Genomic DNA, 57671 nt, shown 5'->3' with positions numbered 1-57671 from the left:
TCCGCACCCAGCACCAGCCGCTTGCCGTCCTCGCGTCCAGCCATCCGCCCATCCTAACGTATTTATGACTCAGGCAATCTGCTCGCAACCTATTTACGTGGCTCTTGACGAGCATATGTGACCTACGTATTAAATAATCGTTAATCGAGTGACGACCCATTAAAAGGCGTCTCCCCTGGAGGTGCGATGCGCTCCCCACGTCCGACCCACGCCCTGACCGCGCTCGGCGGCCTGCTCCTGCTCGCTGGCTGCGGCGGGGGCGGCTTCGCCGGCGGCTCGCAGGCGCAGCAGAGCGAGGGGGGCCAGGTCACCGTACGGATGCTGGTCAACATCACCCCGAACCTCACCCAGGCCTACTGGGACGGGCTGGTCAAGCCGTTCGAGCAGGCCAATCCCGGCATCGACGTCAAGATCGAGGCGCCGACCGGCAAGGGCGTGGCCGACACGCTGCCCCAGCAACTCGCCGCGGGCAACGCCCCCGACGTGGTCGAGACGCTGACGGCCGACGAGACGCTCTCCAAGCAGATGCTCGACCTGACCGACCAGCCGTGGGCGAAGGACACGCCGCTGGTCAAGGAGGCGAGCCTGGGCGGCAAGGTCTACACGGTCGGCGTCGGCGTACAGGCGCAGTCGCTGGTCTTCTACAACAAGGCCACGTTCGACAAGGCCGGGATCGACAAGCCGCCGACCACGCTCGACGAGTTCGACACGGTCATGGGCAAGCTCAAGGCGGCCGGGACGCTGCCGCTGCAGACCGGCGGCGAGTTCCTGACCGGGCTCCAGCTGCTGCAGCTGTCCAGCCCGTCGCGCGCCCAGGCCCACCCCACCTGGCAGCAGGACATCAAGGCGGGCAAGCTCAAGGCGGGCGAGTCGCTGCTGCCGTTCCTGGAGCGCTACCGCACCTGGATCGACAAGGGCTACGTCGACAAGAACGCCCTGGGCATGAAGTACGCCGACGCCGAGACCGCCTTCCTGTCCGGCAAGTCGGCGATGTACGTCATGGGCAGCTGGTTCACCGCCGCCGAGGCCAAGTCCAAGAAGGACTTCGAAGTCGGCGTCTTCCCCGCCCCGGTCGACAAGGGCCTGAGCTACCCGGGCCCGCAGGGCGCCACGATGGCGGCCCCGTACATGATCCTCAAGTCCACCCCGCAGAAGGACGCGGCGCTCAAGCTGGTGAAGTGGCTCGTCACCGACCCGGCGGCGGTCAAGAGCCAGCTCAAGCAGGACGGCAACTTCCGCAACGGCGTAGAGCGCGAGTTCACCCCGCTGGAGAAGCAGGTGCAGGAGATCCTCGACGGCGCCCCCTCCGGGGTCCCGCAGGGTGAGGGGTACGGGGACGCGACCCTGCCCAAGGGCTTCAACGCCGCCTGGAACACCGAGGTCCAGGGCCTGTACGTGGGCAAGTCGCCCAAGGAAGTGGCCGAGGGCGTGGACCGCTGGCTGGCCGGCCGTTCATGACGCTCACCCAAGAAGCACCCGTCGTCACCACCACGGTCGTGCGGCGCAAGCCCAGGAGCCGCGACGGATGGGCCACCGCGATCATGGTCGCCCCCGCCACCGTCCTCTACATCGTGATGCTGATCATCCCGGTCGGCCTGGCCCTCTACCTGAGCCTGACCGACTGGGACGGCTTCAGCGCCAACCCCGCCTTCGTCGGCGCCGCCAACTACGTCAACCTCCTGGACGACCCCGAGCTGCGCCGCGCCGCCCTGGTCACCCTGCTGGTCGCGGCGGCGGGCACGGCCGGGCTCAACCTCCTGGGCCTCGGCTTCGCCCTCCTGGTGAACGGCGTCTCCAGGGCGAACACGTTCTTCCGGATCGTGCTGTTCTACCCGCACGTGCTCAGCGCCCTCGTGGTCGGCTTCCTCTGGTCGGCGATCCTCGGCACCACCGGCGCGGTCAACAACCTGGTGACCACCTGGGGCGGCGAGGTGCTGCCGTTCCTGTCCGATCCGACGTGGGCCACGATCACCATGATCGCGGTGCTGGTGTGGGCGGGGTTCGGCGTCAACGTGGTGCTGTACCTGGCCGGGCTGCAGGCCGTGCCGCACTCGCTGATCGAGGCGGCGCGCATCGACGGCGCGACCCGCTGGCAGGTGTTCAGGAACGTGACGCTGCCCGCCCTGGGCCCGTCCGTGACGGTCAACATCGTGCTGTCGCTGGTGACGCTGCTCAAGACGTACGACCTGGTGGTGTCGCTGACGGCGGGCGGGCCGGCCGGTCAGACGCAGACCGTCGCCTATCTCATCCTGTGGAACTCCTTCCACGACGCCCGCCTGGGCTTCGGCTCGGCCCAGTCGGTGCTGCTCATGCTGGTGACGGCGGCGCTGGCGTTCGTGGTGACCCGGCTGCGCAGGCGTGGCGAGCTGGCGGTGCACCAGTGAGAAAGCCCTTCCTCTGGGCGACCGTCGCCTTCATGCTCATCCCCCTGTACGTGCTGACCGTCAACGCCTTCAAGGGCCAGCAGGACATCCTGGGCAACCCGTTCGGCCTGGGGGGCCTCACGCTGGAGCCCCTGGGCCGGGCGCTGACGAACCCGCAGTTCAACGTGGTCAAGGGCTACGCGGTCACGCTGCTGTTCGTGGTGGCGGTCAACCTGCTCTCGGTGGTGCTGGCCGCGCCCGCCGCCTACGTGATCGCGCGCAGCCCGAAGCGCCGCTTCCGGGTGCTGATGCTGTTCTTCTTGGCCGGCACGTTCATCCCGGGGCAGGTGCTGGTCATCCCGGTGGTCTACGTGCTCAAGACGCTCGGGCTGATGGGGACGATCCGCGGGTTCGTGCTGTTCGAGACCGTACTGACGCTGCCGTTCTCGATCTTCCTGTACGCCGGTTACATCGCCACCGTCCCGGCCGTGCTCGACCAGGCGGCGGCGGTGGACGGGGCCGGGCGGCTGCGGACGTTCTGGCAGATCGTCTTCCCGCTGATGCGGCCCGCGGTCGCCACGATGGTCATCCTCAACACCTTCTCGGTGTGGAACGACTTCGTGAACCCGCAGATCATCCTGGGCCCCGGCAGCGGCCTGTACACGGTGACCACCGGCGTCTACGCGGCGGTCAGCCAGTACTCCACCGACTACACGGTGGTCTTCCCGACGCTGCTGCTGGCCATCGCCCCCCTGCTGGTCTTCTTCGTCTTCATGCAACGGCACATCATCAGCGGCCTCACCGCCGGGGCCACGAAAGGTTGACATGCGGGAGATCACCGCGACTGTCCCTCTTGGCGCGCCGCCCGCCTGGGCGGTGCTCGAACGCCGGCTGTTCGACGCCCTCGACGAGGCGTGGCGCGCCTTCGCCGCCCGCTACTGCGGGCCCGACGGACGGCTCATCTACCACGGCACCACCGAGGACCGGGACGGCGCCGACGACTTCTACGAGGCGTTCTTCAACTGGCCGGCGCTCTACCAGCTCGGCGGCGCCGACGACCTGCTAGACGCGGCCAAGCACCACTGGGAGGGCGTGACCGCGCAGCTCACCGAGCTCGGCTACCTGGTGGACGAGTTCGAGCGTGGCTACGACTGGTTCCACCAAGGCGAGTCACTGCTGCTGTTCTACGGCATCTGCGCCGCGGACCCGCGCGACGAGCGCTACCGCGAGCGGGCCCGCCGCTTCGCCGAGCTCTACCTGCCCGGCTCGGCCAACTACGACGCCGAGCTCGACCTCATCCGCGCCCCGCACAACGGCGCGGGCGGCCCCCGCTACGGCATGCAGCGGGAGTGGGCCTCCTACCACGCGGGCCTGACCAGCATGCGACCGTACGGGCTGCCGCTGCGCGACCTGCCGGGGATCACGACCTGGGCGGACCTGGCCGACCCCGGCAACGCCACCCGCATGGGCGCCGCGATGAGCGAGCGGATCGGCCGCGGCGACGTGGCGGTCAACCTGGCCGCCACCAGCCTGGCCGTCAACGCCTGGCTGTACGACGGCGACGACCGCTACCGCGACTGGGCGCTGCGCTACATCGGCGCCTGGCAGGAGCGGGCCGCCGCCAACGACGGCGTGCTCCCCGACAACGTCGGCCCGTCGGGCAAGGTCGGCGAGCTGCACGGCGGCCGGTGGTACGGCGGCAACTACGGCTGGCAGTGGCCGCACGGCCTCTACAGCGTCGGCGCCGCCGCGGCCGTCGCCGCGGTCAACGCCCACCTGCTGACCGGCGACGACGCCACGCTCGCCATCGGCCGCGACCCCCTGGAGAGGGTGTACGCCCACGCCAGGCAGGCGAGCGTGACCGGCACGGAGATGAGCACCAGCGACCGGTGGCTGGCCGAACTGGGCGAGGAGGCCGGGCAGCCCACCATGCTGGTGCCCAACCGGCATGACGACGGCGGCTGGTTCGACTTCCAGCCGCCGCAGCTCGGCCTGCCCGTCTGGCTGTGGCAGGCGAGCCGGTCCGCCGAGGACGCCGACCGGCTGGACCGGCTGCGCGCGGCGGCGGGCTACGACTGGACCACGGTGCGCCCGTTCCGCAACAAGGAGGAGGCCGGGCACGAGGCGCCCTGGCTGGAGTACCTGCGCGGCGCCAACCCGGGTTTCCCCGAGGCCATGCTGGCCACCGCGCTCGGCCAGGTACAGCGGCGGATGGCGCTCATCGACGCCGACGACGCGGACCTGGCGACCGTCCACGTGCACCACTGGCAGCGGCTCAACCCGGTGCTCACCGAGGCGCTGCTGCAACTGGTCACGGGCACGCCGCAGGTCCTCTACAACGGCGGGCTGCTGCCGACGCGGCTGGCCTACTTCGACGCCGACCGCCACCGCCCCGGCCTGCCCGCCGACGTGGCCGCGCTGGTCGACTCGGTACGGCCCGACGGCGTCCGCGTCGAACTGGTCAACCTCGGGCTGAGCCGGACCCGCCGGGTCGTGGTGCAGGCGGGCGCGTTCGGCGAGCACGACATCGACCGGGCGGTGGTGACCGGGGCCGAGCCTGATTATCCGGGCGATCCCCGTTCCTACACCGCTCCTCCGATCAGTGAGGCCGAGCGGGAGGTGATCGTTGGTGGTCCGCGACTGGTCGTGGAGCTGCCGCCCGGGCGCCGCATCCGGCTCGACCTGCACACGACGGCGCGCGTCCGTACCCCGTCGCACCAGCACTACTGAGCCCTTCCCCGGGCCTTATCGAGTCACGAGCTCTGTCGAGTCACGGGCCTTATCGAGTCACGGGCCTACCCCGAGCCGCACCGAGCCCTTCTACCGAGTCCTACCGAGGAGTTTCATGGACGACCCCATCTGGGACCTTCCCGTTCGCGGGCCGCTGCCCGCCGAACCCGATCCCGCCCTCGTGGCCGGGCTGTCCCGGATCAGCTCGGCCACCGCCTGCGCGAAACTGCACGCCCAGGGCATCCGGCGGACCTTCGTCGAGGGACCGCTTCCGCTGGCGCGGGGGCAGAAGATCGCCGGCCGGGTCCGGACGCTGCAGTTCATGCCGCAGCGCGAGGACATCGCTTCGGGCCTCGGCCAGGAGTACGTCGAGAGGCACACCGCGCTGTGGGCGGTCCTGGAGGAGGTGCGGCCCGGCGACGTGCTCGTCGTCCAGGCATACGGCAGCGCCTACACCGGCTGCTTCGGCGACATGCTGGTCCGCTACTTCAAGCGCAAGGGCGGCGCGGGCATCGTCGTGGACGGCCGGATCAGGGACCTGCCCCGGGTCGCCGAGCTGGACGTGCCGATCTGGTCCACGGGCGCGACCCCGCACTACGCCTCGCAGGCGGAGCTGTTCCCGTGGGCCTATGACGTGCCGGTCGCCGTCGGCGGGGCGCTCGCGCTCCCCGGTGACCTGCTCGTCGCCGACGACGACGGCGCCGTGGTGGTACCGCGCCGCCGGGCCGAGTCGGTGATCGAAGCCGCCGCCGAGCACGAGCAGTGGGAGCGCTACAGCCGCGCCCGCATCGAGGACGGCGGCGCCCTGTCGGACTACTACCCCCTAACCCCCCAAACCCGCGCCGAGTACGAGCAGTGGCGGGAAGCAAAGGAGAGCCAGTGATCCTCAGGTCCTTGGGTGCGGTCGTCTTATTGCTAGGCAGCTTGACCGCACCAGCGACTGCGGCGGAGAAGGCCACGTGCGACTACTACGTGTCCCCCACGGGCGGCGACCGGGCCGACGGCAGTGCCCAGCGTCCGTGGAAGTCCATCGAGCAGGCCCGTGACCAGCTGCGCGCCAAGAAGAAGCACCAAAAGTGCGACATCGTGGTCAACGTCAAGACCGGTGACTACGTCGTCGACAAGACGATCACCTTCACCGAGGCCGACTCCGGCGAGAACGGCCACAAGATCACCTACCGCAGCGCCGACGGCCCCGGCAAGGCCAGGCTGCTCGGCGCCAAGCCGCTGACCGGCTGGCAGAAGTACAACGACACCATCTACAAGACCAAGGTCGACCGCAGCTTCTACACCCTCTTCGAGGACGGCAAGCGCGCCACGACCGCCCGCTACCCGAACAGGACCAGCGACGACCTGTGGTCGCCGTATCTGTTCTCGGTGACGCCCGAGGCGGAATACCAGGCCGTGCACAACTGGCTCTTCTTCGACGCCAAGGACATCCCGAAGGAGTGGGACGCCGACTTCGACAAGAACGCCCAGATGGTCGTCTGGTCCGGCGGTTCGTGGAGCTGGTTCTCCGACACCGTGCCGCTCGGCGGGGCCGACTTCCGCAAGAACTTCTTCACGCTCAACCACGACGCCCGCTTCACCCTCGTCAACAGCCGCAGCGGCTCGCGCTACTTCCTGCAGAACACGCTGCGCTTCCTGGACCAGCCGGGCGAGTATTACTTCGACTTCGCCAACAGCGAGGTCTACTACTGGCCCAAGGGCTCGATCGACAAGGTCATGGCCCCCACCGTCAAGACGATCATCTCGCTGGCCGGGTCCTCTCCCGACCGGCGCGTCCAGAACCTCGCCTTCGACGGGCTGCAGCTGCAGTACTCCGACTTCGTCGACTGGTATCGCTATGCCTGGAACGCCCCGGGCGACTCGGGCTACGAGCACAAGTACCCGATCTACGACCGGCAGATCGAGATGCCGCGCAACAGGTTCGGCATGATCACCGTGACGAACTCCCGCGACATCGACCTGACCAGGCTGCACCTGTCCGACAGCGGCTTCACGGGCGTCTTCCTGCTCTTCGCCAACGAGCGGGTCAAGGTGTCGGACAGCCTGCTGGACAACCTCGGCGGCGACGGCATCAAGGTGGAGGGCGGCTACCCCGGGGAAGGTGATATCTCCGGACATCACACGATCACGAATAACTACATCTACCACGTCGGCGAGCTGGTCCCCGGCGACGCGGCCGGCATCGAGCTGATGAGCACGGGCAACAACACCGTCAGCAACATCGTCGTCAAGCACAGCGCCCGCTACGGCATCAGCCTTGAGGTCCGCCCCGAGATCAAGAACGAGGACAACTACGCCCGCAACAACAAATTCTCCTACATCCGCCTGGAGGAGACCGGCCTCGACAGCGGCGACATGGGCGCCTTCTACACCTATGGCGTGCACAACGTCGAGCCGCACCCGATCGACAACTACGTCACGCAGATGGTGATCGGCGACGTCATCAACGACCCCGCCGGGCAGATGCCGGACTCCGGCACCCGCGGCGTCCACATGGACGCGGGAGGATGCGGCTTCGCCATCTCCAACGTCGAGGTGGGCAAGGTCAGCGATGACAAGTACCAGGCGTACAAGTGCAACGAGGTCATCAACGCCAACTGGGCGGACGGCTTCGACACCTCGAAGATGGAGTACGACAAGATCGGCGTGACGAGCGTGTTCCCGTATCCGATCCCCAGCTGAGCGCGTTCCCTCAACCGGTCGCGAACTGAGCGCGTTCCCTCAGCCGATCGCGAACTGAGCGCGTTCCCTCAGCCGATCGCGAACTGAGCGCGTTCCCTCAGCCGATCGCGAGCTGAGCGAGTTTCCTCAACCGATCGTGAACCGGACGGCGACCGGTGGAGCCGGGCCCTGCGGCGATTGCCGCGGGGCCCGTTCCCATAACGCCGCGATATGCGCGGATGGTATGCCCCTCGCTGATCGGCCCCGTCATACCTTGGCGGCACCCCCCGATCCGAGGAGCTTCCATGATCCCTTACCGCCCGTCGGCGGCGGGTGCGGTGCTCGCGATCATCGCTCTCGCACTCACCGCGGCCCCCGCCACGGCCGCCCCCGCGCAGGCAGTCCCCAGAGAGGTCGTTCAGGCGGCCACGGTGGAGCCGCCGCCGGAGGTGCTCGACGCGATGCGACGCGACCTGGGCCTCACCCGCGAGCAGGTCATCACCCGCCTGGGCAACGAGGAGCAGGCCCGCCGCCTCCAGCCCAAGCTGCGCGCCAAGCTCAAGGACCGCTACGCCGGATCCTGGGTGAACCAGGAGGGCTCGCTGGTGGTGGCCACCACCGACGCCGCCGCGGCCACCGCCGTCACCGCCGCGGGCGCCCAGGCGAAGGTCGTCGCCCGGTCGCTGGCCACGCTCACCTCGATCAAGGGCGCCCTGGACACCACCGCCGGCCAAGGCGCGCTGGACGCCGCCGCCGGCAAGGGCGCCGGGCGAAAGGTCCCGGTCTGGTTCGTGGACGAGCGGGCCAACACCGTCGTGGTACAGGCATTGGACACCGCCGCCGGTGAGGCGTTCGTGGCCGCGAGCGGCGTGGACCGCGCCGCCGTACGGATCGAGACCATCACCGAGCGGCCGGTCACCTTCCAGAACCTGCGCGGCGGCGACGCCTACTACATCTCCGGCGGCACACGCTGCTCGATCGGCTTCCCGGTGACCCAGGGCGGCACCCAAGGCTTCGTCACGGCCGGTCACTGCGGCACTCCCGGACTGACCACCTCCGGCTCCGGGGGGCAGAGCCAGGGCACGTTCCAGGGGTCCTCGTTCCCCGGCGACGACTACTCCTGGGTCGCGGTCAACTCGCAGTGGATCGCGCGCCCGGCGGTCAACCCCTACGGCACCGAAATGGTGCCGGTCTTCGGCTCCGCCGAGGCGCCGGTCGGATCGGCCGTATGCAGGTCGGGCTCCACCACGCACTGGCACTGCGGCACCATCCAGGAGCGGAACACCAGCGTGACCTACTCCCAGGGGACGATCTTCCAGGTCGTACGGACGAACGTGTGCGCCGAGCCCGGCGACTCCGGTGGCCCGTTCATCTCCGGCTACCAGGCACAGGGCGTCACCTCCGGCGGCTCGGGCAACTGTAGCGCCGGCGGCACCACCTTCTTCCAGCCGGTCAACGAGATCCTCAACGCGTACGGGCTCACGCTGTCGACTGTGAGCACCCAGTGCGCGGGCCACCCGAACCACCACTTCAACGAGCTGACGGCCCACCAGGGCAGCTTCGGCAACCTCATCCCCGACGCCGGGATCTACCCGCCGAACGGCTTCGCCTCCGCCGGTGCCGGCACGCACACCGCCTGCATGGACGGATCCGGCACCGCGCGCATGCGGCTCAGCCTGCAGAAGTACACCTGCTGCGGACCCTTCGGCACCCCGATCTGGGTGGAGGTGGCGACCACCGGAACCGGCACCACCCTCAAGTCCTTGACCACCAGCCAGCCCGCGGGCACCTACCGGTGGGTGGTCAGCGTCAGCGACTCCATCGTCGTCCCCACCACCCCGATCGGCGAGTACTACTTCCTGGGCACCACCAGCCCCGCTTGACCGAGACGATCCCGGGCCGCCACCGAAAACCGGTCGGCGGCCCCGGGGGATGCCTACAGCGTCCTGGTCATGAACGCGCTGTTCGGGTCAGGCCGGTAGTCCGCGAACGGCTCGCAGTACGCGAACCCGAACTTCTCGTACAGCTTCCTCGCCGGCAGGAAGAACTCGTCGGAGCCGGTCTCAAGGCTGAGCCGGGCGAAGCCCATGCGCGTGGCCTCGGCGATGATGTGCCCCAGCAGCAGGGACGCCACCCCGCTGCGCTGGCGCACCGGCCGGGTGCGCATCGACTTCACCTCGGCGTGGTCGGCGTCCAGCCGCTTGATCGCGCCACAGCCGACCAGGGTGTCTCCGTCGACGACCGTCCAGAACGTCACCTCGGGCGCGCGGAGCGCGTCGAGGTCGAGGGCGTGCTTGCTCTCCAGCGGCGTGATCGACCGCATCTGCTGGAGATGCTCGTCGAGGAACGCGGCGATCTCCGGACCGGAGAGGTCGTCAACGGCGATCTTCATGGACTCGGCCCCCTTCTTGTCCCCGAATGGGCGGTTCGGAGATTACCAGGGCTACCGGGAGGCTGGTCTGACCAGGCCGCAGTCGTAGGACAGGACGATCACCTGGGCGCGGCTGGTCAGCCCCAGCTTGGCCATCAGGCGGTTGAGGTGGGTCTTGACGGTGCCCTCGCTCACCGACAGCCGCTCGGCGATCTCCTTGTTGGACAGGGCGTGCCCGACCAGGCCGAGCACCTCGGTCTCGCGGCTGGTCAGGCGGTCGAGGGCCGGTGGCGGGGTCTCGACGGCCGGCGGTGGGTCGACGAACGCCTCGATCAGCCGCTTGGTGGCGACCGGGGCCAGCAGGATGTCACCGGAGACGACCGTGTGGATGGCGGCGATCAGGCGTTCGGGCGGCGTGTCCTTGAGCAGGAAGCCGCTGGCGCCCAGCCGCAGCGCGTTGAAGACATATTCGTCCAGGTCGAACGTGGTGAGGATGAGCACCTTGGGCGGCGCCCCCTCGGCGGCGGCCAGGATCCGCTCGGTGGCCGTGATGCCGTTGATGCCCGGCATCCGGATGTCCATCAGGATCACCTCGGGCTTGACCGCGGCGGCCAGGCGCACCGCCTCCTCACCGTCGGCGGCCTCGCCCACCACCTCCAGGCCCGCCGCGCGCAGCAGCGCGGCCAGACCGGCACGGATGAGCACCTGATCGTCGACCACGAGCACTCTGATCATGAGCTCGCTTCTTGAGGCTGATCGTCGGGCGGGGACAGCGGGAAGATCGCCAGCACCTCGAATCCGCCCAGCGGCAGCGGCCCTGCGTTGATCGTTCCCTGATAAAGCCTGACACGTTCGGTCATGCCGATCAATCCGTGCCCACGAGAACGGGAGCTCCCGGTGGCCGCAACGCCGTCGTTGGTCACGCGAAGGGCCAGCGTGGCCGGGCCGTACGTCACCCGGATCTCCACCCGGGCGCGACCGGCGTGTTTCAGCACGTTGGTCAGGGACTCCTGGACGATGCGGTAGGCGCACATGTCCAGGCCGGGCGGCAGCGGCCTGACCTCACCCTCGACGATCACCGTGAGCGGCAGACCGGCCGCGCGGATCCGCTCCGCCAGGGGTTCGAGGCTCTGCAGGCCGGGGGCCGTGGAGTAGAGCCCTTCGTCCTCGTCGTCGGCCTCGATGCGCAGGATCGACAGCAGCCGCCGCATCTCGGCCAGCGCCTCGTGGCTGGTGTCGGCGATGACCTCCAACGTGGCGTGCGCGGTGGCCGGGTCGGACAAGGCGACGTAGCGGCCGAGCCCCGCCTGTACGGAGATGACCGACATGTGATGGGCGACGACGTCGTGCAGCTCGCGGGCGATCCGCACCCGTTCGTGGGTGACGGCGCGGCGGGCGGCGGCGTCCTGCTCCCGGTGTAGCTGGTCGGCCAGCACGGCGAGCTGCCCGGTACGTTCGGCCAGCAACCGCGTGCTCGTGCCCGCGCCCACGGTGTAGGCCGCCACCAGGAGCGACTGCCCTAACGCCGACCACAGCGCGACGTCGGGCTGGCGGACCGACGCCTGCGTCCACTCCGTCACGATCAGCGCCGCCCCGGCCAGGGTGAACGCCCAGGACCGGTGGGCGGCGACGGTGTAGAGCGTCACCAGCGGCCCCATGCTGTTGAGCCCGAGGTGGTAGCCCAGCATGTGGTAGACCAGCGCCGCCCCGGTGGAGACCACCAGGACGGCGACGGGCGCCCGCCTGCGCAGTGCCACCGGCGCGTTCACCAGCACGGTCAGGGACAGGGACAACGTGTCCGGAGGCCGCCCCTTACCCGGGTCGTACATCTCCCACAGCCAGGTCCCGACGACCAGCGCCAGGGCCAGGGCGCCGTCGAGGAGCAGGGGGTTGACCGCGGACACTCGCCGGACGAGCGATGCGGCGCTGATGGGCATCCGCCACGCTAACTCCAGGACCGGCCGTTACGCATCTACCTGGGGTTTACCTCGGCTGCCGCGGAAGTTGCAGCCCAGCTCGCGCCGGAAACCCCGGCGAGCCCGCGCCGCACGTCGCGTGCGCGAGAAGCCCGTCCAGCGGTCTGTGACCCCCGGCCCATCCCGTAGCAGAATGTCATGGGGGAAGTTTTCGCAGGTGAGAGGGAGTGAGGCGGCGTGCTGGACAACATTCGGCCCCGCTCATATGCCAAGAACGGCTTGCGGATGCTCGCCGTCGCAGGCGCCTATTTCGCAGCTGCGAAGGTGGGATTGGCGCAGGAGCTGGTCGGCGGGCAGGTCACGCCGCTCTGGCCGCCGACGGGCATCGCGCTGGCCTGTCTGCTTCTCATGGGCATCCGAGTCTGGCCCGGGATCACTCTCGGCGCGTTCCTGGTCAACCTGACGCTCGGACCGTCGCTGCTCGCGGTCGCGGCGATCTCCGCGGGGAACACCTTAGCTCCGGTGTGCGCTTACCTCCTGCTCCGTCGCGCGCGTTTCTGCATCGAGCTGGATCGGTTGCGGGACGCGCTGGCGCTGGTATTCCTCGGCGCCTTGACCGCGATGCTGATCAGCTCGACGGTGGGCAGTGGCGTGCTCCTGCTCGCCGGCGCGCTGCGAAGCGGTGACTTCTGGCCGACGTGGTCGGTGTGGTGGACGGGCGACGCGATGGGCGTGCTCGTGGTAACGCCCATTCTGCTGGTGCTGCGCACATCCCGGGCTCCGTGGGACGCTCGTCTGTCCCGTTGGGGCGAGGCTGTGGCCTTGGCCGTGGGCACGCTCCTCATCACGGTGATGGCGACGGTGAGCTCCATCAACCTGCTCTTCCTCGTCTTCCCGTTCCTGATCTGGGCCGCCCTGCGTTTCCAGCTGGCGGGCGCCGCGGGATGCGCGCTGATCGTGTCGACAGTCGCGATCGTCGCGGCCGCGCAAGGTTCGGGCCCGTTCGCCGAGCACGGCCTCTTCCTCAACATGGTCACCCTGCAAGCGTTCAACGGGGCCGCGTCGCTGACCGCCCTGCTGCTGGCGGCGATCATCGCGGAGCGAAATCAAGCCCATGACAGGCTCGAGCACATCTGTGCGCGCCTCACTGAGGTCGCGGACCGGGTCGACCGGGAACGGAGGGCGGCCCAGCGGTTGCCGCCCGAACCCGAAGTGCGGCACAAAGGCGGCTGATGTCATAACGATCTAGCGCACGTAGACGTTCGGCTGGGCCGGGGTGGACATGCCGTTGCCGATGAAGTAGCTCGGGTGCGGCGGCTGGTTGTAGGCGGTGTTCTGCCAGGCGATCGCCACCCGGTACATCGGGTCGTGCATGAGGGTCCACAGCCGCCGGGTCGTCACGGTGGAGGTGCTGTAGATCCGCAGCGCCGTCTCCGACGTCGTCGGCCAGACGACCTCCTCGCGCCAGTCGCCGAACAGGTCGGCCGACAGGGACGGGGTCGACTTGGTGCCGTTGTTGGCGTGCACGCCCGAACCGGTGAGCAGGCGGGTGTCGGCGCTGGTGCCGTACTTGTCGATGTGCGTGCCGTCGAGCAGCTCGCGGACCGGGTCGGCGTCCCACCAGATGAGGAAGTTGGTCGAGCCGGGCTTGCGGCCGATGTTCGCGCCGGAGGTGTTGAGCAGACCGGAGACGGCCGACGACCACGATTCGGCGCCCGCGCTGCCCGCGTACACGTCGTCGGACACGCCGCGCCCGTTGTCGCACCCGCAGGAGGGGTTCGTCCAGATGACGGCGCCGGTCCGGGCGTCGACCATGGAGGTGGCCGGCTGGTTGGTGTTCTCGTGCGGCTTGAACACCTCGAGGCCGGAGCGGGCCGGGATCAGATCGCCGACGTGCAGCGCGTCACCGTGGAACAGCCGGGTGTTCCACAGCGGGCCGCCGTTGTCGTCGATCGCCTCCGAGCCGTAGATGATCTCGTCCCGGCCGTCGTTGTCGGCGTCCGCGATCGACAGCTGGTGGTTGCCCTGGCCCTCGTACTGGGAGCCGGACACGTTGGAGTCGAACGTCCACCTCTGGGTCAACGCGCCGCTGCGGAAGTCCCACGCGGCGATCACCGTACGCGTGTAGTAGCCCCGCGCCATGATCAGGCTGGGCCGCTGCCCGTCCAGGTACGCCGTACCGGCCAGGAAGCGGTCGACCCGGTTGCCGTAGGAGTCGCCCCAGCTGGACACGGTCCCGCGCGGCGGGTTGTAGTTGACGGTGGACATGGCCGCCCCGGTCTGACCGTTGAACATGGTCAGGAATTCCGGCCCGGACAGGACGTATCCGGAGGAGTTCCGGTAGTCCGCGGACGCGGAGCCGATGACCCTGCCGGTGCCGTCCACACTCCCGTCGGCGGTCTTCATCGCGACCTCGGCCCTGCCGTCGCCGTCGTAGTCGTACACCTGGAACTGGGTGTAGTGCGCCCCGGCGCGGATGTTGCGGCCCAGGTCGATGCGCCACAGCCGGGTGCCGTTCAGCCGGTAGGCGTCCACGTACACGTTGCCGGTGTAGCCGGACTGGGAGTTGTCCTTGGCGTTGGACGGATCCCACTTGAGCACGAACTCGTAGCGGCCGTCACCGTCCAGGTCCCCCACGCTCGCGTCGTTCGCGCTGTAGGTGTAGGCGACTCCGTCCGGCGTGGTGCCGCCGGCGGGCCGCTGGATCGGGACGTCCAGGTACCCGTTGGCGAACTGCGTCGCCGCCGCGGAGGGCGCCTGTTCCACCCCGCCGACCACGGCGCGCACGGTGTAGGTGGAAGTCGCCGCGGCGCCGGAGTCCAGGTAGTTCGTCGAACTCGTGATGGGCGACGAGGTCAGCAGGGTCGAGCCGCGGTAGAGGTTGAATCCCGTGCTCATGCTCTCGCTGCCGAGCAGCCGCCAGGACACCAGGTTGCCGCTGCCGGAATGGACGCTGATCAGGCCGCGATCCAGGTTCTCCACCTGTCTGGCCGCGGCGGCCGAGGCGGCGTCGACGTTCATGGTCCCGGTCAGGGCGAGGATCACGGCAGTCACGAGAGAGATGGAGCGCCTTCGCGCGGGAAGCATGCCTGCTCCTTTCGAACCTGATCAGTAGACGTAGGGCCAGCCCGCGCTGTCGTAGGCGATGAGGTTGATGCCCAGCAGCGAGGCGCCGTTGTCGGCGTAATAGTGGTAGAAGAGGACGTCGGCGTCGCTGTCCGTGATCACCGCCTGATGTCCCGGCCCGTGAACGCTGCCGTGCCCGGCGAGGACCTGGGTGCCGCCGCCGGAGGTCATGGCGGTGCCGTTGCGGTCCACGTACGGGCCGGTGACGCTGGTCGACCGGCCGACCATGATCCGGTACGTGCTGGACGCGCCCCGGCAGCACAGGTCGAACGAGACCCACAGGTAGTAGTACGACCCGTGCCGGAAGATGAACGGCGCCTCCACGGCCGTGCCGGCGCCGGTGCGCTGCGCGATCGAGTAGAGCGCGCTCCCGCTGCGCAGCCCGGTCGAGGAGTTGAGCGGGATCAGCTTGATGCCGGTCCAGAACGAGCCGAAGGACAGCCACCAGTTGCCGGCGGCGTCCGTGACCAGGTTGGGGTCGATCGCGTTGTAGCTGCTGGCGGAGGTGGTGGAGATGACCAGGCCCTGGTTGGCCCACGTACCCGAGGCGCCGGTGGCACTGGTGGCCAGGAAGATCGCCGAGTTGCGGGAGCCGAACGTGGAGGCGGCGTAGTACATGTAGTACTTGCCGTTGTGGCGGGAGATGTCCGGCGCCCACAGGCTGGCGCTGCCTCCGGTGTACGGGAGCGTCCACGACGCGCCGCCGGGGAAGGCCACACCCGCGTCCCGCCAGGCCGTGCGGTCGGTGGACGTCTTGAGGGCGATGTTGTCGCCGGTATTGGCCAGGAGGTAGCCGCTCGACGTCTTCACCACCGCTGGATCGTGCACGCCGATGCTGCCGGTCACGTACCCGGGGTTGGGGTAGGCCGCCGCACCGGCCGGGAGCACGGCGATCATCGCCGTGACCAGCATGGTCACCAGAGAGACGAGAAATCGCGCCATGTGCCACCTCGCTGTTATCGCTAACACTTGAGGGGATCGCCGGTGAGTCTTCTCGGCCGTACGAGGTGCGTCAAGGCGCGGGCTCGGGGCCTTCGGGTCTTGCCGGGTCAGCTCGGGTGCGGCCGGTGAAACGTTCACCCCGTGATCCATCGCCGCGAAACGCGTAACAGGACCAGCGCTCCCCCGTACGCCACGGCGTACCAAGCGGGCGGCCACGCGCCTCGGTCCCCCCTCCTTCACCGATCGCCCCAAAAGTGTTCGCTCCGCCTGCCCGGCCCGGAATAGCTTGGGGGCCATAAGACTTCTGTCGGTGAACGTCGGCCGCCCCATGCCCGTGGACTACACCGATGCCCCGGGCGGGATGACAGGCATCGACAAGCGCCCGGTGACGGGGCCGGTCCAGGTGTCACCCGTCGGCCCCAAGGGCACGGCGGGCGGCGGCGTAGCGGGAGACGCCGTCTGCGACCGCCGCTTCCACGGCGGCGGTGACCGGGCGGTGTACGCGTTCGCGCGCGAGGACCTGGACGCCTGGGAGCAGGCACTCGGCCGTACGCTCGCCAACGGCGCCTTCGGCGAGAACCTCACCACGTCCGGGCTGGACGTGGCCGAGGCGCTGATCGGGGAACGCTGGCAGGTGGGCTCCGACCTGGTGGTCGAGGTGACCGCCGGCCGGATTCCCTGCCGCACGTTCGCGGGGTGGGTCGGAGAGCAGGGCTGGATGAAACGCTTCATCGAGGTCGGCCGCACCGGCGCGCTGCTACGGGTGATCGCGCCGGGAGAGATCCGCGCGGGCGATCCGATCACCGTCGTCCGCCGTCCTGACCATGACATCACGGCGGCTCTGCTGCTCCGTGCCGCCACCACGGAGCGCCACCTGCTCCCGCGCACGCTGGCCGCTACCGAGTGGATGGAGTCCGAGCTCCTGCGGGTTGCCCGTACATATACGGAGAAGTACGGCCCACGCGACTGAACCCATCTCGTGGTCAGTTCACCCCAGGCCGCCCTCTCGGATGCGGGCCGCGTACCAGAGGGCGGAGTCCTTCGGGGTGCGCCGCTGGGTGTCGAAGTCCACGTGTACGAGGCCGAACCGCTGCCCGTACCCGTGGGCCCATTCGAAGTTGTCCAGCAGGGACCAGGCGAAGTAGCCCTTGAGCGGGACGCCGCTGTTCACCGCCCCGGCGCAGGCGTTGATGTGGCGTTTCAGGTAGTCGACGCGGTCCGGATCGTGCACCGCGCCGTCCTCGCTCACCTCGTCGGCGAAGGCCGCGCCGTTCTCGGTGATGTAGAGGTCGATGGCCGGGTAGTCCTTGTGCAATCGCTGGAGGAGGCGCAGCAGGCCGTTCTCGTCGATCTCCCAGTTCATCGTGGTGCGCTTGCGGCCACCGTCCACCCAGCGGACGTTCTCCGCGCCGATCCACGGCGTACTGCCGGAGGGCACGGGCTCGCCGGCCGCCACCAGGGCGGGCGAGTAGTAGTTGACCCCGAGCATGTCGATCTTCCGGGAGATGAGCGCCAGGTCCCCGTCGAGGACGTGGGAGAAGTCGCTGTGGGGCGCCAGGTCGCGGACGACGTCCTCGGGATAGGAGCCGCGCAGCACGGGGTCGATGAAGAGCCGGTTCTGGATGCCGTCTATCCGGCGGGCGGCGTCCACGTCCGCCGCCGACTCGGTGGCGGGGGTCACGTGCGACATATTCAACGTGATGCCGATATTTCCGGACAAGATGGGGATGGCTAGGCCGTGGCCCAGCAGCAGGTGGTGTATCGCCTTGACGGCCTCGGACGGCTCCTGACGCCCCGGCGCGTGCTCCCCGTTGGCGTATCCGAGCAGCCCGGAGCACCACGGCTCGTTCAACGTCGTCCAGTTCGCCACCCGATCACGCAACGCCGTATGCACAATGTCGGCATATTCCGCGAACCGATAGGCCGTGTCCCGGTTGGGCCACCCGCCCGCGTCCTCCAAGTACTGCGGCAGGTCCCAGTGGTAGAGCGTCGGCCACGGGGTGATGCCGTGCTCCAGCAGCGTGTCGACCAGGCGGCGGTAGAAGTCGAGGCCCTTCTGGTTGACCACCCCGCGCTCGGGCACGATGCGCGGCCACGCGACGGAGAACCGGTACGCCCGCAACCCCAGCTCCGCCATCAGCCGCACGTCATCGGCGTAACGGTGGTAGTGGTCGCAGGCCACGTCGCCGTTCTCGGCGCCCCGCACCTTGCCAGGGACGCGACAGAAGGTGTCCCAGATGGACGTCCCCCGGCCGTCGTCCGCGAACGCGCCCTCGATCTGATAGCTGGACGTCGCCGCGCCCCAGAGAAAACTCATGCCCTGACGGCCCTCTCCATGATGCCGCCGAGGTGATCCGGCGGCGCAATCCGCTAAAGGTCGTGACCACCGGCTCGATCGTCGCGCCCGCAACGGCCGTCGAGCCGACGATCCGCTGAGCCGCCGCCGCAGGCGACCTCGGCGTCCGGTACGCGGTCACGGCTCTCTTGGGAACACACCTGACCTGTGCCGACCGGTGCCTCAACCACCTGGGAGCGCTCCCATAAACGGTAGACCATCACCTGTTCGGGGAGAAGAGGGCCTATGGGATGGATATTTACCACTACCTAATCCCTTGACCGTATCTAGGGTGGTCAGTAATGATCACGCCGACGCCGCGGTACCGCACCGAGAGAGGTCCGGCATGCCTGTTCGAGTGCGGCCGGCGTGTGCGCCGGCCGTGGCGACCCTCCCCCTCCAGCGCCTCCGTCGGCGACGCTCTCCTGGTGCGCCAAACCCCACCGAGCTCTTCGGCGCACCACCCCACTGAAAGGTGATTTAGTGCGATTTATCGCAGCAAAAGCCGCCGCAGCCTTAACCGCGGTCGTGGCCGCTGTCCTGGCCGTACCACCGCCCGCCTCAGCCGCCGCCCAGCTGATCGGCAACGGAGCCTTCACCAGCTCGACGGCCCCTTGGCAGGCGATCGGCCAGACGACGGTCACGGCCGAGTCCGGCCGTATGCGGGTGAACGTGACGTCCGTCGTCGCCAACCCGTGGGACGCCATGGTGTCCAGTCCCACCACGACCGCCCTGAACGCGGGCAAGAGCTACACGCTCTCGTTCGACGCGTACTCCACGACGGCCTTCAAGGCCACCACGACCGTGCAGTACGCGGCGACGCCCAGCTCCAACCAGTCACTGGCCGCGCCCGTCCAGCTCACGACGGGCAGCAGGCGCTACAGCATCCCGTTCGTGGCCGCGTCCGCCACCAACACCGCCGCCGAGGTGACCTTCCAGCTCGGCGGGTCCGGCGGCACCCCGACGGTCCGCTTCGACAACGTCTCGCTGATGGAGACGCAGACGACCCGGCCGACGGCCCTGTACGTCTGGGACCAGTCGCACCCCGCCCAGTACGCCGCCGCCCACCAGGGCACGAACGACGGGCAGGCCATCGGCTCGAACATCGGCAACAAGCCGATCTTCGAGTGGTTCGGCGGCTGGTTCACCGACCTCACGCTGGCCGTGGACACCTACGTCGGCGCCGCCCAGGCCGCGGACAAGCTGCCGATGCTGGTGGCGTACAACATCCCGAACCGCGACGCCTGCGCGAACCAGTCGGGCGGCGGCGCGGGTGACGCGGCCGGTTATCACGCCTGGATCACCGAGTTCGCCAAGGCGATCGGCACCAGGCACGCGATCGTCGTGCTGGAGCCAGACGGCGTCGCCGCCGCCAGCTGCGTGACCCAGATCGGCAAGGATCCGGAAGACCAGTACAAGATGCTGCTGGATGCCACCCAGGTGCTGAAGGCTCAGGCCCCGAACACCTGGGTCTACCTCGACGCGGGCAACGCCACCTGGGTCGCGGCCGACGACATGGCCACACGGCTGGTCAAGTCGGGCATCGCCAACACGCGCGGCTTCTCCGTGAACGTGTCCAACTACATCACCACGGCCGCCTCTGAGAGCTACTCCGTCGCGGTCAACGGCTACCTGTCCGGGACCGTCGGCGCCAAGAAGTACGTCATCGACACCAGCCGCAACGGCAACGGCCCTTGGACCGGCGAGGACAGCTGGTGCAACCCGCCCGGCCGCAAGCTGGGCGCCGCGCCCGCCAAGCAGACGAGCGGCGCCGAGTACGTCTTCTGGGTCAAGGTCCCGGGTGACTCAGACGGCAGCTGCAACCTGGGCGAGGGCATCCCGGCCGGCACTTTCAGCCCCGAGCTGGCCATGGCCCTGATCAACGGCACCTCCTAGCCCCAAAGTATTTCTGGAGTAGCTCTGGAGGGTGACGTGCCCCGGCCGGCCACGGCGGGCCGGGGTTCACGTGGCGCCGCGTGTGTGGGCCAGGTCCGCTTCCATGCGTGCGGCGGCCTCGGTGAGGGCGGGCAGGACGTCACGGATCAGCTCGGCGGGGGTGGCACGGCTGGCGTGCGTGGCCACGTTGACGGCCGCGACGGCCCGGCCGCTCCGGTCGCGAATCGGCACCGCGATGGACCGCACGCCTTCCTCGAGCTCCTGGTCGACGAGGGCGTACCCGTGCACGGCCGCCTGTCGTACGGCTGCCGCCAGGTCGGCGGGCGCGGTGAGCGTGTGGCGGGTCAGCGGGGGCGAGGGCATCCCGGCCAGCCGTTCCCCGGGCAGGTCGGCCAGGAGAACCCGGCCCATCGAGGTGGCGTACGCGGGGAAGCGGGTGCCCACGGTGATGTCGACGCTCATGATGGCGACGGTCGGCACACGCGCCACATAGACGACATCGTCTCCCGACAGCATCGCGACCGAGGCCGACTCGTGGACCCGCGCCACCAGGTCCGCCAGGTGCGGCTGGACGATCTCGCCGAAGGTCCGGCCCGACAGGTGGGCGTACCCCAGCTCCAGCACCTTGGGCAGCAGGACGAAACGCGCGCCGTCGGCGGCGACGTACCCCAGGTGGTCGAGGGTCTGGACCGCCCTCCGTACGGTGGCCCGCGGCAGGCCGGTGGCTTTGGCCGCGGCGGCCAGAGTGAGCCCGCCGCGCACCGAACCGAGCGACACCAGCACGGCCAGACCCCGGGCCAGCGACTGGAGATACTCCGCGCCCAACTCCTCCTTCCTGGCACGAGAGGTGTCCACACCCGCAGCACTCGGCACGGGCGGAGCGCCCAAGACGGGCTCAGCACTCGGGACAGGCGCTGCGTGCGGGGCGGGTAGCGGGGCGGGCGCGGCAGGCTGGAGGGGCGTGGACTGCGGCGGGAGCGGCGGTACGGTCAGGGCCGCGGCCATGTCCGCCGCCGTTTTCAGCAGGCTGGGCAGGGCGTGGTCGCGCAGGCCGGCGGCCGTGTGCCTGCTGGTGTGGCTGGCGACGGTCAGCGCGCAGACCGTCGTCCCGTCCGCGTCCCGTACCGGCACCGCGACCGCGACCAGGCCGGGCTCGGTGAGCTGGTCGTCCTCGGCCCACCGCGCGGCGGGGTCGAGCAGGACCAGTCCGGCCGCGCAGCGGTCGGCGGGCAGCAGGTCGCCGACGCGGAAGGCCACCGACATGGTGCGCCGCCGGACGAAGCGCCCGACGAAGCGGACCCCGTCCCCGTCCCGTACGGCCAGCGACACCGACTCGTCCAGCTCGTCGGCGAGCCGCTCGGCGTACGGATCGAGCGCCCCCAGACCGCCGCAGGTCAGGTACGCCTCCCCCAGCTCCATCAGGCGCGGCGCGAGCAGCACATCGCGCTCTTCGGCCCGCGCGTAGCCGAGCCGGACGAGCGTGGCCACGATCCGGTCGACCGTCGACCTCGCCAGGCCCGTGGCCCGCACCAGGTCCGTCGCGCGCATCGGCCGCCTGGGACCGGCGGCCAGCACGCGCAGCACGGCCAGCCCGCGCTCCAGAGTGCCCGCCGCTTCCATGCGCCCTCCTCCGACCTCAACCAACCTGCCACCTCCAACCTCAGCCCATCCGCCTCAACCCGCGCACCTTAACCGCCTCAGGCCGCCCGCCCTCAACCCACCCCAACGCGCCCACCTCACCCCATCCGCCCTCAACCCGCGCGCCTCACCCCACCCCAACAGGCCCACCTCACCCCCGCCCACTCTCAAGCCCCCCAAGGACTTTGACAGGAAGCGATGCGACTCCGCATACTCAACCAGGATAATGAACTGAAGTTCATCTAGCGAACACTACGAAGCGGAGTGTCGTGCGGAGAGACAAAGTGGTGGCCACCGCCCATGAGGCGCTGGCCGATGTGCGGGACGGCGCGTCGTTCGCGGTCGGCGGCTTCGGTCTCTGCGGCATCCCGGACGTGCTGATCCAGGCGCTGTACGACTCCGGCGTACGCGGCATCAGCGTCGTGTCGAACAACTGCGGAGTGGACGGCGGCGGCCTGGGCACCCTGCTGGCCGATCGGCGGATCGCCCGCGTGACCGCCTCCTACATCGGCGACAACAAGGAGTTCGCCCGGCAATACCTGGGCGGCGAGCTGGAGGTGGAGCTGACCCCGCAGGGCAGTCTGGCCGAGCGGCTGCGCGCGGGCGGCAGCGGCATCCCCGCCTTCTACACCCCGGCCGGGGTCGGCACGCCGGTCGCCGAAGGCGGCCTGCCGCTGCGCCACGCGCCCGACGGGTCGGTGGCGCTCGCCTCGCCTCCCAAGGAGGTCCGCGAGTTCGGGGGCCGGCAGTATGTTCTGGAGCACGCCATCACCACCGACTTCGCGCTGGTCCGGGCGGCGAAGGGCGACCGGCACGGCAACCTGGTCTTCAACAAGGCCGCCAGGAACTTCAACCCGCTGGCCGCGATGGCCGCGCGAATCGCGATCGCCGAGGTCGAGGAGCTGACCGAGCTCGATCCCGACGAGGTCCACCTGCCCGGCGTGTTCGTCGACCGCGTCGTGGCGCTCACCCCCGAACAAGCCGCCGCCAAGACCGTCGAACGGCGTACCACCTCCACTCCCCCCGTACAGGCCACCGCCAGGACCGTCCCCACCCCCTCCGAAGGGACCGCGTCATGAGCTGGACCCGGGACGAGATGGTCGCGCGCGCGGCCGCCGAGCTGCGCGACGGCGACTACGTCAACCTCGGCATCGGGCTGCCCACGCGCATCCCGTCCTTCCTTCCCTCTGACGTGGACGTGATCCTGCACTCGGAGAACGGCATTCTCGGTGTCGGCCCCTACCCGACGCCGGAAGAGATCGACCCGGACCTGATCAACGCGGGCAAGGAGACGGTGACCGTACGGCGGGGGGCGTCGTTCTTCGACTCGTCGTTGTCGTTCGGCATGATCCGCGGCGGCCACATCGACGTCGCGGTGCTGGGCGCCATGCAGGTCTCGGCTCGCGGCGATCTGGCCAACTGGATGGTTCCCGGGAAGCTGGTCAAGGGAATGGGCGGGGCCATGGATCTGGTCCACGGCGCCCGCAAGGTGCTCGTGATCATGGATCACACCGCCAAGGACGGATCCCCCAAGATCGTCAAGGAGTGCTCGCTGCCGCTCACCGGCAGGGCGTGCGTGCACCGGATCATCACCGACCTCGGCGTCCTCGACATCACCGACAAGGGCCTCACGCTGGTCGAGACCGCGCCCGGCGTGAGCGTCACGCACGTGCGTGAGCGTACGGATGCGGAGGTCCTCGCGTGAAGGCCGTTTACGTTCTCGACGCCGTACGCACTCCCTTCGGCCGCTACGGCGGGGCGCTGTCCGGCATCCGTCCCGACGACCTGGCCGCGCACGCCATCAAGGCGCTGGTGGAACGCAACGGCGAGACCATCGCCGACGAGGTGATCCTCGGCAACGCCAACGGTGCCGGCGAGGAGAACCGCAACGTGGCCCGGATGGCCGCGCTGCTGGCCGGGCTGCCGGTGAGCACGCCGGGCGCGACCGTCAACCGGCTGTGCGGCTCCGGCATGGAGGCCGTCATCCAGGCGTACCGGGCGATCGCCCTCGGCGACGCGGCCACCGTGATCGCGGGCGGCGTGGAATCGATGACTCGCGCGCCGTGGGTGCTGCCCAAGCCGGACCGGGCCTTCCCCGCCAAGGGTCAGGAACTCGTCTCCACCACGCTCGGCTGGCGGCTGGTCAACCCCAAGATGCCCGTCGAGCACACGGTCGCCCTCGGTGAAGGCGCCGAGCTGATCGCCGACAAGCACGGCGTCACCCGGGCCGAGCAGGACGCGTTCGCGCTGGCCAGCCACCAGAAGGCGGCGAAGGCGGCCTTCGACCGCGAGATCGTCCCCGTCGGCGGCCTCACCCGCGACGAGGGCATCCGCGAGGACACCTCGTTGGAGGCGCTGGCCCGGCTGAAGCCCGCGTTCCGCGCCGACGGCACCGTCACCGCGGGCAACTCCTCCCCGCTCAACGACGGCGCGGCGGCGCTGCTGCTCACCGACGAGGCCGGGCTGCGTGGTCGCGAGCCGCTGGCCAGGATCACCACGAGCGCCGTGAGCGCGCTCGAACCTCGCTACTTCGGCCTCGGCCCGGTCGAGGCCATCAAGAAGGCCCTGGCCAAGGCGGGCAAGGGGTTCGGCGACCTGACGACCGTCGAGCTGAACGAGGCGTTCGCCGCGCAGGCGCTCGGCTGTCTGGCCGAGCTGCCGGAGCTCGATCCCGGGATCGTCAACCCCTGCGGCGGGGCGATCGCCCTAGGCCATCCCCTGGGCGCCTCCGGGGCCCGCATCACCGGGGCGGTCGCCCATCAGCTGGCCGTGACCGGGTCCGGCACCGGTCTGGCCGCCCTTTGCATCGGGGTCGGCCAGGGGCTGGCCGTCGTCCTCGAAAGGTAGGCGGCTCAGCCTGAGGCGGCTAGCCCCCGTTGACGGGCTTGCCCAGCGCGCTGCCGGCCAGCCAGTCGTCCCAGGACTTGGCCCACGGTGTCGGGCCGTTGCCGAACCGCAGCTTCCGTGACGTACCGCTGACCTGGATGATGTCACCCCGCTGAGTGAACTCGAAGAACCAGCGGGCGTTGGCCGGACTCGCGTTGACGCAGCCGTGGCTGACGTTGGAGTTGCCCTGCGCGCCGGTCGACCAGGGGGCGGCGTGGAAGAAGGTGCCGCTGTAGGTCATCCGGACGTTCCACTTGGTAGGGATGCGGTATTCGCCCGGGTGGCCGGTGGTCGCGGAGTCCATGATGATGTCCGCGGCCTTCTCCTGGGCGATCATGGTGCCCGAATAGCTGTCGTCGCCCGGTCTGCCCAGACTGACCGGGATGGTCTTGACGACCTTGTCCCCGTCGCTCACCTCCGCCTCGTGGGTGCGGGCGTTCACCTTGGTGATGTGCTTGGCGCCGACGGTGAAGCTCAGGCTGCGGTCCTTGGTACCCCACACCCCGTCGCCCGCCTGTACGCCGGCCAGGTGCGCGACGACCTTGACCTTCTCCCCGGTCGGCCAGTACTCACGCGGCCGGAACTGGACCTCCCGGTCGCTCACCCAGCTCCACGCGCCCTCGACCGGCTCGGACATCTCGACCACCAGGGCCCGCTCGATCGCGGCCCGCTCCTCCTTGCCGGTCACCGACCGCGACAGCAGGAGCTGGACGGGCATGCCGACGCCGACCTTCTCGCCGTCCAGCGGCGACATGCCGCTCTCCAGCGCGCGCTTCGGCTTCAGTGTGGTGAACTTCGCCTGCGTCGTGACCTCCTTGCCGTCCGTGCCGGTCACCTGGGCGCTGACCGTGTACGCCGTCGAGGGGCGCAACGGCCACTTGGGGCGCCAGGTCCCGTCGGTGCCCACGGCGCCGCTCACCTCACGGCCCTTGGAATCGGCGACGGCCAGCCGGGTGACCTTGCCGTCGGTGACCTTGACGCTGACCCCGGTGTCCGGCGCGACCTTCTTGGTCCCGTCCGCCGGGGTGATCGCCACCTTCGCCACCGGGCCCGGTGATCGGGGGGCGGCCGCCGGGTTCCGCGCGCCACCGCTGGAGGTGCATCCGGCGGTCAGGGCCACCGCCAAGGCGAGCGCGCTCGCGAACATCGTCGTGCCGGTCCGGCCGTTCCGCATCCTTGATGCCTCCCGTACCTGACGGATAGTCAAATTTCACTCAATCATGTTTGCCAATGGGCCGTACGGCCTTTGCCCGGACACCGGGCGATCATGCGCCGCCGTGGCGATCGACCGCGAGCCGCGCCGGCCGGAAAACGGAAGATCGCCACTCCCGCACAATCTGTTGACAGGCGTTCCCAACCAAGCGCATGCTTCATGCTGTGACGGGGGCCACACCCCCCAGCTCTTCCGTAGCGTCGCACCGGCGCGAGGTGCCACCACGGCTGTTCCTCCGACCACCTGTGCTGCCCGCAGCGCACGCACGTTGAAGGGATCCGATCCACCATGGCCGATTCGACGCCCGCAACGCCCGCCATGCCCGCAGAAGGACCCAGCCGCCGCACCCTGCTGCGCGGCGCCGCCATCGCCGGCGGCGTACTCATGACCGAAGCGGCCCTGGGCCGCGCACCCGCGTACGCCGCCGACATCGAGTACGACGTCGTGGTCGTCGGATCGGGCGCGGCCGGAATGACCGCCGCGCTCACCGCGGCCAAGCGCGGCCTGCAGTGCGTGGTGGTCGAGAAGGCGCCGACGTTCGGCGGGTCGGCGGCCCGGTCCGGCGCCGGGATCTGGATCCCGAACAACGAGGTGATCCTGGCCGCCGGAGTCCCGGACACCCCGGCCAAGGCCGCCCAGTATCTCTCCCGCGTCGTGGGCGACACCGTTCCCCAAGCGCGGCAGCAGGCCTTCCTGACGAACGGCCCGGCCATGATCTCCTTCGTGATGCGGAACAGCCCGCTGCGGTTCCGGTGGATGGAGGGCTACGCCGACTACTATCCGGAGTACCCCGGCGGCATGCCGAACGGCCGCTCCATCGAGCCCGACCAGATCGACGGGCACATCCTCGGCGCCGAGCTCGCCCACCTGAACCCGCCGTACATCCCCACCCCGGCCGGCCTGGTCGTCTTCAGCGCCGACTACAAGTGGCTGAACCTCACCCTGGTCAACCCGAAGGGCCTTGAGGTGAGCGCCGCGTGCCTGGCCAGAGGGACGGCGGCCGCGCTGCGCGGCGAGAAGCCGCTCACCATGGGCCAGTCCCTGGCGGCGAGCCTGCGCGCCGGACTGCTCGCCGCGAACGTACCGGTATGGCTGAACACCCCGCTGCTCGACCTGCGCGTCGAAGGCGGCCGCGTCACCGGCGTGGTCGTGACGCGGAACGGCGTACAGACGCTGATCAAGGCCCGCCGCGGGGTCATCGTCGGCTCGGGCGGGTTCGAGCACAGCGCGGCGATGCGCGCGGAGTTCCAGCGGCAGCCCATCGGGACCGGCTGGACGGTCGGCGCCAAGGAGAACACCGGCGACGGCATCGAGGCGGGCGAACGCGCCGGGGCCGCGCTGGACCTGATGGACGACGCATGGTGGGGACCGGCGATCCCGCTGCCCGACGAGCCGTACTTCTGCCTGGCCGAACGCACCCTGCCCGGCTGCATCCTGGTCAACGGCAAGGGCGAGCGCTTCGTCAACGAGGCGGCGCCGTACAGCGACGTGGTGCACGTCATGTACGACCGCAACACGGCGGCCTCGCCGCACATCCCCGCCTGGCTGATCGTCGACCAGAACTACCGCAACCGCTACCTGTTCAAGGACATCGCGCCGCTGCTGCCCTTCCCCCAGTCCTGGTACGACAGCGGCGCCGCCTTCCAGGCGTGGACGATAGAGCAGCTGGCGCAGAAGATCGGCGTCCCGGCGGCGACGCTGCGCGCCACGGTCACCCGGTTCAACGGTTTCGCGGCGACCGGCAAGGACACCGACTTCCATCGTGGCGACAGCGTCTACGACCGCTACTACGCCGACCCCGTCGTCAAGCCCAACCCCTGCCTGGCGCCCCTGTGGCTGGCGCCCTTCTACGCGTTCAAGATCGTCCCAGGTGACCTGGGCACCAAGGGCGGGATGCGTACGGACGCGCGGGCGCGGGTGCTCCGGGCGGACGGCTCGGTCATTCCCGGGCTGTACGCGGCCGGCAACGCCAGCGGCGCCGTCATGGGACACAGCTACGCCGGCGCCGGCTCGACCATCGGACCGGCCATGACCTTCGGCTACGTGGCGGCGAACGACATCTGAGGCGTAGCCGCGGAAGCGACGCCCCAGTCACACGGGGATAGATTCTGATCACCTTCCGTAGAGATCCGGACGTGGCCGCCGTCGCCGGTGAACGATGGGCGGATGGTCGGCAAGCTCGTCAAGTGGCTCCTGGCGGCCATCGTTCCCCCGTCGGTGGCGGTGGCCGCGTGGGGACCGCGGATCTGGGACGACCCGGTGGTCACCGGCGTCCTGCTCGCGCTCTACGAGGGCCTGCTCGCGCTCGCGCTCTTCGCCGGGCAGATCGCCGGGCAGGTCGTGGAGCGCTGGCGGCAGCGGATCGTCGACAGCCTCGACCGGGCCGTGGGGCGGCGCGTGTCCCGGTTCGACAAGCGCTACCGGGAGTCCCTGCTGGGCAGCCTCCGCTACATCGATCTCAAGGGCCTGCCGACCATCGGCTACTACACCCCCGAGCTGGACGAGGTCTTCGTCGACGTGAGCCTGGCCTATCGGGCGCCGCGTGACGTACGCCAGGACGTGCTCGCCCAGCTGCCCGCCGAGGTGACCGACCGCCATTCGATCGGCGACTTCCTCGACCGGCGGCGCCCGGTGGTGCTGGCGATCGTCGGCGTTCCGGGCAGCGGGAAGAGCACCCTGCTACGCCACACCGCCCAGCAGATCTGCCGGGCCGGGCGGGGACGGCGGCGTAGCGTGCCGATCCTGCTCTACCTGCGCGACCACGCCGCCGAGATCGTCACGGCGCCGACGGTCTCACTGCCGCAGCTCGTACGGACCACGGTGGAGCCGGGCGTCAAGGAGCCGGCCGGCTGGTTCGAGGAGAAGCTGCGCGACGGCGACTGCGTCGTCATGCTCGACGGCCTGGACGAGATCGCCGGCCAGGACGACCGCAGGAGCGTCGCCGACTGGGTGGAAACCCAGATCAGGCGCTATCCCAAGAACGACTACGCGATCACCTCACGGCCCCGGGGCTACCTGTCGGCCCGGGTCGACGGCGCGACGGTCCTCCAGGTGTGCGGTTTCACCGACGAGCAGGTCAACCGGTTCGTCCGGGGCTGGTACACCGCCGTCGAAAAGCACGGCGAGGCGGGCGAGGACGCGCGGCGGCTCGCCGAGGCCGCGGCCGACGACCTGCTCGACCGGCTCAACCACACCCCCGAGCTGTACGAACTGACGATCAACCCGCTGCTGCTGACGATGATCGCCAACGTCCATCGTCACCCGGGCGCCCTGCCGGAGAGCCGCGAGCGCCTCTACAGCGAGATCTGCCAGGTGATGCTCTGGCGGCGGCAGAAGGCCAAGAAGCTCCCGCTCGAGCTGAGCGGCGACAAGAAAGAGGTGCTGCTGCGCCGGGTCGCGCACGCGATGATGCAACGCGGCGTCCGCGACCTGCCGAGCACCGCCGTACTGGCCGAGATCCGGCCGGCCCTGCGCCGCATGGCGACGCGGCTCACCGCGGAGGAGCTCCTGTGCGACGTCCGCTCGAACGGCCTGCTCATCGAGCGCGAGAGCGACCTCTACTCCTTCGCCCACCACACCTTCCAGGAGTACCTGGCCGCCGCGCACATCCGTGACAAGGGCCGGCCCGACGTGCTGGTCGCCGCCGTCGACGACGTGTGGTGGCGGGAGACGACCCTCCTGTACGCCGCTCGCTCCGACGCCGACCCGATCGTGGCGGCCTGCCTGTCATCGGGCACCGTCACCGCGCTGTCCCTGGCCTTCGACTGCGCCGAGGAGGGCAGCGAGCTCGACCCCGTTCTCCGTGAACGGCTCGACCGGCTCCTGGGCTCCGCCTTCACCCCGGACGCCGACCCCGAGCGCCGCCGGCTCATGGCCGGCGTCCTGGTCGCCCGCCATCTGCGCCACCTGACCAGGACCGGCACCGGCGGACGCGTCTGCGCCCGGCCGATCACCGCGGGCATCTACTGGCTGTACGTGCTGGACACGCGGGCTCCGGAGCCGGACGGCCCGGCCAGGATCGAGCCCATCGCGTACGGGCCGTGCGGCGACCACTCGATCACAGGGGTACGCGCGGGGGACGCGGCGGCCTTCGTCGACTGGGTCAACGGAGTCACCGGCAACGAGCCCGTCTATCGGCTACCGACCCATGACGAGATCGAGAATCCGGTGGTTCAGCGCTCGCTCAACCCCGGGGCGTCGGCGCTGAGCGTCTGGAGCGAACCCGGCGATCACCGCGCTCCCCGGCTGTGGACGCCTCCCGAAGCCGGGCAGCCCTACGCGGTGGACGCCGCGACGCTGATCAGGCACGTCAACGATGACATCCGTCGCTCCATGCCCACCTTCGTCCGCCTGCTCCTGCTGCGCGCCATCGTGGGCGTCCGCGTGCTGCGCCGCGATCTCGACCTCGTTCCCGTCTTCGACCCCGCGCTCGACCACGTTCTCGACCACGCCTTCGACCTGAGCCGGACCATCAGTCACGTACGCGGGATCGGCGACGCCTTCGGCCTCGACCACCCGGCCGACCTCGGCCAGATGGAGGCCGACCTTCGCGCGCTCAGCCAATGCCTCGACCGCGAACGTGACCGCGCCCGCGCCCGCGTCATGGCGGACACCCTGGCCGCGTCCTTCACCCGCGCCCGGACCGCGAACCCCGGTGGCGGATGGACGGCGGCCGACGCCCTTGACGTCGTGCTCGACCCCGACCTCGTGCTCGATCACGCGCTCGACCTCGATCACGCCTTCGACCGGGCCCTCGACCGGGTCATGGGACGCGCGCTGTCGCACGCTCTGGCGCGGGTCCTGCGCCTGGACACGGCCCCCTCCGACTGGCCGGCCCAGTTCGCCCGGGCGTTCCTCAAGCAGACCAGCCTCCCGGCCGGCCCGTACGTCGTGCCGCCGGACACGCTGACGAGCAGGCTGCACACGGCGGACGAGGCACTCAGGAGCGTCCTCGGGCCGCTCGACGCGGGCACGCCGGCTCCGTGGGCGCACCGGATCGCCGACGGACTGCGTGAGGCGGCCGTGCCGCTGTTCACCCGCCGCGAGCGGCTCACCTCAGGTGCCGCGACGACGCTGCGGCTGGCGACCCTCTGCCTGGCCGCCGAGGCCGACACCCGCGGCGCCAACGAGCTCGCCGTCGCCTTCCGCGAGCTCGCGGCCGGGATCACCCTTCTCGAACGTCGCTCCAACGGGGACCCGCCACCCACGGAAACCATTATTCTCGCGACCGTGTGATAAATGTGTGTCACACATAATAACCAATATTGTCATCATAAATCGTGGAATGTCGCTTTTCCCGGTTGCCCTATCACGCCGACGATCCCAGCACGGGTCGCGAATCCCACCCAGAAAGACCACGTCGCGCGTGATACTGACACAATGCGCCATTCCCCCGTCACCGCCGGCCATTTTCGCCCGGTGTCGCGCCGCGGCCTCGTCGCGGCCACGATCGGCCACGCGTTGGAATGGTTCGACTGGAACGCGTACGCGATCTTCTCCGTATTCTTCGCCGGCCAGTTCTTCCCCGCGGACGATCCCGCGCTCGCCCAGGTCAAAACCATGATGATCTTCGCGATCGGTTTTCTCTTCCGCCCCCTCGGCGGCATCCTGCTCGGCAGCTACACCGACCGGTTCGGCCGGCGCGGCGGCATGACGCTGGCCGTGCTCCTGGTGTCGGGCGGCAGCCTGATCCTGGCGGTGTGCCCCACCTACGCGGAGATCGGGCTGCTGGCACCGGCGTTGTTACTGGTGGCGAGGATCGTGCAGGGACTGTCCACGGGTGGGGAGATGGCCGCCGCCGCCACCTATCTCGCCGAGATCGCCCCACCCGGCCGCCGGGGGTTCTACTCCAGCTTCGCGTACGTCACCGGCACACTCGGCCCCCTGACCGCCACCTTGCTGGCGGAACTGCTCTTCAGCGTCCTGGGCGAATCCGGCCTGGCCGAATGGGGGTGGCGCGTGCCGTTCGCGCTCGGCGCCGTGTTCGGGGTCTACGGCCTCCAGCTGCGACGCACCTTGCACGAAACCAGCCCCTTCCTGGCCGGACGGGACCTCAGAGTGCGCCGTCCGACCTGGGAGGTGCTCCGCAGGCATCCGGTCAGCGGACTCCGCGTCGTCGGATTCACCGTCGGCGCGACGGTCGTCTACTACACCTTCCTCGTCTACCTGCCCAGCTACGCACAGGACAACTTCGGCATGCCGGCGGAGTCGGCGCTGTGGGCGTCGGTGATCGCGCAGACCGCCATGATCATGGTCCTGCCCCTGTACGGCGCTCTGTCCGACCGAATCGGGCGCAAGCCGTTGCTGTGCGCCTTCGCCGGGGGCTATGTGGTGCTCATCGTGCCGCTGTTCACGCTGCTGAACTCGACACCCGAGTCGCTGGTGATCGTGATGACCGTCGGGCTGCTGCTGTTCGGCTGCTACGCCTCCGTAGCGCCGACCGCCATGGCGGAGCTGTTCCCCACGCAGGTGCGCTCGGTCGGCCTGGGGATGCCCTATTCGCTGACCGTGGCGGTGTTCGGCGGCACGTCACCGCACCTCGTCGAGCGGCTGACGGACAGCGGCCACGCCAGTTGGTTCCCCTGGTACCTCGCGGGGCTGTGCCTGATCAGCCTGGTGGTCTTCCTGACCGCCCGCGAGACGAAGGGCATCAACCTCGACCAGTGCTGACCGAGGCCGGATGAGGATCGGCGCGACTCTCGGCCGCGTCTCGGCGCGGCCGAGAGCGTGGCCGAGAGCGCGGCAGCGTCGCCAGTGCCGCCGCGTACGCCAGGCCGTACCAGAGCGACGGACACCCCTCGGGCCCGGTCGGGACGGCGGCGAGGCTGACCACCGCGACCAGGCCGAGCAGTGCGGCGGCGACCGCCGGTCGCCGGGCGGCCACCGCCACGACGGCGGCGCCACCCAGCACACCCACGGCGGCGAGGAGGTCGAGCAGCAGCCACGCGTCCAGCAGCCCGGCCCACGCGATCGCGTGGAGCAGGGGCCCCGGCAGGGATCGGGTCCAGATCCAGGTGAGCCCGTCGTCAGCCAGGTTGACGGCCGTGGGGAGCGCCACGAGCACGATCATCACCCAGGGGCGTCTGATCAACGGACCCGCGCCAGGCGGTAGGAGGTGCCGTCGTTCCACAGGAGCCAGTCGCCGGCCGCGTACGCCACGCCCTGGAACTCGAACGACTGGCCGCTGCGCGGGTCGTAGACCACGGACTGCCAGCCGGGCCTCTCGTCGAACTCGGCGTGCCCGGTGTACACGATGAGCCGGTTGCCCGCAGTGAGGTGCGCGCCCAGCTGGGCATACGCGGCTTGAGATCTTCCGTCCGCCGGGATCCCGGTCCCGCCCCAGTTGAGCTCCACCGCCCGGCCGACACGCGGGCCCTCGCTGACCCGCCAGTCGGCGCGGTCCGCCGTTCTGAGCATGCCGTCGGAGACCCAGGCGAACGTGTCACGGTTGGCGGCGGCCAGCCAGAGCTGCCACCGGTCCTCACCGGCCGTCCGGACGTTCACCCCCTCGGGCAGCGGGTGCTGAGCGGCCACCTCCCCCGACTCGACGTTCACCTCGCGCAGGCCCTTGGGGTCGAAGGGGTCGGCCACGAACAGATCGGGATAGGAGAACGCGACCGCCTCGCCGGAGACGCCGGACACCGGGGCTCCCTGGGTGCAGCCCTTCGCCGTCCACGGCCGCATCTGCGGATCACTGCCGACGATCGTCCCTCCGCTGACCCAGAACGGCGACCCGACCAGGTTCAACGGCATGACCGGTGTTGTGCCGTTCTGGTCCTGGCAGTAGAGCGGGGCGACGATATTGGTCCCCGGCCATACGCGGATACCCGATCCGGTGGCCGGTGTCGCGCCCGCGTCCTCGTTCAGCGGGCGCAGCGGACCACCTTCCGGTCCCGTCTCCCACAACTTCTTCGCCTTGTCCGACCTACCCAGCACGGACCCGTCCTCGCCCAGCGCCTCGGGAAAGAAGTCGCCGGCGTCCTTGGTCTCCTTCGGCAAAGCGACCGAACCAGGCATGTCGACCAGGTCCTCAAGCCCGTCGATGGAGTTGGCGACCGTCTGCTCCCCTCCCCCGATCTGCCGCCACGCCACCGGTACGCCCGCCGCCAGCACGACCGCGCACGCCGCCGCCGCGAACATCAGAGCCCGGCGCCGCGTCCGCCTGACCGCGACGCCCCGGTGGACGCGGTCGGCGAGGCCCTCGGGCGGGACCGCCCGGCCGGGGTCGCCCAGCACGTCGCCGAGCCGCGACTCCACGTCATCCATGATCGACCTCCTGAGTATCGAGAGCGGTACGCAGCTTCGCCAGCGCCCGTGACGCCTGACTCTTGACGGTGCCGGTGCTGCAGCCCAGCAGGCGGGCGATCTCCTTCTCGCTGCGCTCCTCGACGTAGCGCAGGACGAGGACGGCGCGCATGCGCGGAGGCAGCTCGGCGAGCCGCGCCCTGAGGCTCGCGTCGTCGAGCAGGCCCTCCAGGCCGAGGTCCGCCACGGCGGGCTCGGGCGGCTCGGCCACGGCGACCTCCCGCCGGGGGCGCCGCCAGCGGTTGGTCATGATGCGCAGCATCGCCGTGCGGACGTAGCCCTCCGGGTCGTCCTTGCGGACGATCCTGCGCCAGTGCACCCCCGTCCTGGTCAGTGCCTCCTGCACCAGGTCCTCGGCGTCGTGCCGGTCGCGGGTCAGGACCATGGCGTAGCGGTACAGCGCCGCCAGCCGAGCGGCCACGAATGATTCGAACGACCTCTCGCCGTCCTGCGGATCCTCCACCCCTACAAGGACACGCAAGGGCGGAGGAAGGTTGCGTCCCCCCTCTATTTTCTTTTTCCACCACAATTCGCGGGCCGCCCATTAAACGGAAAGTACGCGTACCCGGGAGCTGCTAAATTCCATGCCATCGATCCCGACCAGGAAATAGGGGAGAGCAATGAAGTTCATCCGTCGCACCATTACCACCGCCCTTTCATCGCTGGCCGTGGCGGGCGGCCTGCTGGCCTTCGGGGCGCCCGCCGAGGCCCGGTCGCAGTGCACGTCGACGGGCGTGGGATATTTGTGTGTAAATATCGACCCGCGCGGATACGACGCCTCTTACCAGAAAAACGCGGGCAGCACGGCGCACGTGGACTTCAACCTCGTCTGCGCCAACGGGCGCTGGTTCGGCGACGAGGGCTCGTTCTACATCTCGGCCGGCGAGACCCGCACCTACACCTTCGCCGTGGGGTCCCAGGGCAGCTGCTTCCTGAAGCTGATCGACATGAACACGGGGGCGACGTGGCAGACGCCCAGCATCAGCCGCTGACCCGCCGCCACGGTTGAGGACGTCGCGCCCCAACGTAGATCGTTTCCACCGAAAGATCTCCGGCCCCTGGAAGCGCGATGAAGTTGATCAACGGTGTGCCACCCATCGGTGCTCTCGTGGCGGTGGCGGACGCCTCATGGGCTCGCCGCCGCCACGTGGTGGTCGCCGGAGCCGGGACCAACGTGGCCCCGACGTCGGCCCGCAGCACCGCGACCTGCTCATTCTCGATCTTCGTGCTCGCCGGCGGCCGGAACCCCGGGCAGGCCACCCACCGCGACCTCATGGCCGCGGGCAATCGGTGCGCCCGATTATTCGCAACGCAGGCGAGCGGTCACCGCGTGGAGGCAGGCCCAAAATGCCTGCCCGACCTGACGTTGTTCATGAAGGATGTCTTGGCGCCGGCAATCAACCGGACATAGCATCGGCCCGAAATCAAAGCGGAGGATTAAAATCTTACGCAGCGCAAGCCCGCTCATAACCGAGAGTAAGGTAGCCGGCGTTCCGTCGCGCAAGTAAGGCCGAAGGAATTCAACTTGCCCTGTCCGGGCCCCCTGGGTGGGCAGGTTCCCGAGATGTGCTTATGAGCCGTCCCACCGTGGCCATCACCGGTGGTGCCGGGTTTCTCGATTCGCATCTCTGCTTTCGCGTCGAGAAGCGGATTGTGACGTTCCCCTTTCCGTTCGTGATCACCGGGCCGCGGCGGCGCCGGCCTGTGCAGGTAGCGTTTATTCGCGGGATGCTTTTCTCGCCGATTTCCCGGCTGTCAACTCTTGCCGAAAATCAACGACGCGTTTATCTTTATGATCGTTTTGAATTATCGGCTACCCGATACGCGGTGATGATCATGCGATTCACGAGCAAGAGCTTCACAATCCTGGCGAGCGCTCTCCTCATGACGTCGGCCGGGCAGGCGCTGGGCGCGAGCCCGGCCGCGGCGGACGAGTGCCCGACGGCGACCGACCGGTGGGAGGCCGTCGACCTCGGCGTGACCGGCGGTGCGCTCGACATCAACGACCTGGGACAGATCGCTGGTTTCAGCCGGAACGCGACCGGCGCGACCCGGGCGATCGTCTGGGACAGCGGCGAGATCATCGACGTGGGCACCCTTGGCGGCCCCAGGGGCGACGCCTCCGGGATCGACGAGGAAGGCCATGTCGTCGGCGGCAGCTACACGGAGTCGGAGAAAGGTCACGCCTTCCTCTGGCACAAAGGGACGATGCAGGACTTGGGCACCTTCGGGGGGTTCGCCGCGTTCCCCAGGGACGTCAACCAGGGCGCCATCGTCGGCGAATACAGCACCCTGCTGCCCGGCCACATCAGAGTCAGGCAGGCCTTCGTGATCCGGAACGGAGTCAAGACCGATCTCGACCTCGTCGCCGGCAGCGAGGCCACGGGCATCAACACGACCGGCCAGATCGCCGGCACTCATCGCCGCACCGAAAGAGCGGGCCTGCCGGCCAACCAGCAGACCCAGCGCGCCTTCCTGTGGGAGAACGGCACCGTCACCGAGCTGGGCACTCTGGGCGGCATCTGGAGCGAGGCGAGCGGCCTCAACAACCAGGGACAGGTTGTCGGCCAGTCAGCGCTCGACGCGGACGGCGTGCTCCAGGCCGGCTTCGTGTGGAATCCCGAGACGGGCATGCGGCGCCTTGAGGACCGCGGCGGCGTGGCCCGCCCGAAGGCCATCAACGACGGGGACGTGATCGTCGGGACGCACACCTGCGGCACAGCTTCCGGCACCACCCGCGCGGCGGTGTGGACCGACCCCTCGCAGGCACCGGCTCTGCTTCCCGACCCCGCGGGCGGCACGGCGACGGCCGCCAACGCCATCAACGTCCACGGGGAGATCGCCGGGAACGCCATGTATCTTGATGGCCAGCAGCACGCCGTGCTCTGGAAGCCGGTGGCAGGCGACTGAGGCGCTACTCCAGGCTGACGGGCGACGGCACGGCCAGGCTGGCGGCGGTGTTATTCGGCCGCTGGTGGATCGCCGCGCTCGGTGCGGTCGCGTTCGTGCGAAGCGCGCATTTCACCTGATCACGCCCATTGGCCGCCACGCGAAGGGCCGCTCCAGCGGATAGACCACGGTTGGTGCCCACGTCGGCCACGTGACCGTCTGCCAGCACCATGATGTGGTCGGCGGTGAGGATGGTCGACAGCCGGTGTGCGATGACCAGCGTGGTGCGGTTGCGTCGGACGCTGGTCACCGCGGCGGCCACCTCCGCCGGCGCGTGAGGCAGGCGTGGGACGCGGGGCGGCTCGGTGCCTTGGCTCCGAGCCGCCCCCGCCCGCTCCGTGGTGGCCGACCGACTTCGGCGCTCCTCGGGAGCTCACCTTCGGGCTCGGCGGGCTATGCGGGGATCACGTGGAAGAAGTGGGTTGGCAGGTGGACCGCGACGCCCTCGTAGATCTCCGCGCAGACCGCCACGCCCGGGGCGGCGAAGGTGCCCTCTGGCGGCTCGGCGACCTTGATGACCGAGCGTCCGGCGTCGAGGAGCTGGGCGGCGACGGCGAAGTCTCCGACCAGCGCGCACCCGGGTTCGACCATGCGGGTGCGGCTGATCACGGTGCCGTTGCGGGCCAGGTCGCCCAGCAGGCTGCCGGCGCCGAGCATGTGCGTGTAGTAGTCGCGAGGGTTGACCACCATCGCGTGCGCTGTGGCGCCGGTCTGCTCGATCTCGTCGCACGCGGCGAGCACGCCGTCCACGTAGGTGCCACGGTAGGGCAGCTTGGCCACCTCGGGATGGCTCAGCACACCCTTCTCACCGATGGTCAGCGCCTGGTTCTCCGCGGTGGCCAGTCGTACCAGCAGCCGGTAGTCGAGGAAGCGGGCCAGCCCTTCGGGGTCGTCCGCGAGCTCGTCGGGGATCTGGACCCAGCCCCTGATCGGCGCGACGCCGAACTCAGCCATGCCGAACTTGAAGGCGGCCTCACGGCGCAGCCCGGACTCGTGGACCCCGGCGGCCTCGGCCGCGGTGGACCGCGACTCGCACCAGACCCTGACGGTGTCGGTATCGATCAGGCGCTTCTTGAACAGGTTGCGCACCGTCACCCTCGGCCGGTCCTGGGTGGGCTTGAAGGCGTCGGTGATGGTGAAGTCGAAGCGCACCTCGGCGCTGTCCCGCTCCTTGAGGTAGGCGCGGGCGAACTGCTCTCCCGGCGAGAGCTCGACCTCGGTGTGCTGTGCTGCGGCGGTCATGGAAGTCCCTTCAGATGAGAGCGTGCTCGACCAGACGGTCGTAGTAGGGGCGGTGGTGGTCGTAGTAGGAGCGCAGCCGCTCGTCGTTGTCGACTGTGGCCGCGTACTCCTTTGCGGGCGCGCTGAACCCCGAGCTGGCGATCGCGTCCAGGTGCCAGCGGCGGCTCCGGTGCCACTCGACGCGGTCCTCGGGCACCCACTGGAGCGCGTGCGGCAGGTACGGCAGGTCGACCGCCTGGCAGTACGCGGCGACCGTCTCGGCGGGCTCGGCCAGCAGGCTCTCGGCGCGGATGACGACGGGACGCTCCCCGCTCACTCGCCAGGCCAGCTCGAACAGGTCGTACTGGTGCTCGTAACCGATCTCGTGGCAGGCGACCTCGGGCTTGATCAGGCAATGCGAGGCGATGGCCTTGGCGGGGTCGCGGACGATGAAGGTGTGCCGGAACCCGGCGATCTCCTCGGGGTGGTCGAACAGGTACTGGTGGCGGTACTCCAGCGTGTCCTTGAAGAACACCGTGCGGTCCACGCCGAGCTCGGCCAGGTGCCCGAGCACCTCACCCGGGCTGCGGAGCGTGACGGTGCCGCCGTCGAGACCCGGGGCCTGGACCTCGTTCCAGTCCGTCAGCGTGACCAGCGGTTCATGGACTATGCAGACGTCACCGCGCTCGATCATCATCCGCAGGAACGCGGTGGAGACCGCCCGCGGATGCGCCCACATCGCGATCACGCTCACATCGACCACCACGCCGGCTCGCGGTCCCAGCGGTGCGCCCGCAGTTCCTGGAGCAGCCGGGAGTCGAGCGGCGTCCCGTCGGAGACCGCCAGGTTGGCCCGCACGTGCTCGGGTCTGCGCATACCGGGGATCACGGTGCTGACGGCCGGGTGGTGCAGGATGAACCGCAGCGCCAGCTCCGGCATGGTCATGCCGTCGGGGACCGTCTTCGCCAGCCGCTCGGCCCGCTCCACGGTCGGGCCGAGGTTCTCCGGGCCGAAGTAGGTGGCCCGCCAGTCACCCTCGGGGAAGACGGTGTCGGCCGTGAGCCTCCCTGTGAGGCCGCCCTCGTCGAAGGGAACCCTGGCGATGATGCCGACGCCGTCGCGCAGGGCCCGCTCGAACAGCTCATCCTCCGGAGCCTGGTCGAAGATGTTGTAGATGACCTGGACGACGTCCACGAGCCCGGTGTCGATGGCGCGCAGGCAGTTGGCGGGCTCCCAGCGGTTGACGCTGAGGCCGAACGCCTCGATCAGGCCCTCGGCCTTCAGCTCGGCGACCACCCGCTGCCAGCGCTCGTCCGGGGTCCACCGGTCCTCCCAGACGTGGAACTGCAGCAAGTCGATGCGGTCGACCCCGAGGTTATCCAGGCTGAGGTGGACGTACTCCCTGACGTGGTCGGCGGGGAAGACGTCGTCGAGGGTGTCGGACGGGCGCGGCGGCCACTCCCTGTTCTTGGGCGGAACCTTGGTGGCGATCTTGAGCCCGTGGTCTGGATAGTCCCGCAGGAGCCGGCCGAGCAGCTGCTCGCTGACGCCCCTGCCGTACACCCACGCCGTGTCGAAGAAGGTGCAGCCCAGCTCGACGGCCAGGTCGAGGCAGCGGGGCGCGACATCGTAGTCCCAACCGGTGAACCCGCCGGGGCCGCCGCCGATGCCCCACATTCCGTAGCCGATCTCGCTGACCTGCCAGCCAAGGCGGCCCATCGTCCGGTAACGCATCTCAGTGTCCCTTCAGTGAAGTGAGGTAGGCGCCGATCGCGGCGTCCAGCGATCCTGCGTCAAGAGCGGAACCCCTGACGAACAGGGCCGGGTTGTCGACCAGCAGCTCGGCCAGGTCGGTGCCCGTCAGCATCGCGCGCAGCGTGTCCAGCTCCGGGTCGCGTTCCAGCATCGCCATGAACTCGGCGGCCGGCACCTCCCGCACCGGCAGCAGGCGGGCGAGGTCGACGCTTTCGGGGCGGAACACGTGGAAGGCGCCTGCCGGTCCTGTCAGGCCCGCGACCAGTCGGGCCGCCACCTCGTCCACCGGAGAGTAGTCGGTGAGCATCGGCACGTCGGGGCGCACGCCCAGCCGCTGGAAGGCCGTGAGCAGCAGGTGGGTGAGTGCGCGCGGGTTGGGCACGCCGTTGTCGGCGGCCGGCATCACCTCGCCGAGCCGGTAGAAGGTGACGGTGGCGCCCCGGTCCCGCGCCTCCCACAGCAGCCGCTCGGCCACCCACTTGGAGCGGCTGTAGCCGCTGCGCGGCGGGATGGCCTGGCCAGGATGGAAGTCCTCGGGCAGCGGTTCGCCGGAGGCCGCGGCGTGCCGGTCGAGCACGCCCAGCGTGGAGATGTGGTGCAGTGGCTTGGGCCGGCCGTGGACGGCGAAGCGGAGCACCTCCAGCGTCCCCAGCACGTTGGCGGGGCGGTGCGCGCGGTAGTCGAACAGGAAGTTCACCAGGGCGCCGACGTGCATCACCGCGTCGCACTCGGTCGCCAGCGACTCCCACTCCGCGGCGTCCAGGCCGAACCGCGACCTGCCCAGGTCACCAGCCATCGCCTCCAGGCGCCCGGCGACCGCCGCGTCCCATAAGCGCTGGGCCCGCAGCGCTTCTGTCACGCGGCGCCGGGCGTGGGCGTGGTCGGCGGCCCTGGTCAGGCAGATCACCCGCAGGTCGGTGGCCGACAGCAGCCGATGGACGACCCTGGCGCCGACGAACCCGGTCGCGCCGGTGACCAGGACGGTGCGCGGCGGCCGGGGAGTGGCGGTGGTGATCACCAGGTCACCGGGAAGCCGGGCGTCGCGCTCCATCAGCGCGGACTCGTCCTCTTCCGGCTCCGCCGGCTCCACCCTGTCTCGGAGCAGCTCGGCGAGCGCGGCCGCGGTTCCGCACTCGTACAGGTCCTGCACGCCGACCCGCACGCCCACGGCCGCGCGCAAACCGAGCACCGCGGCGAGCGCGGTCAGCGAGTCGCCGCCGCAGGTCACGAAGTCGTCGTGGACGGCGAACTCGGCCAGGCCGAGCACGCCCCTCAGGACTTCGGCGATCCGCTCGTCCAGAGGTCCGTCGACCGACTGCCGCGCGCCGCTGTCCAGCCGCTCCTCCATCAGGGCCCGGATCGCCCCGAGGTCGGCCTTGCCGCTGTCGCTGAGCGGCAGGTCCGGCAGGATGAGGCAGTGGTGCGGCATGCTGGTGCGCGGCAGCTGCGCGGCCAGGTGCTCGCGGAGCGCGGCCGAGGTCACTTCGGCGTTGGCGGCGGCCGCCAGGACGAGCCGGGTGCGCGTGCCCTGCCGTACGGCCACGGCCTTGGCCTGCCTGACCCCCGGATAGCCGGCGGCGGCCGCCTCGACCTCGCCCAGCTCGATCCGCACCCCGTCGACCTTGACCTGCCGGTCCGCCCGTCCCGAGAAGCGCAGCAGGCCCGCCTCGTCATACCAGCCCAGGTCGCCCGTCAGGTACAACTTGTCACCGGGGATCTCGGCGAAAGGGTTGGGGACGAACACCTTGTCGGTGCGCTCGCGGTCGCCCAGGTAGCCGATGCCCAGGCAGGCGCCGCCGACGACGATCTCACCGATCTCGCCGGGCGGCAGCAGACCCAGCTCCTTGTCCAGCACGACGGCGTAGCAGTTGTCGATGGGTCGCCCGAGCGGGATGTGGTCGCCGTCGGCGAAGTCGATGGGGTGGAAGACCATGCCGATGGAGGTCTCCGACGGGCCGTACCCGTTGGAGACCCGGAGGCCGGGAAGGAGGGTCCGCAGCCGGTGCACGGCGTGCGGGCCGACCTCCTCACCGCCCACGACCAGGTGCCGCAGCGAGGCGACCTTCGCCACGGCCCCGGGCTCGGTGTCCAGCAGGGCGACCATCATGGCGAGGGTGGCGGGCACGAAGTCGGTGATGGTCACCTGGTGCTCGGCGATGGTGGCGACCGTGCGCTCCAGGTCGAGGAACTCGCCCTGCTCGGGGACGACGGCGCACCCGCCGGTGGTCAGCGGCCACAGCAGCTGCCAGATGGCCGAGTCGAAGGTGTGCCTGCTGTTCTGCAGCACCACCTCCTCACCGGTGGCCTGGAAGTAGCGCGACATGAACCTGAACCGGTTGGTCAGGCCGCGGTGGACGTTGAGCGCGCACTTGGGCGTCCCGGTCGTACCGGAGGTGAAGACGCCGTAGGCCACCTCCTCCGGCCCCGGCTCGACGGTTCTCCGGTGCGGCGAGGGCGTCACCCAGTCGGCCGCGACGGGGTGGTGACCTTCGCCCAGCACCAGCCGGGGCGCGATCACGGCCAGCGCCGAGCGCATCCGCTCGGCCGGCCACGCCGGGTCGCACGGCACGAACGCGGCCCCGAGCTTCAGCAGCGCGAGCATGGACAGCGGCAGCTCAAGGCTGTTGACCAGTACCAGCGGGATGACGTCGCCGCGCCGCACGCCGGCCTCGGCCAGCTCCGCGGCCAGGCCGTTGGCCAGCTCGTCCAGCGCACGGTAGCTCAGGGTCGTCGTCCGGTACGACAGCGCCGGATGGTCGGGGGTGCGGTCGGCCTGCTCCTCGAAGAGCCTGGTCACGGGACGGTAGGGGCCGTGCTCGACCTGGGTGCCGGCCAGGCCGTTGAGTACCCGGCGACGGGTGATGGTGTCCAGATTCGGAAGGGTCCACATGGTGTCCGACATGCTTGTCCGATCTCTTTCCCACGGGGTGTGGCGGGCCAGGGCGGCACCGGTTGTGCCGGTGCCGGCTGGATCAGGAAGTCCTGGCGGTGGATGCGGGGGCCAGCGCCGGGGCGCAGGCCGCCAGTTCTGGCGGTGGCGTGCCGGTGACCAGCGCGGACAGCAGCAACCCCGCCGCTGGGGCGACCTGGATGCCGTATCCGCTCAGAGCGGCGAGCCAGAAGAATCCGGGGTCGCCGGGCGCCTCGCCGATCACCGGTACGTCACCGGAGACCGAGCTGCGCAGGCCCGCCCAGCGGTGGGTGACGTGCGTGACCTTGACGGTGGTGGCCTCCTCGAATCTGGCGACCGCCAGCGCGACGTCCAGGTCGTCAGGACGGGGGTCGCCCGGCGGCATCGGCGTGGAATCGGCAGGCGAGAGCAGCAGCCCGCCGGACTCCGGCTTGGCGTAGAAGGTCCCGGCCAGGTCGGTGACCATCGGCCAGGACGCCACCGCCGCCGCGTCGTGCCCGGACGGCCCGGGAACCAGCGCGGCGGTACGGCGCAACGACCGCAGCCCGATCGGGGCGACCCCGGCCAAGTCCGCGACCTCGTCGGCCCACGCCCCGGCGGCGTTGACCACGTGGACTGCCGTGAAGTCGCCGGCGGTCGTCTCGACCCGCCGGCCGCCGGGAACCGGCTCGATCGCCAACACTCTCGCGCTGGTCACCACCTGGCCGCCGCGCCGCCGGACCCCGGCCAGGAACCCCTGGTGAGCGGCCGCTACGTCGAGGTCGCAGGCCCTCGGCCGGAACAGCGCCCGCTCGTGCGGCCGCAGCACCGGGCACATCTCTCGCGCCTCGTCCGGGCTCACCTCGACAGCGCCGTCGGCCATCGCGCGGTCGAACTCCTCGCCCGCGTCCGGCGGCACCAGGACGAGCGCGCCGCGCGGGTTCAGCAGGGGGGCGTTCCCGAATCCCGGCGGCGGGGCCTCGTAGAACGTGCGACTGGCCGCGGTCAGCGCGCGCACCTCGGCGCCTCCGTAGTACTCGGAGAACCAGGCGGCCGAGCGCCCCGTCGAGTGGATGCCGGGGGTTCGCTCGGCTTCGAGCAGGGTGACCCGGCCGTGCGGGGCCAAGAAGTAACCGGCGGCCGCCCCCGCGATACCGCCCCCGATGACGACGAACTCGTTCATGATCTCCCACGCGGCATGGTGAGGGCCGCGATGAGCAGGGCGAGCACCACGATGCCCGCCGCGACGGCGAAACCGCGCCCCGCGCCCACGGCCAGCGCGTGGTCGGCGAGCGAGCGGTCGTTCGGCGTGGGGCCCGTGACCGCGGCCGCGGCCGCCCAGGCCACGGTGCCCAGGACCGCCAGGCCGATCGCTCCGCCGACCTGCCTGGCCGCGCTGAAGACTCCCGAGGCGACCCCCGAGTCCTCGGCCGGCACCCGCGACAGGGCCGACAGCGTGAGCGGGACGGCGGTGAGCCCGAGCCCCGCGTACGCGAGGATCGTGGGAACGAGCATGCCGGTGAGGTAACCGGTGGAGTCCCCGATCTGCGACAGCCAGGCCATGCCTGCCGCCGCGGTCGCCAGGCCGCCGATCACCAGGTTCCGCGCCCCCGTCCTGGCGACCAGCCGCGAGCTGAACCGAGCGCCGAAGATCAGCAGGGCGGTCAGCGGCACGTAGACCACCGCGGTCTGCAGCGGGGTGTAGTCCCAGACCTTCTGGAGGAAGAGCGTGAGGAAGAAGAAGATGCCGAACATGGCGGTGCTGGTGAGGATCTGCACGATGTAGATGCCGGCCCTGACCCGGTCGGTGAAGAGCCGCAGCGGGACCAGCGCGTGCGGGTTGCGCCGCTCGATCGCCACGAAGGAGGCGATCAACAGCACGGCCACCCCGACCGTGACCAGCACGTCCGGGTCGGCCCAGTGGGCGGTTCCCGCCTGGTCGGTGGCCGCGTTGATCAGGCCGTACACAAGGAGGGTGACCCCGGCGGTGCCGGTCAGGGCGCCCCCCAGGTCGAACCGGTCGCGCACCCGCTCGGTCTCGGTCAGCACCCGTAACGCGGCGATGACGATGAACACGCCGAAGGGGACGTTCACGAACATCACCCAGCGCCACGACAGGTAGGTGGTGATCACGCCGCCCGCGAGCAGCCCCACCCCGCCGCCCGCCGTGGCCACCGCCGAGTAGACGCCCACCGCCCGGTCCCGCTCCGGCCCCTCGGGGAACGTCGTCGCGATCAGCGACAGCGCCGCGGGCGACGCCGCGGCGGCTCCCACCCCCTGGAGGGCACGGCACGCCAGCAGCCACCACGATTCGGTCGCCAGCCCGCCGAGCAGGGACGCGACGGTGAACAGGACGAGACCGGCGATGAACAGCCGCCTGCGGCCCAGGATGTCACCGGCACGCCCGCCCAGCAGCAGCAGCCCGCCGTAGGTGAGGGAGTAGCCGGTGACGACCCACTCCAGGCCCGAGCCCGAGAAGCCGAGCGATGCCTGGATGCCGGGCAGGGCCACGTTCACGATCGTCGCGTCCAGCAGGAACATGAGCTGCGCGACCGAGATGATCCAGAGGGCGACGGCGCGTGAGCGCCGTCCCGCTTCCAGATTCCGGGTCATCGTCTAGGGGACGCGGCGATCTCCAGCCGCTCGCGCAGGGGCTGGCGCAGGACCTTGCCGAGCGAGTTCTTGGGCAGCTGCCAGACGAACTGGACCCTGTCGGGCCACAGCACCTTGGCCATCTTCTCGGCCGCCAGGTGGTCGCGCAGCGCCTCCAGGCTGGGCGGCGGCCCGTCGGGCACCACCACGGCGCAGACCAGGTCGGCGCCCGGCACCGCGGGGTCCGGGTAACCGACCAGGACCACCTCGGAGATCGCGGGGTGGCGCAGCAGGACCGCCTCGACCTCCAGCGTGGAGACCTTCTGGCCGCTGGCCCTGGTGATGAGGTCCACCCTGCGCCCGGTGATCCGGATGCCGTCGCGGCCGTCCTCCCTGGCCAGGTCGCCCGTGTCGAACCAGCCCTCGGTGTCCAGGCAGTCCTCGTACAGCTCGCGCTGGCCCAGGTAGCCCAGGCACTGCGAGGCGCCGCGGACCAGAAGTCTGCCCGCTCCTTCCTCGGCCTCCGGATCGGGGACGACCTTGATCTCCATCCACGGCATCGAGCGTCCGTCGCTGTGCGCGGCCCAGCCCTCGGGGTCGTCCGGCCTGGTGACGGTGACGCCGCCGTTCTCGGTCATGCCCCACAGGGCGTGCAGCGGGATGTCGAACACTTCACGGACGTCGGTGATCAGCTGCGGCTGGATCGGTGCCGAGCCGGACACGATCCGATTGAGGCTGGCCGCGTCTCGCGGGTTCTCGCGCTGCGCGGCCAGGAGCTTCACCAGGTAGCCCGGCGCGCAGTACGCCCAGCTGATCCGATGGGCGGCGATCAGGTCGAGCAGCAGCTCCATGTCGGTGTTGGTGTCCTGCATCACACAGGTGCCGCCGAGGTGGAGCGGCATGTAGACCGCGTAGCTCATCCCCGCCATGTGGGTCAGGTAGTTGGGAATCGAGATCACGTCGTCCGCGGTCAGCCCGTACGGCTCCGACACCGCCCTGACGGCCGCGTAGACGGTGTTCTGGCTGTGCACGACGGCCTTCATCGTGCCCGTGGTGCCCGAGGTGTACAGCAGAAGCGCCGGGTCGTCGGGGCCGAGCGGCACCGCGTCGCCGGGGTCGTGCTCGGTGTGGACGAAGAACTCCTCGAAGTCGACGGCCCCCGTGGCCGCGGCGTCGCCCACCACGACCCGGTGCTGGAGAGTCTCGGGTGCGGCCTCCACCAGACGGGCCGCGTAGTCGACGCCGTCGAAGGAGTCGACGGTCACGGCGACCTTGGCCGAGCTCGCCCGCAGGACGTGGGCCAGCTCGCGCCCCCCGAGCACCGGGATGACCGGTGAGCTCACCGCGCCGATCCGGTTGCAGGCCAGGTAGAGCGGGGTGAGCATCCACAGGTTGGGCAGGTAGAGCACCACCACGTCACCGGGGCCGACACCCAGTTCGCGCAGCGCGCCCGCGAAGCGCGAGACAGTGTCCGCCAGCTCGGCGTAGGTCAGGGTCCTGGCCGGCTGACCGCCCTCGTAACTGATGATCGCCTGATGGTCCGGACGCCGCTTGGCGGCGTCAGCGAGATCATCGAGAAAAGTGGAATCCCGCCACCAGCCAGCCGCGCGGTAGCGGGCTGCGGTCGGCGGGGCTGGGGTCGCCAAAGTCTCCCAGATAGACATCTTCGCGCGCCTTCCCCCGTCAAATGAAGATCATGCTGAAGATGAAACCTAGCCCTTATCCCACCGAAGAAGGAGATGTTTTGATATTTCCGGTAGGACCGATTAAGCGGCTGATCTCATGGCAGCGCTTGACATGCCCACGGCCGCGGGTACAGGCTCCATGATCGATCACACACCTGTCACGGAGCGCTGGGGGAAGGGACACCGTGAAGATCGGCGTGCTCGGCTGGGACTACGGCGAGATGGATCCCGACGCCCCCTGTCTGGTGGAGGCGGGTAGGGAACGGGGGCACGAGATGGCCCTGTTCACGCTGGAGGAGCTCGCCTACACTCCAGGGGCCAAGGGCGGCCTTAACATCGAGGTGGGCGGGCACGACGCCGAGTCCTTCGACGCCATCATCTCCAGGGCCAAGCTGTACGGCGATGACTGGCAGGACCGCGTGGAGCGGCTGACCCTGCTCAGCAAGGTTCCTGGCCTGCGTCTGTTCGACCCCGCCGAGGTGTGGGTGCGCGGTTACAGCAAGTTCCTCACCGCGCAGAAGCTGGCCGAGGCCGGCCTGCCGACGCCCCCCGTCCGCTCGGCCGTCACCCTGGCCGAGGTCGAGACCGCGTGGAAGGAGTGGGGCGCGACCATCGTCAAGCCCTCCTTCGGGTACCGCGGCGTCGACGTCGAGCGCGTCACCGACTTCCCCACGCAGACGGCCGTGGTCGAGGAACTGCTCGCCAGATACGGCACGCTGGTGTGCCAGCCGTACTATCCGACCCAGTACGGCGAGTACCGCATCACCGTCGCCGGCGAGGTCACGCCCATCAACATGCTGAAGCTGCCGGCCGCCGGGTCGTGGCGGTGCAAGACCCTGGAAGGCGCGAGCTTCGAATACTTCGAGGCACCCCCCGAACTCCAGGAACTGGCAGTGCGCGCGGCCAGAGTGATGGGGATCACGCTGGCCGGCCTCGACGTCCTGCCGACCGAGGACGGCTACATCATCCTCGAGGTCAACCCGATTCCGGGCTTCCTCAACATCTTCGGCCCAGAGCGGCACCAGCAAACTCTGCACGGCGTCTTCGACTGGGTGGAGAAGCAGGTCTCCCAGCCCTAGCGACTGCCAGGGGTGCCCCGGCCGCCGGCCCGTCAGCAGGTGACCGATCGGTGCTGGCCTTCACCGCGATGCGGCCCACATGTTTGATCCGAAGGGTACCCCCGGCAGGATGCGAACTTGCGGCACTCGCTTTAGCCGCTTAGTCATCCACCAGGGCTCGCCGCCGGGTGCCCGGTTACTGGCCGATTTTCGGATCAGTCCCCCTAGCCCTGTGGTGACGCCGCGCAGGCGTGAAAATGGAGTCGGGTAGCCCCCCGACGTCAGCGTCTTTTCTGGGATTCAGGACCGGCGGTCCTGGTACAGGTGCACGTCGTGCCCAGCGCCGACCCGCCGGGCGAGGTGCTGGCGACCCTACGAGACAAGCTCTTCGGCCTGACCGGTGGCGAGTTCCCGCTGGAGGTGGTGCTCGCCGAAACCATCGCGATCACTGCTGGCGGCAAGGGCGTCGTCATGAACCAGATCCTGCGCGGCGAGGAGCGTTCTCTGGGATCGAGGTGGTCGCACATGTCGCCGTCGTGGCAGGCGCTCATGGTCCCGTGACGGCTCACTGGCGGGACAGGGCCCGGGTGATGCCGGTGACGATGGTCGTGACCAGGATCCAGCCCGCCAGCACCAGGCCATAGGCGACCCACTGAGCGCCGCCGGCCGGCTGGAACGCCTTCTCCTGGCCGAAGTCGATCAACGGGAACAGCAGGTCCAGTGCGTACACCACAGCGTTGAACACCGGCCCCTTGCCCGCCTCGGCGGGCGGCGGCCGATCGAGCGCGAACACCGTGGCCCCCACGACCAGCAGCGCGACGAACCAGGCGGCGGCGCGCAGCGGCCGGTAGCCGTAGCCGACCGTGACGTCCTGCAGCACGCCCCAAGCGCGGGCGGGCCTGCGGAGCGTGGCGCGCCGCCGCCGCTGCTTGGCCAGCAGCACCGTGCGGGCCTCCTCATCGTGCCCGAGCCGCCGATAGGTGCTGGCCAGCTGCTCGTACGGCTGCGGCACGTACTCCTCCGCGCCCTCTTCGAGCCAGGCCAGCCGGCGGGCGGCGGGCAGCGTGGGATCCAGTGCCTCGTACGTCAGGCCGTCCTGTCGGCGCGGTGACCAGGTGTCGGGGTCGTCGCGCAGCACTCCGATGCGGGCGTGCCGCAGGTCGACAGCGCCTTCGGGGGCCGACTTCGGGCGTAGGTACAGCTCACTGGCCTGTAGTTGCCAGGCCGCCAGCGCCCGGCCACCGGGGTTGGCGAGGGTGGCGTCGTTGAAGTACACGTGCCGGCGGACCTGGGTGCCGATCAGCGTGATCTCGCCGTCGGAGGTGAAGCCACGCCCGCAGAACAGCCCGCTGCCGATGGTCGCCGCGGCCGCGTCCAGCGTTTTGCCGCCGGGATCGTTGCTCAGGCGGGCGCCGCTGAAGTCGGCGATCGTGCCGATGGAGGCGTCGACCAGCCGTACCACGCCTTCGGACCGGAACCCGTCGACGCAGGCCAGCGCGCCGCCGATGGAGGCGCCGTCGGCGTCCAGCGCCACCTCGCCCGGGGCGGAGAGGTCGGCGCCGGCCAGGCGCAGAGATCCGGTGACGCGGGCCTGGGACAGGTCGACCCGACCGCGCGCCGTCAGCCCGCGCGCCTCGATCGTGCCCTCGACCTGGATCTCCTCTGCCTGGAGCGCGTCGCCGCCGGGGTTGTCCAGGCGGGCGCCGGTCAGGTTGAGCTCACGGTCGACGCGGGAGTCCGCCAGCCGTACCGTGCCGTTGGCGGAGAAGGTTCCGCCCAGGTAGAGGCCGCCCTCGGCGGTGATCCGCGAGCCGCGGAAGGCCATCTCGCCCGGGTGGTCGATGGTGGTGCCGGTCAGGGCGAAGGGCCCGGTGACGCGGGTGTTGCGCAGGCTGATCATCCCGGTGACCGTCATGCACCGGCAGAACACGTTGCCGTCGGCGACCAGGCCGTCCAGCGTCAGGGCGTGCCGGTCGGTCGCGGTCAGCCGGGCGTCGTCCATGATCAACGCACCGCCGACCTTGACGTTGGACAGCCGCACGTGGCCCTCGGCCCGCAACTCGATGGCGGCGATCCCACGGTCGGCCTGGAGCCGGTCGCAGTCGATCGCGAGCCCCGGCGCCCGCACCCGGGCGTGGTCGAGCGTGAGGCTGCCCGCGATGTGGGCGCCGCGCAGCTCCACCCGCCCGGTGAACAGGCAGCTCTCCAGCCTCAGGTGACCACCGATCTGGGCGTTCGACGCCGACAGGCCGGGCAGCCGGGACCGGGTGAAGCTCAGCTGCTGGCAGCGGGCCCAGTACAGGCGCGGCACCTGCTCGAAGTCGCAGGAGAGGAACCGCGCCGGGTGGCCGATGGTGGCGTGGGCCAGGTCCAGGAGTTCGGTGACGCGGGCGCCCTTGAGGCGCAGGGCCGGTAACCGCGCCGATTCCTCCCGCAGGAGGAGCTCGGTGATCACTCCGGCGCGGACCGTCCGCTCCGGGCCCCAGCTCGCGCCGGTCGCCGGGTCGTCCTCGTCCGGTTTCCCGGTGCGGAAGTCGACCAGCTCGCCCCGGGGGAACGCCTCCCACACCCGGCGCTCGGCCGCGGACAGCTCCTCGACGCGCATGGCTGAATTCTGCCGCAACGCCGGTGGTCGCTGGTCACTTGACGCCGATCATTTGATGCCGGTCATTTGACGCCGATCGACATCTCCACTTCGGTGCCGGTGCACGCGGACGCTCCGGCGGACGGGCTCAGGGCCGCCACCTTGCCGATCCAGTCGGGTCCCTTCCGGTAGCCGACCTTCACCGTGAAGCCGGCCTTCTCCACGGCCGCCTTTCCCGCGTCGAGGGGCCAGCCGCGCGCGTCGAGCACGCGGGCGCGGGTCGCGCTCATCACCAGGTCGACCGTGCTCGTGCCCGGCCGTAGGGCGGCGCGCAGGACTTTGCCGGGTGGGCCACCGGTGGAGCAGTCCGGGGTGAGCTTTCCGGGGATCAGCCCGGCCTGCCGGAGTCTGGACGTCGCGTCCTTCTGCCGCAACCCGGCCAGGACCGGCACCGTCGGACTGGGTGTCGCGCTGGGGGTGGCCGGGCTGGTCCCGGTCAGGCCGGTCGTGGTCAGGTTGGTTGTGGTCAGGTTGGTTGTGGTCAGGCTGGTCGTTGTTGGGCCGGTCGTGGCCAGGCCGATCGCGCTCGGACCGGTCGCACTCGGACCGGTCGCACTCGGGCTGGGCGTCGTCAGGCTGGGCGTCGGGGGGTGGGTGGTGGCGGTCGCGCCGGTCCGGGTGTCCGCGCTCACCGTCCGCGGGGCCCACGGCCGTACAGCTGCCGCGCCTGCACCGGCACCGACCAGCAAGGCGGCGACCACAGTAAGCGCCACGCGACGCCCCGGCCGGGCGCTCCCGGACGGCCCCCCGGACGGCTCGGCAGGCAGCCCGGCGGGCGCCTCAGTGGGCAACCCCGCGGACGGCCCGGGGGGCGGCTCAGTCAGCGGCTCGGCGGACAGGGCGGCAGGCGGGACGGCAAGCAGGGCTGGGGACAGTGCAGCGGCCGGGACGGCGGACGGGGTGACGGACAAGGAGGCGGGTGGGGCGAGGTCGGCGGCGGCCTTGAGGTCGCCCGACCTACCCCCGAGCAGCGTCAGCAGGAGCTCCTGCGCGGTGGGCCGGGTCGCCGGGTCCTTGCCGAGGCATCGCTCCACCAGTTCGCGTAACGGCAGCTGGATCGGGGACAGATCGGGCGTATCGTTCAGCACGCGGTTGATCACCGCAGGAATCGAGTCCTGCCCGAACGGCGCCTTCCCCATGGCCGCGAACGCGATCGTCACACCCCAGGCGAAGACGTCGGAGGGGGCACCCGCTGGCGAGCCCGCGAGCTGCTCCGGCGAGATGTACGCGGGCGTGCCCATGATCTGGCTGGTCGCCGTGGCCGTGGCGTCCGCCTCACGAGCGATGCCGAAATCGATGACGCGTGGACCGTCGGGACCGATCAGCACGTTTCCCGGCTTGAAGTCGCGGTGCACGATGCCGGCCTGGTGGATGGCGGTCAGGGCGGTGGCGGTCCCGATCGCGAGGCGCTCCAGCGCGCCCCCGATGACCGGTCCGTCCTTCGCCACCCGTTCGGCCAAGGAGGGCCCGTCGATGAACTCACTGATCAAGTACGGCTGACCGCCGAGCATCCCGGCGTCCACCACCTGGGCCGTACAGAATCGGGCCACCTGTTTGGCCAGCGCCACCTCGCGCATGAACATGCGCTGCGCGCGCTCGTCGTCCCACGACCCGGCGTTCAGCAGTTTCGCGGCGACACGCTGCCCGGTCGGCCCGGTCGGCCCGTCCGGCCCGTCCGCTTCCGCGAGGTACACCTCACCCTGGCCGCCTCTGCCGATCCGGCCGATCACCCGATAGACGCCCAGCCGGCGTGGGTCACCCGTACGCAGGGGCTCGATAGCGCGCATCGCTTCCTCCCGAAGAAGTCACCCCTTATTCGCGTCAGCACCACATGCGGATTGCACGAAATGCTAAAACACTTATTTCCTACCTGTTGTGTTGACTATAGGAATGTCCTCGATCTACGGTGAGAACCGTGACGCCCATGGTTCTCACCATCCGAGGTCACGTGGACTTCTGCCGCGTGGCCAGCGCGCTCTGTCCGTCCTTCCGTTGATCGGCCGACATCCCATCTCCCGGAAGGACCACATCCATGTCAACCCTGCACATCGACCCCGTAGCGGGCCGGATCGGCGCCCAGGTCGGCGGTGTACGGCTCGGCGGCGACCTGCCCGCCGACGTCGTCGCCGAGATCCGCCTCGCGCTGCTCGCCCACAAGGTGCTCTTCTTCCGCGGCCAGGACCACCTGGACGAGGAGCGGCAGGTCGCCTTCGCCCGGCTGCTCGGCGACCTGACCACCGCGCACCCCACCGTGCCCGCTCTCGACGACAACGCGCACATCCTCGACCTCGACTATCGCAAGGGGCACAAGGTCGACCGCTGGCACACCGACGTCACGTTCGTCGACCGGCCGCCGCTCGCCTCGGTCCTGCGCGCCATCACCATTCCCCCGGCGGGTGGCGACACGCTGTGGGCCAACACCGTGGCCGCCTACGAGTACCTGCCGGCCGAGCTGCGCGACCTGCTCGACCGGCTGCGGGCCGTACATACCAACCAGTACGACTACGCGCGCATCGCGACGTCGGAGGATCCCGCGCGGACCCGCGAGTACGCCGAGGTGTTCGCCGCCACCGTCTACGAGACCGAGCACCCGGTGGTGCGCGTCCACCCGGAGACGGGCGAGCGGGCCATCCTGCTGGGCGATTTCGCCAAGCGGCTGACCGGGCTGTCGGCGCAGCCCTCCGCCTCGGTCATCAAGCTGATCCAGGAGCAGGTCACCCAGGTGGAGAACACCGTCCGCTGGCGATGGGCGCCCGGCGACGTGGCCATCTGGGACAACCGCGCCACCCAGCACCGCGTCGTGCACGACTTCGGCGACCAACCGCGCCGCCTGCACCGGGTCACGATCGCGGGCGACGTCCCGGTGGACGTGGACGGACGGACCAGCACGGTGCTGAAGGGGGACGCGGCCGCGTACTCACCTGTCGCGGCCTGACCCCGCGAACGGCCCATCGTCCGGGGAGACGGCTACGCGACCTGGCCGAGCGAGACCGCCGATCGATCGAGGGGGGTGGTCCCGCCCGGCCAGGCCAAAGAGGCCGGGCGTGCGTTTCTTAGTGGTCGCGGACCGGGATCGGCTCAGCCAGCGCGGCCCGGCTGGGAGGCGCGGGGAAGGGGTCGGCGAAGTATTGGGTCTCGTGCGTCACGAGACCATCGGTCATCTCCATGACGCTGAGCGAGTGTGTGGGCACGCCGTCATAGGTGATCACACACTCGCTCACCCAAACGTCGCCGCCGCCCAGGATCCGGCGGATGGTGAAGTGGCGTTCGGCCGGGTGCCCGCCTCGTTGCGCCTGGATCCTCGCCCGGCCTCTGAAGCGCTCGCCTGACTGCGGGTAGTCCAGGATCGCGTCCGCGGCGTAGATCGAATGCTCGGCGTCGACATCGCCGCGTTCGGAGGCCGCCCAATGCTCCTGGAGCCGAGCCCGGATCTCGGCCTCGGGATCCCTTACGCCGTTCACCCGTTACACCCCTCGTGACCAGTAGAAATGTCGCTCGGCCCGCACGACAGATGCTACTCGAGGGTTCTCCCGCTGCTCGGGACGGCTCAGGCCAGTTCGTCGGCGAGGGCCTGTTCGATGCGCTGCCAGGTCTCGGCGTGGTACGGCGAGTCCTCCTGCGCCAGGAAGGCGTGTGGGGCGCCCGCCAGGACGACCATCTCGTGCCTGATCCCGTCGGCCTGAAGACGCTCGGCGATGGCCGTATGTTGTTCTTCGATGATCGCGTGGTCGCGGTCGCCGACGATGTACACCAGCTTGCCCTTGATGCCCGGGGTCAGGTCGAGCGTGGGCTCCGGGCCGCTCACCGGGATGTCGGTGCCTGTCAGCCAGCCCGCGTACAGGACCACGGTGATCGGGAAGCCGAGTTGGGTGGCGGCCAGGTAGGCCAGGTGGCCGCCCAGGCTCAGGCCCACCATGCCGACCGCGCCGCTCGTGTCGTCGAGTGCCGCGAGGTAGTCGGCGGCCGCGCGGGTGTCGTCCAGCACTCCTGTACGGCTCAGCGTGGCCATCAGTTCGAACCCGCGTGCGCGGCCCTCGTCGGTGGCCGGCAGTTCCACACCCGGGTCGGCGCGGTGGTAGTAGTCGGGGGCCAGCACCACGTACCCCATGCCCGCGATCCGGTCCGCGACCGCGCGCACGTCCTCGGTCAGCCCGAACAGTTGGTGGGCCACGATGACGGCCGGATGAACGCCGTCCCCGGCGGGGCGAGCGAGGTATCCACCCATGGGACCGTCGCTGGTCCGCACGGTGATGTCCGTGGGGTTCACGGGTGCCGTGCCGGTGTCTGAGGGGACGTCGGCCAGGGCGGACACGACGGCTTCGGCCACACCCATGGCGGAGGCGGGGTTCTGGCCGGTCACCAGGCGGCCGTCGCGGATCACCTGCGGCTGGAAGTCGGGGCCTGGCACGTGCTCGGCGCCCAGTTCGCGCAGGCGGGAGGCGAGCAGGAAGGGAACCACCGAGGTCAGCCCGACGGCCGCCTCCTCGGCATGACACTCACGCCACATACCTCGGGCGCAGCCCCGGCCATAGCGAAGCGGCGAGCGGCCATGCACGTGATGGCTGTCCTTTCCACGTACATGGCCGCCCATAAGGGTTCGGTCAGGCGTCGCGGTGATTGATCGCCAGGGTTGCCAGCAGGAGGGACACCACGACGTAACCCACCAGGATGACGGCGGCCGTTGAGGGGCCGAAGGCTCCTGCGTCGGGTACGGCGGCCAGTTGCCTGGCCAGCGACGGAATCGTCAGGGAGCTGATCCAGTCGTTCCACGGAGCTGGGAGGAAGCGCTCGAGCACGGTCGGGGACAGCGGGAGGACGACCAGCGCGATGAGCGCTCCCGGTGTCGACCGCAGGACCGTGGCCAGGCCCAGTCCCAGCACCGCGGCGACGGCGGAGCCGGCGCCGGTGGACAGCACCTCGGCCAGGGCCGCATGTTCGGCGAACGAGGCGCCGATCGGACGCCCGGCCACCACGGCCTGTGCGGTGAAGTAGGTGGCGAACGCCAGCAGTTGGCCCGCGACAGCGGCCATGGCGGCCACCGCGACGGCCTTGGCCAGAAGGAGCGTCCACCGGCTCCGGATCGTGGTCAGCGTGAGTCTGATCATGCCGGTGGCGTACTCACCGGAGATGGCGAACACGCCCAGCATGCCGAACAGCACAGGCGGAATGTCGGCACTGAGGCTGAGACCCGTGCCGACGGGATCGCCACCGGGGCCGTTGGTGTCGAAGTAGTGCGAGATCGAGTAGGCGGCGAAGCCGGTGAGCGCAAGGGCCGAGAGCGTGGAGGCCAGGACGTAGTAGGTGGCTCGGAGCGAGCGTAGCTTGAGCCATTCCGATGCGACGAGGTTGATCATTGCGTGATCTCCATGAAGGCCTCCTCCAGTGATGTCCGGCGCGACACCAGCTCGTGAACGGCACAGCCGTTCGCCAGGGCGATGTCGCCGATGGCGGCTGCGGTCAGGCCGGTCACCAGCAATTCCGCTCCGGCGATGGCATCCCGCACGGGGCGCGTATCGGCTCCAGCCGCCGCAGGCCCACCGGGCACCGGCTCCTCACCGGCGTTGGCGTCCTGAGCGGGGCGTATGGTTGCGCCGGCCGCTTCGAGTGCCCTGGACAGGCGGGCCGCGTGGGGTGATCGGACCAGTACGCCGCTCTGGAAGCGGGCCAGCAGGTCCGTCGTCGTGGTGTCCTCGATCAGCCGGCCCTGGCCGATGATGATGAGCCGGTCGGCGGTGAGGGACATCTCAGTCATCAGGTGGCTCGACAGCAGGACGGTGCGCCCCTCGGCGGCCAGGGATCTGAGCAGTGTCCTGAGCCAGCGGATGCCGTCGGGGTCGAGGCCGTTGACCGGCTCGTCGAGGATGAGCACGCCCGGGTCACCGAGCAGGGCCGCCGCGATGCCGAGGCGCTGGCGCATCCCCTGGGAGAATCCGGCGATCCGCTTGCGTGCCGCGTTGGCCAGGCCGACCTCCTCCAGCACCTCCACGACCCTGCGGTGCCCGATCCCGCCCGCGTACGCCAGCGCCTGCAGGTGAGCGAACGCGCTGCGCCCGCCCTGCACCTCGGCCGCGTCGAGCATGGCGCCGACCTCGCGCATGGGGTCGCGCAGGTCGTGTTTGCGGACGCCGTTGATCAACGCCCTGCCCGAGGTGGGCGTGTGGAGGCCGAGGATCATGCGCATGGTGGTTGACTTGCCAGCGCCGTTGTGCCCGAGGAAGCCGGTGACCTGTCCGGGTTTGACGTCGAACGTGAGCTCGGACACCGCGCGGGTGGAGCCGTACAGCTTCGTCAGTTCTGTGACCTCGATCATTTCCCCACCTTCTGGATGATCTCGGCCGGGCAGCGCGTGCCCGGCGCGGGCAACTCCCCCGTGGTCAGGTAGGCGCGGACGTGCCGCCGCAGGCAGATGTTCCGCGCCCACGACGCGTGGCCGTCGCCGTGCCACAGGACACGCGCGGACGGGATCTGCTCGGCCACGTGCGCCTGC

At 70.1% G+C, this 57671-nt stretch carries 49 protein-coding genes (2 of these 49 only partly in view); 22 read left to right on the top strand and 27 right to left on the bottom strand.

Going from position 1 to position 57671, the window contains the following annotated elements; genetic code table 11:
- Positions 1-44 carry the 5' end (the start) of an FCD domain-containing protein gene (locus ACIBO2_RS53610; protein WP_358536047.1) on the bottom strand. Its footprint begins 1066 nt before the window's first position, so only the first 44 of its 1110 coding nucleotides appear in the window; it begins with the start codon at positions 42-44; its stop codon lies beyond the left edge, outside the window.
- Between the two features lie 142 nt (positions 45-186).
- Between ACIBO2_RS53610 and ACIBO2_RS53605 the strand changes: the two genes are divergently transcribed.
- The 7 genes from ACIBO2_RS53605 (at position 187) to ACIBO2_RS53575 (ending at position 9646) form a co-directional block, all read left to right on the top strand.
- Complete coding sequence (locus tag ACIBO2_RS53605; RefSeq protein ID WP_358536045.1) at positions 187-1458, top strand: extracellular solute-binding protein; 1272 nt, start codon at positions 187-189, stop codon at positions 1456-1458.
- Positions 1455-2384 carry a carbohydrate ABC transporter permease gene (locus tag ACIBO2_RS53600; RefSeq protein WP_397304916.1) on the top strand — a complete coding sequence of 310 codons (930 nt, stop codon included), beginning with the start codon at positions 1455-1457 and terminating at the stop codon, positions 2382-2384. The genes ACIBO2_RS53605 and ACIBO2_RS53600 overlap by 4 nt, the downstream gene beginning before the upstream one ends.
- Positions 2381-3187: a carbohydrate ABC transporter permease gene (locus ACIBO2_RS53595; protein WP_357948001.1), complete on the top strand. Its 807-nt coding sequence runs from the start codon at positions 2381-2383 to the stop codon at positions 3185-3187. Before ACIBO2_RS53600 ends, ACIBO2_RS53595 begins: the two co-directional genes overlap by 4 nt.
- Position 3188: 1 nt before the next feature.
- On the top strand, positions 3189-5093 hold the full coding sequence (locus ACIBO2_RS53590) for a hypothetical protein (protein ID WP_397304915.1): 1905 nt from the start codon (positions 3189-3191) through the stop codon (positions 5091-5093).
- Between the two features lie 115 nt (positions 5094-5208).
- Entirely contained in the window at positions 5209-5976 is a 768-nt protein-coding gene (locus ACIBO2_RS53585; protein WP_357947995.1) for a hypothetical protein, read from the top strand.
- A gap of 41 nt (positions 5977-6017) precedes the next feature.
- Positions 6018-7784, top strand: coding sequence for a right-handed parallel beta-helix repeat-containing protein (locus ACIBO2_RS53580; RefSeq protein WP_397304914.1), 1767 nt, complete (start codon positions 6018-6020; stop codon positions 7782-7784).
- Positions 7785-8068: 284 nt separating this feature from the next.
- Entirely contained in the window at positions 8069-9646 is a 1578-nt protein-coding gene (locus ACIBO2_RS53575) for a S1 family peptidase (RefSeq protein ID WP_397304913.1), read from the top strand.
- Between the two features lie 53 nt (positions 9647-9699).
- Here ACIBO2_RS53575 and ACIBO2_RS53570 read toward each other — a convergent pair whose 3' ends face one another.
- The 3 genes from ACIBO2_RS53570 to ACIBO2_RS53560 are packed head-to-tail and all read right to left on the bottom strand — an operon-like array spanning position 9700 to position 12071.
- Entirely contained in the window at positions 9700-10155 is a 456-nt protein-coding gene (locus ACIBO2_RS53570; protein ID WP_397304912.1) for a GNAT family N-acetyltransferase, read from the bottom strand.
- A gap of 51 nt (positions 10156-10206) precedes the next feature.
- On the bottom strand, positions 10207-10869 hold the full coding sequence (locus tag ACIBO2_RS53565; RefSeq protein WP_358536034.1) for a response regulator transcription factor: 663 nt from the start codon (positions 10867-10869) through the stop codon (positions 10207-10209).
- On the bottom strand, positions 10866-12071 hold the full coding sequence (locus tag ACIBO2_RS53560) for a sensor histidine kinase (protein ID WP_397304911.1): 1206 nt from the start codon (positions 12069-12071) through the stop codon (positions 10866-10868). The genes ACIBO2_RS53565 and ACIBO2_RS53560 overlap by 4 nt, the downstream gene beginning before the upstream one ends.
- 216 nt (positions 12072-12287) lie before the next feature.
- Between ACIBO2_RS53560 and ACIBO2_RS53555 the strand changes: the two genes are divergently transcribed.
- Complete coding sequence (locus ACIBO2_RS53555; protein WP_397304910.1) at positions 12288-13283, top strand: MASE1 domain-containing protein; 996 nt, start codon at positions 12288-12290, stop codon at positions 13281-13283.
- A gap of 12 nt (positions 13284-13295) precedes the next feature.
- Here ACIBO2_RS53555 and ACIBO2_RS53550 read toward each other — a convergent pair whose 3' ends face one another.
- Together ACIBO2_RS53550 and ACIBO2_RS53545 are read right to left on the bottom strand one after the other, a co-directional pair.
- Positions 13296-15071 (bottom strand): rhamnogalacturonan lyase, encoded by a 1776-nt coding sequence (locus tag ACIBO2_RS53550; protein WP_397304937.1) that lies wholly within the window; start codon positions 15069-15071, stop codon positions 13296-13298.
- An 87-nt stretch (positions 15072-15158) separates the two neighbouring features.
- Positions 15159-16118: an arabinan endo-1,5-alpha-L-arabinosidase gene (locus ACIBO2_RS53545; protein ID WP_397304909.1), complete on the bottom strand. Its 960-nt coding sequence runs from the start codon at positions 16116-16118 to the stop codon at positions 15159-15161.
- A 310-nt stretch (positions 16119-16428) separates the two neighbouring features.
- Between ACIBO2_RS53545 and ACIBO2_RS53540 the strand changes: the two genes are divergently transcribed.
- Positions 16429-17088 carry an MOSC domain-containing protein gene (locus tag ACIBO2_RS53540; protein WP_397304908.1) on the top strand — a complete coding sequence of 220 codons (660 nt, stop codon included), beginning with the start codon at positions 16429-16431 and terminating at the stop codon, positions 17086-17088.
- Positions 17089-17106: 18 nt separating this feature from the next.
- Here ACIBO2_RS53540 and ACIBO2_RS53535 read toward each other — a convergent pair whose 3' ends face one another.
- Positions 17107-18435, bottom strand: a complete 1329-nt coding sequence (locus ACIBO2_RS53535; protein WP_397304907.1) for a GH1 family beta-glucosidase — start codon at positions 18433-18435, stop codon at positions 17107-17109.
- Positions 18436-18936: 501 nt separating this feature from the next.
- On the opposite strand from ACIBO2_RS53535, the gene ACIBO2_RS53530 reads away from it, so the two are divergent.
- Positions 18937-20349, top strand: coding sequence for a glycoside hydrolase family 6 protein (locus ACIBO2_RS53530; RefSeq protein ID WP_358536022.1), 1413 nt, complete (start codon positions 18937-18939; stop codon positions 20347-20349).
- 66 nt (positions 20350-20415) lie between these two features.
- On the opposite strand, the gene ACIBO2_RS53525 is transcribed toward ACIBO2_RS53530, so the two are convergent.
- Complete coding sequence (locus tag ACIBO2_RS53525; RefSeq protein WP_397304906.1) at positions 20416-21969, bottom strand: IclR family transcriptional regulator C-terminal domain-containing protein; 1554 nt, start codon at positions 21967-21969, stop codon at positions 20416-20418.
- Positions 21970-22256: 287 nt separating this feature from the next.
- Here ACIBO2_RS53525 and ACIBO2_RS53520 point away from each other — a divergent pair, with 287 nt between their 5' ends.
- The 3 genes from ACIBO2_RS53520 to ACIBO2_RS53510 are packed head-to-tail and all read left to right on the top strand — an operon-like array spanning position 22257 to position 24834.
- A complete protein-coding gene (locus ACIBO2_RS53520) occupies positions 22257-23066 on the top strand; it encodes a CoA transferase subunit A (RefSeq protein WP_397304905.1) in 810 nt (269 codons plus the stop codon).
- Entirely contained in the window at positions 23063-23692 is a 630-nt protein-coding gene (locus ACIBO2_RS53515; protein ID WP_358536016.1) for a CoA transferase subunit B, read from the top strand. Before ACIBO2_RS53520 ends, ACIBO2_RS53515 begins: the two co-directional genes overlap by 4 nt.
- A complete protein-coding gene (locus ACIBO2_RS53510) occupies positions 23689-24834 on the top strand; it encodes a thiolase family protein (protein ID WP_358536014.1) in 1146 nt (381 codons plus the stop codon). Before ACIBO2_RS53515 ends, ACIBO2_RS53510 begins: the two co-directional genes overlap by 4 nt.
- Before the next feature lie 19 nt (positions 24835-24853).
- On the opposite strand, the gene ACIBO2_RS53505 is transcribed toward ACIBO2_RS53510, so the two are convergent.
- A complete protein-coding gene (locus tag ACIBO2_RS53505) occupies positions 24854-26047 on the bottom strand; it encodes an Ig-like domain-containing protein (protein WP_358536012.1) in 1194 nt (397 codons plus the stop codon).
- Between the two features lie 327 nt (positions 26048-26374).
- Here ACIBO2_RS53505 and kstD point away from each other — a divergent pair, with 327 nt between their 5' ends.
- The 3 genes from kstD to ACIBO2_RS53490 all read left to right on the top strand — a co-directional run bounded on the left by kstD (position 26375) and on the right by ACIBO2_RS53490 (position 32755).
- The gene (gene kstD, locus ACIBO2_RS53500) at positions 26375-28150 is read left to right on the top strand and encodes a 3-oxosteroid 1-dehydrogenase (protein ID WP_397304904.1); all 1776 of its coding nucleotides are present in this window, start codon (positions 26375-26377) and stop codon (positions 28148-28150) included.
- Positions 28151-28252: 102 nt separating this feature from the next.
- Positions 28253-31321 (top strand): NACHT domain-containing protein, encoded by a 3069-nt coding sequence (locus ACIBO2_RS53495; protein ID WP_397304902.1) that lies wholly within the window; start codon positions 28253-28255, stop codon positions 31319-31321.
- A gap of 144 nt (positions 31322-31465) precedes the next feature.
- A complete protein-coding gene (locus ACIBO2_RS53490; RefSeq protein WP_358536006.1) occupies positions 31466-32755 on the top strand; it encodes an MFS transporter in 1290 nt (429 codons plus the stop codon).
- Here the strand turns inward: ACIBO2_RS53490 and ACIBO2_RS53485 are convergent.
- The 3 genes from ACIBO2_RS53485 to ACIBO2_RS53475 are packed head-to-tail and all read right to left on the bottom strand — an operon-like array spanning position 32736 to position 34871.
- Positions 32736-33158, bottom strand: coding sequence for a hypothetical protein (locus ACIBO2_RS53485; protein ID WP_397304901.1), 423 nt, complete (start codon positions 33156-33158; stop codon positions 32736-32738). The two genes, ACIBO2_RS53490 and ACIBO2_RS53485, sit on opposite strands and share 20 nt — an antisense overlap.
- Before the next feature lie 14 nt (positions 33159-33172).
- Positions 33173-34351, bottom strand: a complete 1179-nt coding sequence (locus tag ACIBO2_RS53480) for a hypothetical protein (protein WP_397304900.1) — start codon at positions 34349-34351, stop codon at positions 33173-33175.
- A complete protein-coding gene (locus ACIBO2_RS53475; RefSeq protein ID WP_358536000.1) occupies positions 34344-34871 on the bottom strand; it encodes a SigE family RNA polymerase sigma factor in 528 nt (175 codons plus the stop codon). The genes ACIBO2_RS53480 and ACIBO2_RS53475 overlap by 8 nt, the downstream gene beginning before the upstream one ends.
- 139 nt (positions 34872-35010) lie before the next feature.
- Between ACIBO2_RS53475 and ACIBO2_RS53470 the strand changes: the two genes are divergently transcribed.
- From ACIBO2_RS53470 to ACIBO2_RS53460, 3 genes are all read left to right on the top strand, one after another.
- Positions 35011-35382, top strand: a complete 372-nt coding sequence (locus ACIBO2_RS53470) for a hypothetical protein (RefSeq protein ID WP_358535998.1) — start codon at positions 35011-35013, stop codon at positions 35380-35382.
- A 77-nt stretch (positions 35383-35459) separates the two neighbouring features.
- Positions 35460-35801, top strand: coding sequence for a hypothetical protein (locus ACIBO2_RS53465; protein ID WP_358535996.1), 342 nt, complete (start codon positions 35460-35462; stop codon positions 35799-35801).
- Positions 35802-35962: 161 nt separating this feature from the next.
- Positions 35963-37300 carry a hypothetical protein gene (locus ACIBO2_RS53460; protein WP_358535994.1) on the top strand — a complete coding sequence of 446 codons (1338 nt, stop codon included), beginning with the start codon at positions 35963-35965 and terminating at the stop codon, positions 37298-37300.
- 4 nt (positions 37301-37304) lie between these two features.
- On the opposite strand, the gene ACIBO2_RS53455 is transcribed toward ACIBO2_RS53460, so the two are convergent.
- From ACIBO2_RS53455 to ACIBO2_RS53420, 8 genes are all read right to left on the bottom strand, one after another.
- Positions 37305-37589, bottom strand: coding sequence for a hypothetical protein (locus tag ACIBO2_RS53455; protein ID WP_358535992.1), 285 nt, complete (start codon positions 37587-37589; stop codon positions 37305-37307).
- 143 nt (positions 37590-37732) lie between these two features.
- Entirely contained in the window at positions 37733-38581 is an 849-nt protein-coding gene (locus ACIBO2_RS53450; RefSeq protein WP_358535990.1) for a family 3 encapsulin nanocompartment shell protein, read from the bottom strand.
- A gap of 10 nt (positions 38582-38591) precedes the next feature.
- A complete protein-coding gene (locus tag ACIBO2_RS53445; RefSeq protein WP_358535988.1) occupies positions 38592-39314 on the bottom strand; it encodes a hypothetical protein in 723 nt (240 codons plus the stop codon).
- Positions 39311-40294: an aldo/keto reductase gene (locus ACIBO2_RS53440; protein ID WP_358535986.1), complete on the bottom strand. Its 984-nt coding sequence runs from the start codon at positions 40292-40294 to the stop codon at positions 39311-39313. Before ACIBO2_RS53440 ends, ACIBO2_RS53445 begins: the two co-directional genes overlap by 4 nt.
- Position 40295: 1 nt before the next feature.
- Positions 40296-43217 (bottom strand): amino acid adenylation domain-containing protein, encoded by a 2922-nt coding sequence (locus ACIBO2_RS53435; protein WP_397304899.1) that lies wholly within the window; start codon positions 43215-43217, stop codon positions 40296-40298.
- Between the two features lie 70 nt (positions 43218-43287).
- Positions 43288-44388 (bottom strand): NAD(P)/FAD-dependent oxidoreductase, encoded by a 1101-nt coding sequence (locus ACIBO2_RS53430; protein WP_397304898.1) that lies wholly within the window; start codon positions 44386-44388, stop codon positions 43288-43290.
- Positions 44385-45818: an MFS transporter gene (locus ACIBO2_RS53425; protein ID WP_358535980.1), complete on the bottom strand. Its 1434-nt coding sequence runs from the start codon at positions 45816-45818 to the stop codon at positions 44385-44387. The genes ACIBO2_RS53430 and ACIBO2_RS53425 overlap by 4 nt, the downstream gene beginning before the upstream one ends.
- Positions 45815-47461, bottom strand: a complete 1647-nt coding sequence (locus ACIBO2_RS53420; protein WP_358535978.1) for an AMP-binding protein — start codon at positions 47459-47461, stop codon at positions 45815-45817. Before ACIBO2_RS53420 ends, ACIBO2_RS53425 begins: the two co-directional genes overlap by 4 nt.
- A gap of 206 nt (positions 47462-47667) precedes the next feature.
- Between ACIBO2_RS53420 and ACIBO2_RS53415 the strand changes: the two genes are divergently transcribed.
- Both ACIBO2_RS53415 and ACIBO2_RS53410 read left to right on the top strand, forming a co-directional pair.
- A complete protein-coding gene (locus ACIBO2_RS53415; RefSeq protein WP_397304897.1) occupies positions 47668-48561 on the top strand; it encodes a RimK family alpha-L-glutamate ligase in 894 nt (297 codons plus the stop codon).
- Between the two features lie 312 nt (positions 48562-48873).
- Positions 48874-49101: a hypothetical protein gene (locus tag ACIBO2_RS53410; protein ID WP_397304896.1), complete on the top strand. Its 228-nt coding sequence runs from the start codon at positions 48874-48876 to the stop codon at positions 49099-49101.
- Between the two features lie 4 nt (positions 49102-49105).
- Here ACIBO2_RS53410 and ACIBO2_RS53405 read toward each other — a convergent pair whose 3' ends face one another.
- Both ACIBO2_RS53405 and ACIBO2_RS53400 read right to left on the bottom strand, forming a co-directional pair.
- Positions 49106-51145 (bottom strand): hypothetical protein, encoded by a 2040-nt coding sequence (locus ACIBO2_RS53405; protein ID WP_358535972.1) that lies wholly within the window; start codon positions 51143-51145, stop codon positions 49106-49108.
- Positions 51146-51207: 62 nt separating this feature from the next.
- Positions 51208-52971, bottom strand: a complete 1764-nt coding sequence (locus tag ACIBO2_RS53400) for a protein kinase (RefSeq protein ID WP_397304895.1) — start codon at positions 52969-52971, stop codon at positions 51208-51210.
- A 245-nt stretch (positions 52972-53216) separates the two neighbouring features.
- Here ACIBO2_RS53400 and ACIBO2_RS53395 point away from each other — a divergent pair, with 245 nt between their 5' ends.
- Entirely contained in the window at positions 53217-54119 is a 903-nt protein-coding gene (locus ACIBO2_RS53395) for a TauD/TfdA family dioxygenase (RefSeq protein WP_358535968.1), read from the top strand.
- Positions 54120-54237: 118 nt separating this feature from the next.
- On the opposite strand, the gene ACIBO2_RS53390 is transcribed toward ACIBO2_RS53395, so the two are convergent.
- From ACIBO2_RS53390 to ACIBO2_RS53370, 5 genes are all read right to left on the bottom strand, one after another.
- Positions 54238-54645: a nuclear transport factor 2 family protein gene (locus ACIBO2_RS53390; protein ID WP_358535966.1), complete on the bottom strand. Its 408-nt coding sequence runs from the start codon at positions 54643-54645 to the stop codon at positions 54238-54240.
- A gap of 86 nt (positions 54646-54731) precedes the next feature.
- Entirely contained in the window at positions 54732-55691 is a 960-nt protein-coding gene (locus ACIBO2_RS53385; protein WP_397304894.1) for a dienelactone hydrolase family protein, read from the bottom strand.
- 94 nt (positions 55692-55785) lie between these two features.
- On the bottom strand, positions 55786-56538 hold the full coding sequence (locus ACIBO2_RS53380) for an ABC transporter permease subunit (protein WP_358535962.1): 753 nt from the start codon (positions 56536-56538) through the stop codon (positions 55786-55788).
- The gene (locus tag ACIBO2_RS53375; protein ID WP_358535960.1) at positions 56535-57494 is read right to left on the bottom strand and encodes an ATP-binding cassette domain-containing protein; all 960 of its coding nucleotides are present in this window, start codon (positions 57492-57494) and stop codon (positions 56535-56537) included. The genes ACIBO2_RS53380 and ACIBO2_RS53375 overlap by 4 nt, the downstream gene beginning before the upstream one ends.
- Positions 57491-57671 carry the final stretch of an alpha/beta fold hydrolase gene (locus ACIBO2_RS53370; RefSeq protein ID WP_397304893.1) on the bottom strand. 1286 nt of this gene lie beyond the right edge of the window, so the window shows 181 of its 1467 coding nt (coding positions 1287-1467); the start codon falls outside the window, past its right edge; its stop codon occupies positions 57491-57493. Before ACIBO2_RS53370 ends, ACIBO2_RS53375 begins: the two co-directional genes overlap by 4 nt.

It is taken from the genome of Nonomuraea sp. NPDC050022, assembly GCF_044460705.1.
Classification (GTDB): domain Bacteria; phylum Actinomycetota; class Actinomycetes; order Streptosporangiales; family Streptosporangiaceae; genus Nonomuraea.
The sequence above is the reverse complement of the archived record's forward strand: the minus strand, read 5'-3'. Positions and strand labels throughout refer to the sequence as shown.

Bases quoted from the DNA above. Each gene is read 5' to 3' on its own strand.
- ACIBO2_RS53385 (WP_397304894.1), bottom strand. From the start codon at position 55,691: ATGTGGCGTGAGTGTCATGCCGAGGAGGCGGCCGTCGGGCTGACCTCG.
- ACIBO2_RS53380 (WP_358535962.1), bottom strand. From the start codon at position 56,538: ATGATCAACCTCGTCGCATCGGAATGGCTCAAGCTACGCTCGCTCCGA.
- ACIBO2_RS53575 (WP_397304913.1), top strand. From the start codon at position 8,069: ATGATCCCTTACCGCCCGTCGGCGGCGGGTGCGGTGCTCGCGATCATC.
- ACIBO2_RS53405 (WP_358535972.1), bottom strand. From the start codon at position 51,145: ATGCGCGTCGAGGAGCTGTCCGCGGCCGAGCGCCGGGTGTGGGAGGCG.
- ACIBO2_RS53515 (WP_358536016.1), top strand. From the start codon at position 23,063: ATGAGCTGGACCCGGGACGAGATGGTCGCGCGCGCGGCCGCCGAGCTG.
- ACIBO2_RS53450 (WP_358535990.1), bottom strand. From the start codon at position 38,581: ATGACCGCCGCAGCACAGCACACCGAGGTCGAGCTCTCGCCGGGAGAG.
- ACIBO2_RS53465 (WP_358535996.1), top strand. From the start codon at position 35,460: ATGAAGTTGATCAACGGTGTGCCACCCATCGGTGCTCTCGTGGCGGTG.
- ACIBO2_RS53570 (WP_397304912.1), bottom strand. From the start codon at position 10,155: ATGAAGATCGCCGTTGACGACCTCTCCGGTCCGGAGATCGCCGCGTTC.
- ACIBO2_RS53470 (WP_358535998.1), top strand. From the start codon at position 35,011: ATGAAGTTCATCCGTCGCACCATTACCACCGCCCTTTCATCGCTGGCC.
- ACIBO2_RS53375 (WP_358535960.1), bottom strand. From the start codon at position 57,494: ATGATCGAGGTCACAGAACTGACGAAGCTGTACGGCTCCACCCGCGCG.
- ACIBO2_RS53605 (WP_358536045.1), top strand. From the start codon at position 187: ATGCGCTCCCCACGTCCGACCCACGCCCTGACCGCGCTCGGCGGCCTG.
- ACIBO2_RS53425 (WP_358535980.1), bottom strand. From the start codon at position 45,818: ATGACCCGGAATCTGGAAGCGGGACGGCGCTCACGCGCCGTCGCCCTC.
- ACIBO2_RS53395 (WP_358535968.1), top strand. From the start codon at position 53,217: ATGTCAACCCTGCACATCGACCCCGTAGCGGGCCGGATCGGCGCCCAG.
- ACIBO2_RS53535 (WP_397304907.1), bottom strand. From the start codon at position 18,435: ATGAGTTTTCTCTGGGGCGCGGCGACGTCCAGCTATCAGATCGAGGGC.
- ACIBO2_RS53440 (WP_358535986.1), bottom strand. From the start codon at position 40,294: ATGCGTTACCGGACGATGGGCCGCCTTGGCTGGCAGGTCAGCGAGATC.
- ACIBO2_RS53545 (WP_397304909.1), bottom strand. From the start codon at position 16,118: ATGGCGCGATTTCTCGTCTCTCTGGTGACCATGCTGGTCACGGCGATG.
- ACIBO2_RS53585 (WP_357947995.1), top strand. From the start codon at position 5,209: ATGGACGACCCCATCTGGGACCTTCCCGTTCGCGGGCCGCTGCCCGCC.
- ACIBO2_RS53430 (WP_397304898.1), bottom strand. From the start codon at position 44,388: ATGAACGAGTTCGTCGTCATCGGGGGCGGTATCGCGGGGGCGGCCGCC.
- ACIBO2_RS53525 (WP_397304906.1), bottom strand. From the start codon at position 21,969: ATGGAAGCGGCGGGCACTCTGGAGCGCGGGCTGGCCGTGCTGCGCGTG.
- ACIBO2_RS53495 (WP_397304902.1), top strand. From the start codon at position 28,253: ATGGTCGGCAAGCTCGTCAAGTGGCTCCTGGCGGCCATCGTTCCCCCG.
- kstD (WP_397304904.1), top strand. From the start codon at position 26,375: ATGGCCGATTCGACGCCCGCAACGCCCGCCATGCCCGCAGAAGGACCC.
- ACIBO2_RS53550 (WP_397304937.1), bottom strand. From the start codon at position 15,071: ATGAACGTCGACGCCGCCTCGGCCGCCGCGGCCAGACAGGTGGAGAAC.
- ACIBO2_RS53460 (WP_358535994.1), top strand. From the start codon at position 35,963: ATGAGCCGTCCCACCGTGGCCATCACCGGTGGTGCCGGGTTTCTCGAT.
- ACIBO2_RS53480 (WP_397304900.1), bottom strand. From the start codon at position 34,351: ATGGATGACGTGGAGTCGCGGCTCGGCGACGTGCTGGGCGACCCCGGC.
- ACIBO2_RS53560 (WP_397304911.1), bottom strand. From the start codon at position 12,071: ATGCCCATCAGCGCCGCATCGCTCGTCCGGCGAGTGTCCGCGGTCAAC.
- ACIBO2_RS53505 (WP_358536012.1), bottom strand. From the start codon at position 26,047: ATGCGGAACGGCCGGACCGGCACGACGATGTTCGCGAGCGCGCTCGCC.
- ACIBO2_RS53400 (WP_397304895.1), bottom strand. From the start codon at position 52,971: ATGCGCGCTATCGAGCCCCTGCGTACGGGTGACCCACGCCGGCTGGGC.
- ACIBO2_RS53600 (WP_397304916.1), top strand. From the start codon at position 1,455: ATGACGCTCACCCAAGAAGCACCCGTCGTCACCACCACGGTCGTGCGG.
- ACIBO2_RS53420 (WP_358535978.1), bottom strand. From the start codon at position 47,461: ATGTCTATCTGGGAGACTTTGGCGACCCCAGCCCCGCCGACCGCAGCC.
- ACIBO2_RS53435 (WP_397304899.1), bottom strand. From the start codon at position 43,217: ATGTCGGACACCATGTGGACCCTTCCGAATCTGGACACCATCACCCGT.
- ACIBO2_RS53565 (WP_358536034.1), bottom strand. From the start codon at position 10,869: ATGATCAGAGTGCTCGTGGTCGACGATCAGGTGCTCATCCGTGCCGGT.
- ACIBO2_RS53590 (WP_397304915.1), top strand. From the start codon at position 3,189: ATGCGGGAGATCACCGCGACTGTCCCTCTTGGCGCGCCGCCCGCCTGG.
- ACIBO2_RS53490 (WP_358536006.1), top strand. From the start codon at position 31,466: ATGCGCCATTCCCCCGTCACCGCCGGCCATTTTCGCCCGGTGTCGCGC.